36 protein-coding genes and 1 pseudogene (1 of these 37 running past the window's edge) are annotated in these 41,377 nt (G+C 66.4%); 29 read left to right on the top strand and 8 right to left on the bottom strand.

The genetic code is table 11. From position 1 onward, the window contains the following. From AWC14_RS28265 to AWC14_RS16010, 11 genes and pseudogenes are all read left to right on the top strand, one after another. A pseudogene (locus AWC14_RS28265) lies at positions 1-110 on the top strand (IS982 family transposase); the annotation flags it as partial. Positions 111-281: 171 nt separating this feature from the next. After that, entirely contained in the window at positions 282-1,358 is a 1,077-nt protein-coding gene (locus AWC14_RS16055; protein ID WP_045385166.1) for an ABC transporter ATP-binding protein, read from the top strand. A gap of 403 nt (positions 1,359-1,761) precedes the next feature. Beyond that, positions 1,762-5,250: a DNA-directed RNA polymerase subunit beta gene (gene rpoB / locus AWC14_RS16050; RefSeq protein ID WP_045385170.1), complete on the top strand. Its 3,489-nt coding sequence runs from the start codon at positions 1,762-1,764 to the stop codon at positions 5,248-5,250. A 35-nt stretch (positions 5,251-5,285) separates the two neighbouring features. Continuing rightward, a complete protein-coding gene (locus tag AWC14_RS16045) occupies positions 5,286-9,236 on the top strand; it encodes a DNA-directed RNA polymerase subunit beta' (protein ID WP_057003256.1) in 3,951 nt (1,316 codons plus the stop codon). A gap of 121 nt (positions 9,237-9,357) precedes the next feature. Then, positions 9,358-10,245: a hypothetical protein gene (locus tag AWC14_RS16040; protein ID WP_052425650.1), complete on the top strand. Its 888-nt coding sequence runs from the start codon at positions 9,358-9,360 to the stop codon at positions 10,243-10,245. Between the two features lie 86 nt (positions 10,246-10,331). Then, positions 10,332-11,084, top strand: coding sequence for a deoxyribonuclease IV (locus AWC14_RS16035; RefSeq protein WP_045382628.1), 753 nt, complete (start codon positions 10,332-10,334; stop codon positions 11,082-11,084). 2 nt (positions 11,085-11,086) lie between these two features. Continuing rightward, on the top strand, positions 11,087-11,926 hold the full coding sequence (locus AWC14_RS16030) for a CE1 family esterase (protein WP_045382625.1): 840 nt from the start codon (positions 11,087-11,089) through the stop codon (positions 11,924-11,926). Between the two features lie 47 nt (positions 11,927-11,973). Then, on the top strand, positions 11,974-13,602 hold the full coding sequence (locus AWC14_RS16025; protein WP_045382622.1) for an acyl-CoA dehydrogenase family protein: 1,629 nt from the start codon (positions 11,974-11,976) through the stop codon (positions 13,600-13,602). Continuing rightward, a complete protein-coding gene (locus AWC14_RS16020) occupies positions 13,599-14,537 on the top strand; it encodes a crotonase/enoyl-CoA hydratase family protein (protein WP_045382618.1) in 939 nt (312 codons plus the stop codon). Before AWC14_RS16025 ends, AWC14_RS16020 begins: the two co-directional genes overlap by 4 nt. A 14-nt stretch (positions 14,538-14,551) precedes the next feature. Next, the gene (locus tag AWC14_RS16015; RefSeq protein ID WP_142281723.1) at positions 14,552-15,274 is read left to right on the top strand and encodes a PaaX family transcriptional regulator C-terminal domain-containing protein; all 723 of its coding nucleotides are present in this window, start codon (positions 14,552-14,554) and stop codon (positions 15,272-15,274) included. Beyond that, a complete protein-coding gene (locus tag AWC14_RS16010) occupies positions 15,271-16,035 on the top strand; it encodes a crotonase/enoyl-CoA hydratase family protein (RefSeq protein ID WP_045382612.1) in 765 nt (254 codons plus the stop codon). Before AWC14_RS16015 ends, AWC14_RS16010 begins: the two co-directional genes overlap by 4 nt. Here the strand turns inward: AWC14_RS16010 and AWC14_RS16005 are convergent. Both AWC14_RS16005 and AWC14_RS16000 read right to left on the bottom strand, forming a co-directional pair. After that, entirely contained in the window at positions 16,032-16,436 is a 405-nt protein-coding gene (locus tag AWC14_RS16005) for a DUF3060 domain-containing protein (protein WP_045382609.1), read from the bottom strand. The two genes, AWC14_RS16010 and AWC14_RS16005, sit on opposite strands and share 4 nt — an antisense overlap. Positions 16,437-16,473: 37 nt before the next feature. Beyond that, positions 16,474-16,848 carry a DUF3060 domain-containing protein gene (locus AWC14_RS16000; protein WP_045382607.1) on the bottom strand — a complete coding sequence of 125 codons (375 nt, stop codon included), beginning with the start codon at positions 16,846-16,848 and terminating at the stop codon, positions 16,474-16,476. Positions 16,849-17,005: 157 nt separating this feature from the next. On the opposite strand from AWC14_RS16000, the gene AWC14_RS15995 reads away from it, so the two are divergent. The 7 genes from AWC14_RS15995 (at position 17,006) to AWC14_RS15965 (ending at position 23,989) form a co-directional block, all read left to right on the top strand. Then, complete coding sequence (locus AWC14_RS15995; RefSeq protein ID WP_045382603.1) at positions 17,006-17,647, top strand: TetR/AcrR family transcriptional regulator; 642 nt, start codon at positions 17,006-17,008, stop codon at positions 17,645-17,647. Positions 17,648-17,862: 215 nt separating this feature from the next. Continuing rightward, complete coding sequence (gene rpsL / locus AWC14_RS15990) at positions 17,863-18,237, top strand: 30S ribosomal protein S12 (RefSeq protein WP_003879423.1); 375 nt, start codon at positions 17,863-17,865, stop codon at positions 18,235-18,237. Continuing rightward, entirely contained in the window at positions 18,237-18,707 is a 471-nt protein-coding gene (rpsG, locus tag AWC14_RS15985) for a 30S ribosomal protein S7 (RefSeq protein ID WP_045382601.1), read from the top strand. Before rpsL ends, rpsG begins: the two co-directional genes overlap by 1 nt. Positions 18,708-18,790: 83 nt before the next feature. Beyond that, positions 18,791-20,896, top strand: coding sequence for an elongation factor G (gene fusA / locus AWC14_RS15980; RefSeq protein ID WP_081968248.1), 2,106 nt, complete (start codon positions 18,791-18,793; stop codon positions 20,894-20,896). Positions 20,897-20,995: 99 nt separating this feature from the next. After that, on the top strand, positions 20,996-22,186 hold the full coding sequence (gene tuf / locus AWC14_RS15975; protein WP_045382598.1) for an elongation factor Tu: 1,191 nt from the start codon (positions 20,996-20,998) through the stop codon (positions 22,184-22,186). A gap of 85 nt (positions 22,187-22,271) precedes the next feature. Further along, positions 22,272-23,099, top strand: coding sequence for an SHOCT domain-containing protein (locus tag AWC14_RS15970; RefSeq protein ID WP_085241350.1), 828 nt, complete (start codon positions 22,272-22,274; stop codon positions 23,097-23,099). 71 nt (positions 23,100-23,170) lie between these two features. After that, entirely contained in the window at positions 23,171-23,989 is an 819-nt protein-coding gene (locus AWC14_RS15965) for a mycofactocin-coupled SDR family oxidoreductase (protein WP_081968316.1), read from the top strand. A gap of 11 nt (positions 23,990-24,000) precedes the next feature. Here the strand turns inward: AWC14_RS15965 and AWC14_RS15960 are convergent, their stop codons facing one another. Next, positions 24,001-25,221 carry a cytochrome P450 gene (locus AWC14_RS15960; protein ID WP_045384090.1) on the bottom strand — a complete coding sequence of 407 codons (1,221 nt, stop codon included), beginning with the start codon at positions 25,219-25,221 and terminating at the stop codon, positions 24,001-24,003. Between the two features lie 187 nt (positions 25,222-25,408). Between AWC14_RS15960 and AWC14_RS15955 the strand changes: the two genes are divergently transcribed. Further along, on the top strand, positions 25,409-25,954 hold the full coding sequence (locus tag AWC14_RS15955) for a TetR/AcrR family transcriptional regulator (RefSeq protein ID WP_045384061.1): 546 nt from the start codon (positions 25,409-25,411) through the stop codon (positions 25,952-25,954). 38 nt (positions 25,955-25,992) lie between these two features. Then, positions 25,993-27,198, top strand: a complete 1,206-nt coding sequence (locus AWC14_RS15950) for an NAD(P)/FAD-dependent oxidoreductase (protein ID WP_142281722.1) — start codon at positions 25,993-25,995, stop codon at positions 27,196-27,198. Positions 27,199-27,227: 29 nt separating this feature from the next. Here AWC14_RS15950 and speD read toward each other — a convergent pair whose 3' ends face one another. The 3 genes from speD to mftR form a co-directional block, all read right to left on the bottom strand. Next, on the bottom strand, positions 27,228-28,427 hold the full coding sequence (speD, locus tag AWC14_RS15945; RefSeq protein WP_045384068.1) for an adenosylmethionine decarboxylase: 1,200 nt from the start codon (positions 28,425-28,427) through the stop codon (positions 27,228-27,230). A gap of 139 nt (positions 28,428-28,566) precedes the next feature. Beyond that, positions 28,567-29,610 (bottom strand): DUF2332 domain-containing protein, encoded by a 1,044-nt coding sequence (locus tag AWC14_RS15940; RefSeq protein ID WP_045384069.1) that lies wholly within the window; start codon positions 29,608-29,610, stop codon positions 28,567-28,569. After that, positions 29,607-30,203 carry a mycofactocin system transcriptional regulator gene (mftR, locus tag AWC14_RS15935; protein ID WP_162267190.1) on the bottom strand — a complete coding sequence of 199 codons (597 nt, stop codon included), beginning with the start codon at positions 30,201-30,203 and terminating at the stop codon, positions 29,607-29,609. The genes AWC14_RS15940 and mftR overlap by 4 nt, the downstream gene beginning before the upstream one ends. A gap of 78 nt (positions 30,204-30,281) precedes the next feature. Between mftR and mftA the strand changes: the two genes are divergently transcribed. The 7 genes from mftA (at position 30,282) to mftG (ending at position 36,761) form a co-directional block, all read left to right on the top strand. Next, positions 30,282-30,377 carry a mycofactocin precursor MftA gene (gene mftA / locus AWC14_RS29655; protein WP_139818473.1) on the top strand — a complete coding sequence of 32 codons (96 nt, stop codon included), beginning with the start codon at positions 30,282-30,284 and terminating at the stop codon, positions 30,375-30,377. Then, the gene (gene mftB / locus AWC14_RS15930; protein WP_045384077.1) at positions 30,362-30,670 is read left to right on the top strand and encodes a mycofactocin biosynthesis chaperone MftB; all 309 of its coding nucleotides are present in this window, start codon (positions 30,362-30,364) and stop codon (positions 30,668-30,670) included. Before mftA ends, mftB begins: the two co-directional genes overlap by 16 nt. Continuing rightward, positions 30,667-31,836, top strand: coding sequence for a mycofactocin radical SAM maturase (gene mftC, locus AWC14_RS15925; RefSeq protein WP_045384080.1), 1,170 nt, complete (start codon positions 30,667-30,669; stop codon positions 31,834-31,836). Before mftB ends, mftC begins: the two co-directional genes overlap by 4 nt. A gap of 3 nt (positions 31,837-31,839) precedes the next feature. Further along, on the top strand, positions 31,840-33,033 hold the full coding sequence (gene mftD, locus AWC14_RS15920; RefSeq protein WP_045384082.1) for a pre-mycofactocin synthase MftD: 1,194 nt from the start codon (positions 31,840-31,842) through the stop codon (positions 33,031-33,033). Between the two features lie 131 nt (positions 33,034-33,164). After that, the gene (gene mftE / locus AWC14_RS15915) at positions 33,165-33,911 is read left to right on the top strand and encodes a mycofactocin biosynthesis peptidyl-dipeptidase MftE (protein WP_045384085.1); all 747 of its coding nucleotides are present in this window, start codon (positions 33,165-33,167) and stop codon (positions 33,909-33,911) included. Then, the gene (mftF, locus tag AWC14_RS15910) at positions 33,908-35,320 is read left to right on the top strand and encodes a mycofactocin biosynthesis glycosyltransferase MftF (protein WP_057003259.1); all 1,413 of its coding nucleotides are present in this window, start codon (positions 33,908-33,910) and stop codon (positions 35,318-35,320) included. Before mftE ends, mftF begins: the two co-directional genes overlap by 4 nt. A gap of 7 nt (positions 35,321-35,327) precedes the next feature. Continuing rightward, positions 35,328-36,761 carry a mycofactocin dehydrogenase MftG gene (mftG, locus tag AWC14_RS15905; RefSeq protein ID WP_045373341.1) on the top strand — a complete coding sequence of 478 codons (1,434 nt, stop codon included), beginning with the start codon at positions 35,328-35,330 and terminating at the stop codon, positions 36,759-36,761. On the opposite strand, the gene AWC14_RS15900 is transcribed toward mftG, so the two are convergent. Then, positions 36,724-38,322, bottom strand: a complete 1,599-nt coding sequence (locus AWC14_RS15900) for an MFS transporter (RefSeq protein ID WP_045373342.1) — start codon at positions 38,320-38,322, stop codon at positions 36,724-36,726. The two genes, mftG and AWC14_RS15900, sit on opposite strands and share 38 nt — an antisense overlap. Positions 38,323-38,462: 140 nt before the next feature. Here AWC14_RS15900 and AWC14_RS15895 point away from each other — a divergent pair, with 140 nt between their 5' ends. Beyond that, a complete protein-coding gene (locus tag AWC14_RS15895; protein ID WP_268811685.1) occupies positions 38,463-39,074 on the top strand; it encodes a TetR/AcrR family transcriptional regulator in 612 nt (203 codons plus the stop codon). On the opposite strand, the gene AWC14_RS15890 is transcribed toward AWC14_RS15895, so the two are convergent. Further along, a complete protein-coding gene (locus tag AWC14_RS15890; RefSeq protein WP_045373345.1) occupies positions 39,040-40,290 on the bottom strand; it encodes a cytochrome P450 in 1,251 nt (416 codons plus the stop codon). The genes AWC14_RS15895 and AWC14_RS15890 overlap by 35 nt on opposite strands. A 95-nt stretch (positions 40,291-40,385) precedes the next feature. Here AWC14_RS15890 and AWC14_RS15885 point away from each other — a divergent pair, with 95 nt between their 5' ends. After that, positions 40,386-41,377, top strand: partial view of a carboxylesterase/lipase family protein gene (locus AWC14_RS15885; protein ID WP_235215790.1) — the 5' portion only. 637 nt of this gene lie beyond the right edge of the window; the window shows 992 of its 1,629 coding nt (coding positions 1-992); its start codon is at positions 40,386-40,388; its stop codon lies off the right edge, out of view.

Raw genomic sequence — 41,377 nt, 5'->3', positions numbered from 1 at the left:
GGTGTCTTCGCCCGCATCGCTCAACGCTTACTCGCACTGGCCGCCGTGATCTGGCACAACTGGAAAATCAACACCCCACCAAACGATCACTGATCGCCTACGACCACTGACCGGGATAGGAATCACTCATCTAGACGGCGATCGCAGGCGCGGCGAAGCGGGGCGCAGTCTTGACACACCTACCGGCGGGTAGGCGATCGATAGGCGTGTTGCCCGCCGCCCGGGTAGGCTAAAGTGACTGAAACCACAGGCCAGACAGCCTCGTCATCGGGAGGATTCGCATGGGCAAGGCAATCCGGGTTGAGGGACTTACCAAGTCCTTCGGATCCCAGCGAATCTGGGAAGACGTCACGATGGATATCCCGCCGGGCGAGGTCAGCGTGCTGCTGGGCCCGTCGGGTACCGGTAAGTCGGTGTTCTTGAAGTCGCTGATCGGGCTGCTGCGCCCAGAGCGCGGCTCGATCATCATCGACGACGTCGACATCACCGAGTGCTCGGCCAAGGAGCTCTACGAGATCCGCACTTTGTTCGGGGTGATGTTCCAGGACGGCGCGCTGTTCGGGTCGATGAACATCTACGACAACACCGCGTTCCCGTTGCGTGAGCACACAAAGAAGAAGGAAAGCGAAATCCGTGACATCGTCATGGAGAAGCTGGCGATCGTGGGTTTGGCCGGCGACGAGAAGAAGTTCCCCGGTGAGATCTCCGGCGGTATGAAAAAGCGTGCCGGCTTGGCGCGCTCGCTGGTGCTCGACCCGCAGATCATCCTCTGTGACGAGCCGGACTCGGGTCTTGACCCCGTGCGTACCGCCTACCTGAGCCAGCTGCTGATCGACATCAACGCCCAGATCGACGCCACGATTCTGATCGTCACGCACAACATCAACATCGCCCGCACGGTGCCGGACAACATGGGCATGCTGTTCCGTCGCAAGTTGGTCATGTTCGGGCCGCGCGAGGTGCTGCTGACCAGCGACGAGCCCGTCGTCAAGCAGTTCCTCAACGGCCGCCGGATCGGCCCGATCGGTATGTCGGAGGAAAAGGACGAGGCCACCATGGCCGAGGAGCAGGCCCACCTGGAGGCCGGCCACCACGGCGGCGGCGTCGAGGAGATCGAGGGCGTGCCGCCGCAGATCACCGCCACCCCGGGCATGCCGGAGCGCAAGGCCGTCGCCCGCCGTCAGGCCCGAGTCCGGGAAAACCTGCACCTGCTGCCCAAGAACGCCCAGCAAGCAATCCTCGAGTCCCTCGAGGGCTCCGCGCAGGACTACCCGGCGCACGAGCGGGACTTCGGCGGCGAGGACCGTGGCCGCCACCGCGACTACGACGCGCCCACCGAGACCATCCGCACTCAATAGTCGAGTCACACCGCGGCCGTGCCGGGAAGGAGTTCTCGCTGACAAGTTGGCGCGTCAACCCTTGACGGACGAGCCGGAAGGGGTCAGTCTGTTGGGCAGCATGTGTGCAGGGGAATCCCGAAGCGGCGGCCAGCGCACGGATCGCCGAGGTTCCCGAGCACGGTAGTTGAGGAATGCGCAGTCCTGCGCTATCGTTGGACGTTGCGCTGGCTGCCTCCTGCCCATCTCACCCGCCACTTGACACCGTGGTCCTAGCCTGAGCCCGTTTCCGGCTCAGCGATCTAGCCGTGTGCGTGAGATTTGGACAGATCGTCCGCCAGCCGAACCGACACAGTTATCGCGGCGAAAGGTCCGGTGGCCGCCGGCTCCCCGTTAGTCGCACGAGGTGCTGGAAGGATGCATCTTGGCAGTCTCCCGCCAGAGCAAGACAAACCGTCAAACTTCCTCCAATAGCTCCGTTCCCGGGGCACCTAACCGAATTTCTTTTGCGAAGCTGCGTGAACCGCTCGAGGTCCCCGGGCTGCTGGACGTGCAGACCGACTCCTTCGAGTGGCTGATCGGCACGCCGGAGTGGCGTGAGAAAGCGACCGCGCGCGGCGACGTCGCGCCCAAGGGCGGCCTCGAAGAGGTGCTCGACGAGCTCTCCCCGATCGAGGACTTCTCCGGCTCGATGTCGCTGTCCTTCTCCGACCCGCGCTTCGACGAGGTCAAGGCCCCCGTCGACGAGTGCAAAGACAAGGACATGACGTACGCGGCGCCGCTGTTCGTCACCGCGGAGTTCATCAACAACAACACCGGCGAGATCAAGAGCCAGACGGTGTTCATGGGCGACTTCCCGATGATGACCGAGAAGGGCACGTTCATCATCAACGGGACCGAGCGCGTCGTCGTCAGCCAGCTGGTCCGCTCGCCCGGCGTGTATTTCGACGAGACCATCGACAAGTCCACCGAGAAGACCCTGCACTCGGTCAAGGTGATCCCCAGCCGCGGCGCGTGGCTGGAGTTCGACGTCGACAAGCGTGACACCGTGGGTGTGCGCATCGACCGCAAGCGCCGTCAGCCGGTCACCGTGCTGCTCAAGGCGCTGGGCTGGACCAACGAGCAGATCACCGAGCGGTTCGGCTTCTCCGAGATCATGATGTCGACGCTGGAGAAGGACAACACCGTTGGCACCGACGAGGCGCTGCTCGACATCTACCGCAAGCTGCGCCCGGGCGAGCCGCCCACCAAGGAGTCCGCGCAGACCCTGCTGGAGAACCTGTTCTTCAAGGAGAAGCGCTACGACCTGGCCCGGGTGGGCCGCTACAAGGTCAACAAGAAGCTCGGCCTGAACACCGAGAGCCCAATCACCACCACGACGCTCACCGAAGAGGACGTCGTCGCCACCATCGAGTACCTGGTGCGGCTGCATGAGGGCCACGCCACGATGACCGTACCCGGCGGTGTCGAGGTACCGGTGGAGACCGACGACATCGACCACTTCGGCAACCGGCGCATTCGTACCGTCGGCGAGCTGATCCAGAACCAGATCCGGGTCGGTATGTCGAGGATGGAGCGGGTGGTCCGCGAGCGGATGACCACCCAGGACGTCGAGGCGATCACGCCGCAGACCCTGATCAACATCCGTCCGGTCGTGGCGGCCATCAAGGAGTTCTTCGGCACCAGCCAGCTCTCGCAGTTCATGGACCAGAACAACCCATTGTCCGGGCTGACCCACAAGCGTCGCCTGAACGCGCTCGGCCCGGGTGGTCTGTCCCGGGAGCGGGCCGGCCTGGAGGTCCGCGACGTGCACCCGAGCCACTACGGCCGGATGTGCCCGATCGAGACCCCGGAAGGACCGAACATCGGTCTGATCGGCTCGCTGGCCGTGTATGCCCGGGTCAACCCGTTCGGCTTCATCGAGACCCCCTACCGCAAGGTGGTCGACGGCCGGGTGACCGACGAGGTGGTGTACCTGACCGCCGACGAGGAGGACCGCCACGTCGTCGCGCAGGCCAACTCGCCGATCGACGACGAGGGCCGCTTCACCGAGGATCGCGTCCTGGTCCGCCGGAAGGGCGGCGAGGTCGAGTACGTGTCCTCGTCCGAGGTCGAGTACATGGACGTCTCGCCGCGCCAGATGGTGTCGGTGGCCACCGCGATGATCCCGTTCCTCGAGCACGACGACGCCAACCGCGCCCTGATGGGTGCGAACATGCAGCGCCAGGCGGTTCCGCTGGTACGCAGCGAGCGGCCGCTGGTCGGTACCGGCATGGAGCTGCGCGCCGCGATCGACGCCGGTGACGTCGTCGTCGCCGACAAGAGCGGCGTCGTCGAGGAGGTGTCGGCCGACTACATCACGGTGATGGCCGACGACGGCACCCGGCAGAGCTACCGGTTGCGCAAGTTCGCCCGGTCCAACCACGGCACCTGCGCCAACCAGCGTCCGATCGTGGACGCCGGCCAGCGCGTCGAGGCCGGCCAGGTGATCGCCGACGGCCCGTGTACCGACAACGGCGAGATGGCGCTCGGCAAGAACCTGCTCGTGGCGATCATGCCGTGGGAGGGCCACAACTACGAGGACGCGATCATCCTGTCCAACCGCCTGGTGGAAGAGGATGTGCTGACCTCGATTCACATCGAGGAGCACGAGATCGACGCCCGCGACACCAAGCTGGGCGCCGAGGAGATCACCCGGGACATCCCCAACGTCTCCGACGAGGTGCTGGCCGACCTGGACGAGCGCGGCATCGTGCGCATCGGTGCCGAGGTCCGCGACGGCGACATCCTGGTCGGCAAGGTCACCCCGAAGGGGGAGACCGAGCTGACTCCGGAGGAGCGGCTGCTGCGGGCGATCTTCGGCGAGAAGGCCCGCGAGGTCCGCGACACGTCGCTGAAGGTGCCGCACGGCGAGTCCGGCAAGGTCATCGGCATCCGGGTGTTCTCCCGCGAGGACGACGACGAGCTGCCCGCCGGCGTCAACGAGCTGGTCCGCGTGTACGTGGCCCAGAAGCGCAAGATCTCCGACGGCGACAAGCTGGCCGGCCGGCACGGCAACAAGGGTGTGATCGGCAAGATCCTGCCCGTCGAGGACATGCCGTTCCTGCCGGACGGCACACCGGTGGACATCATCCTCAACACCCACGGGGTGCCGCGACGGATGAACATCGGCCAGATCCTGGAAACCCACCTGGGCTGGTGCGCGCACAGCGGCTGGAAGGTCGAGGGCAAGCCCGACTGGGCCGCCAAGCTGCCGGAGGAGCTGCTGGAGGCCGAGCCGAACAAGATCGTCTCGACGCCGGTGTTCGACGGTGCCCGCGAGGAGGAGCTGCAGGGGCTGCTGTCCTCGACGCTGCCCAACCGCGACGGCGACGTGCTGGTCGACGGCGACGGCAAGGCGATCCTGTACGACGGGCGCTCCGGTGAGCCGTTCCCGTACCCGGTGACGACCGGCTACATGTACATCATGAAGCTGCACCACCTGGTGGACGACAAGATCCACGCCCGCTCCACCGGGCCGTACTCGATGATCACCCAGCAGCCGCTGGGCGGTAAGGCGCAGTTCGGTGGCCAGCGGTTCGGTGAGATGGAGTGCTGGGCCATGCAGGCCTACGGCGCGGCGTACACGCTGCAGGAGCTGTTGACCATCAAGTCCGACGACACCGTCGGCCGGGTCAAGGTGTACGAGGCGATCGTCAAGGGCGAGAACATCCCCGAGCCGGGCATCCCCGAGTCGTTCAAGGTGCTCCTCAAGGAGTTGCAGTCGCTCTGCCTGAACGTGGAGGTGCTGTCGTCTGACGGCGCCGCGATCGAGATGCGCGACGGCGACGACGAGGACCTCGAGCGTGCTGCAGCGAACCTGGGAATCAACTTGTCCCGCAACGAATCTGCGTCCGTAGAAGATTTAGCCTGATTGTTTTCTAGTCCCGCAAGGGGAAAGGGAGTTACGTGTTAGACGTCAACTTCTTCGATGAACTCCGCATCGGCCTGGCCACCGCGGAAGACATCCGTCAGTGGTCGTACGGCGAGGTCAAGAAGCCGGAGACCATCAACTACCGCACGTTGAAGCCGGAGAAGGACGGCCTGTTCTGCGAGAAGATCTTCGGACCGACTCGCGACTGGGAGTGCTACTGCGGCAAGTACAAGCGGGTGCGCTTCAAGGGCATCATCTGTGAGCGCTGCGGCGTCGAGGTGACTCGCGCCAAGGTGCGTCGTGAGCGGATGGGCCACATCGAGCTGGCCGCCCCGGTGACGCACATCTGGTACTTCAAGGGTGTGCCGTCGCGGCTGGGCTACCTGCTGGACCTGGCGCCCAAGGATCTCGAGAAGATCATCTACTTCGCGGCGTACGTGATCACCAGCGTCGACGAGGAGATGCGGCACAACGAGCTGTCCACGCTCGAAGCCGAGATGGCCGTCGAGAAGAAGGCGGTGGAAGACCAGCGCGACGCCGACCTGGAGGCGCGGGCTCAGAAGCTCGAGGCCGACCTGGCCGAGCTGGAGGCCGAAGGCGCGAAAGCCGATGCGCGGCGCAAGGTTCGCGACGGCGGCGAGCGCGAGATGCGCCAGATCCGCGACCGGGCCCAGCGTGAGCTGGACCGGCTCGAGGACATCTGGAACACCTTCACCAAGCTGGCCCCCAAGCAGCTGATCGTCGACGAGAACCTCTACCGCGAGCTCGTCGACCGCTACGGCGAGTACTTCACCGGCGCGATGGGCGCGGAGTCGATTCAGAAGCTCATCGAGAACTTCGACATCGACGCCGAGGCCGAGGCGCTGCGCGAGGTCATCCGAAACGGCAAGGGACAGAAGAAGCTTCGCGCTTTGAAGCGTTTGAAGGTGGTGGCGGCCTTCCAGCAGTCCGGCAACTCGCCGATGGGCATGGTGCTCGACGCGGTGCCGGTGATCCCGCCGGAGCTGCGCCCGATGGTGCAGCTCGACGGTGGTCGGTTCGCCACGTCCGACCTGAACGACCTGTACCGCCGGGTGATCAACCGCAACAACCGGCTCAAGAGGCTGATCGACCTCGGCGCGCCCGAGATCATCGTCAACAACGAGAAGCGGATGCTGCAGGAGTCCGTCGACGCGCTGTTCGACAACGGCCGTCGCGGCCGCCCGGTCACCGGGCCGGGCAACCGTCCGCTGAAGTCTTTGAGCGATCTGCTCAAGGGCAAGCAGGGCCGGTTCCGCCAGAACCTGCTCGGTAAGCGCGTCGACTACTCGGGTCGTTCGGTCATCGTCGTCGGTCCGCAGCTCAAGCTGCACCAGTGCGGTCTGCCCAAACTGATGGCGCTCGAGCTGTTCAAGCCGTTCGTGATGAAGCGGCTCGTCGACCTCAACCACGCGCAGAACATCAAGAGCGCCAAGCGGATGGTCGAGCGTCAGCGTCCGCAGGTGTGGGACGTGCTCGAAGAGGTCATCGCCGAGCACCCGGTGCTGCTGAACCGCGCACCGACCCTGCACCGGTTGGGCATCCAGGCCTTCGAGCCGATGCTGGTGGAGGGCAAGGCGATTCAGCTGCACCCGTTGGTGTGTGAGGCGTTCAACGCCGACTTCGACGGCGACCAGATGGCGGTGCACCTGCCGTTGAGTGCGGAGGCACAGGCCGAGGCCCGCATCCTGATGCTGTCGAGTAACAACATCCTGTCGCCGGCGTCGGGCCGTCCGTTGGCCATGCCGCGGCTGGACATGGTGACCGGGTTGTACTACCTGACCACCGAAGTTCCCGGCGACAAAGGCGAATACGTGCCGGCCGCCAAGGACCGTCCGGAGTCGGGGGTGTATGCGTCGCCGGCCGAGGCCATCATGGCGATGGACCGCGGCGTGCTGAGCGTGCGATCCAAGATCAAGGTGCGGCTCTCCCAGCTGCGTCCGCCCGCCGAGATCGAAGCCGAACTGTTCGGCGTGAATGGTTGGCAGCCAGGGGATTCCTGGATGGCCGAGACCACGCTGGGCCGGGTGATGTTCAACGAGCTGCTGCCGGTCGGGTATCCGTTCGTGAACAAGCAGATGCACAAGAAGGTGCAGGCCTCGATCATCAACGATCTGGCCGAGCGCTACCCGATGATCGTCGTCGCGCAGACCGTCGACAAGCTCAAGGACGCCGGCTTCTACTGGGCCACCCGCTCCGGTGTCACGGTGTCGATGGCCGACGTGCTGGTTCCGCCGCGCAAGAAAGAGATCCTCGACGCCTACGAAGAGCGGGCCGACAAGGTCGAAAAGCAGTTCCAGCGCGGTGCTTTGAACCACGACGAGCGCAACGAGGCGCTGGTGGAGATCTGGAAGGAAGCCACCGACGAGGTCGGTCAGGCGCTGCGGGAGCACTACCCCGACGACAACCCGATCATCACGATCGTCGACTCCGGGGCCACGGGTAACTTCACCCAGACCCGGACGCTGGCCGGCATGAAGGGTCTGGTGACCAACCCGAAGGGTGAGTTCATCCCGCGGCCGATCAAGTCGAGCTTCCGTGAGGGCCTGACGGTGCTGGAGTACTTCATCAACACCCACGGCGCACGGAAGGGGTTGGCGGACACCGCGTTGCGTACCGCAGACTCGGGTTATCTGACCCGTCGTCTGGTGGACGTGAGCCAGGATGTCATCGTCCGCGAGGCCGACTGCGGCACCGAGCGCGGCATCACCGTCGAGCTTGCCGAGCGTGCGCCCGACGGCACCCTGATCCGCGACCCGTTCATCGAAACCTCTGCGTACGCCCGCACTTTGGGTACCGACGCGGTGGACGAGAAGGGCAACGTCGTCGTCGCCCGCGGGCACGACCTCGGTGACCCCGAGATCGACGCCTTGCTGGCGGCGGGCATCACGTCGGTGAAGGTGCGCTCGGTGCTGACCTGTGCGACCGGCACCGGCGTGTGCGCCACCTGCTACGGCCGGTCGATGGCCACCGGCAAGCTGGTCGACATCGGCGAGGCCGTCGGCATCGTGGCCGCCCAGTCCATCGGCGAGCCCGGCACGCAGCTGACCATGCGCACCTTCCACCAGGGTGGTGTCGGTGAGGACATCACCGGTGGTCTGCCTCGCGTGCAGGAACTGTTCGAGGCCCGGGTGCCGCGCGGTAAGGCGCCGATCGCCGACGTCACCGGCCGGGTGCGTCTGGAGGAGGGCGAGCGGTTCTACAAGATCACGATCGTCCCCGACGACGGCGGCGAGGAAGTGGTCTACGACAAGCTTTCCAAGCGGCAACGCCTGCGGGTGTTCAAGCATGAGGACGGCACCGAGCGGCTGCTCGCCGACGGCGACCACGTCGAGGTGGGTCAGCAGCTGATGGAAGGCTCGGCCGACCCGCACGAGGTGCTGCGCGTGCAGGGCCCGCGCGAGGTGCAGATCCACCTCGTCAAGGAGGTCCAGGAGGTCTACCGGGCCCAGGGTGTGTCGATCCACGACAAGCACATCGAGGTGATCGTCCGGCAGATGCTGCGCCGGGTGACGATCATCGACTCGGGTTCGACGGAGTTCCTGCCCGGCTCGCTGATCGACCGCGCGGAGTTCGAGGCCGAGAACCGTCGGGTGGTGGCCGAGGGCGGCGAGCCCGCCGCCGGTCGCCCGGTGCTGATGGGTATCACCAAGGCGTCGCTGGCCACCGACTCGTGGCTGAGTGCGGCGTCGTTCCAGGAGACCACGCGAGTGCTGACCGATGCGGCGATCAACTGCCGCAGCGACAAGCTCAACGGTCTGAAGGAGAACGTGATCATCGGGAAGCTGATCCCGGCCGGTACCGGGATCAACCGCTACCGCAACATCCAGGTGCAGCCGACCGAGGAGGCCCGGGCCGCGGCGTACACGATCCCGTCGTACGAGGATCAGTACTACAGCCCGGACTTCGGCCAGGCCACCGGCGCCGCGGTCCCGCTGGACGACTACGGCTACTCCGACTACCGCTAAGTAGCGCGAGCAGACGCAGAATCGCACGCCAGGTGCCCTGGCGATGCGATTCTGCGTCTGCTCACTGCGCCATCCCCAAGGCTGACTCGCCGATTCCCTGAAACCCTCGCATGCTTCCGGCGTGCGCGTCGATGCTATAGCCGTCCTAGCGGCGGGCGGCGGCTTCGCGACGACATCGCAGTTGCTTTCGGTGATGACTCGCCAGGAACTCGACGTCCAGGTGAAGAACGGCGGTCTTATCAGGGTGTGGTACGGCATTTACGCCGCTGCTGAACCCGACCTGTTGGGCCGCTTAGCGGCACTCGATCTCTTCATGGGGCGTCATGCGGTCGCCTGTATGGGTACAGCTGCAGCTTTATACGGCTTTGATACCGAGAGCACGTCGCGCGTTCACGTGCTTGATCCCGGTGTACGGATGCGCCCGTCGCGAAACCTGATGGTGCACCAGCGAATCGGTGCTCCGCTGCGACGAGTCGAGGGCCGACTGGCAACCGCCCCGGCATGGACGGCGATCGAATTCGCACGGACCTTGCGACGCCCACGAGCCTTGGCGACGTTCGACGCGGCCTTGCATGTCGGCGCTTGCACTAAAGGCGAATTGCACGGCGCCATCCGCGAACAGAAAGGCCGTCGCGGCATCGTCAAGGTTCGCGAACTGATCGACTACGCCGACGGCCGCTCCGAGTCGCCGATGGAGAGTGAGGCGCGGCTGGTGTTCATCGACGGTGGACTACCAATGCCAGAGCTTCAGTACAGCATTGCCGATCACTACGGCAGAATCTGGCGCGTCGATTTCGCATGGCCCGAAGCGATGCTCGTCGCAGAATACGACAGCATCGAGTGGCATGTGGGCCGTGACGCCCTGCTGCACGACCGGCTGAAAACCGCCCGGCTGCAGGAATGCGGCTGGACAACTATTCCGATCACCGTCGACGACATCCGCGGCGATCCGTTCGGCCTGGTAGCACGGATCAACGGCCACCTAGCGACACCGCGCTTGGCCGGCTGAGCAGACGCAGAATCGCACGATTGGGCACAAAAACGTGCGATTCTGCGTCTGCTCGCGGAGGAGCGCGACCCACTAGACTCTGCTCAATGCTGATCGGTTCGCATGTAAGCCCGAAGGATCCGCTGGCCGCCGCGGCGGCCGAGGGTGCCGATTTGGTGCAGATCTTCCTCGGCAATCCGCAGAGCTGGAAGAAACCGAAACCGCGCGACGACGCGGCAACCCTGCGCGAGTCGTCCGTGCCGCTCTACGTCCACGCGCCGTACCTGATCAACGTCGCATCGGCGAACAACCGGGTGCGCATCCCGTCACGCAAGATTCTCCAGGACACCTGCGATGCGGCAGCCGAGATCGCGGCCACCGCCGTGATCGTGCACGGCGGGCATGTCGACGACGACGACATCGCCGCCGGCTGCGAACGCTGGCGAAAGGCGATGGAGCGCCTGGAAACCGACGTGCCGGTGTACTTGGAGAACACCGCAGGCGGCGACCACGCGATGGCCCGCCACTTCGAGACCATCGCGCGGCTCTGGGACCACATCGGCGACACGGGTATCGGGTTCTGCCTGGACACCTGCCACGCGTGGGCGGCAGGCGAGGCGCTTATCGACGCCGTAGATCGCATCAAGGCGATCACCGGCCGCATCGATCTGGTGCACTGCAACGACTCCCGGGACGCGGCGGGCTCTGGCGCGGATCGCCACGCCAACATCGGCTCCGGCCAAATCGATCCCGAGCTGCTGGTCGCAGTGGTGAAAGCGGCCAACGCGCCCGTCGTCTGCGAAACCGCCGACGAGGGCCGCAAAGACGACATCGCCTTCCTGCGCGACCGCGTCGGGTAGCCATGTTCGCCCGCCTCGCTGCGTTGCTCGGTGTGCTCGCGACGGTGGCGGCGTGCTCGGCGTCCCCGCCCGCGACGGCCGCATTGCCGGACGGGACCAGCGTGCACACGATCAGCGTCGGCGGCCTGGATCGGACCTATCGGGTGTACAAGCCGGCCGGGCTGCCGGAGTCGGCGCCGCTGGTGGTGATGCTGCACGGCGGGTTCGGCAGCGCGCGGCAAGCCGAAAAGGCTTACGGCTGGAACCAATTGGCCGACTCGATGAAATTTCTGGTCGCCTATCCCGACGGCGTCGGGCGGGCCTGGAACACCGGCGGGGGATGCTGTGGCCAACCCGACCGCGACGGCGTCGACGACGTCGGCTTCATCACGGCGACGGTCACCGAGATCAGCCACGCGATCGGGGTCGACGCGTCGCGGATCTACGCCACCGGTATCAGCAACGGCGGCATCATGGCCTACACGCTGGCGTGCCATACCGGCATGTTCGCGGCGATCGGTCCCGATGCGGCCACCCAACTCGACCCCTGCTCCTCGCCGCATCGCACATCGGTGATGCACATCCACGGCACCGGCGACCAGAACATCCGCTACAACGGCGGACGCGGCGCCGGCGTCGCCCACATCGACGGCCCACCGGTGCCGCAGGTAAATGCCTTCTGGCGCAACGTCGACCACTGCGCACCGCCTACCACCAGCACCGAGCGCCGGGTCACCACCTCGACCGCCGAGTGTCCCGACAACCGCAGCGTCGTCCTGATGACCGTCGACGGCGGGGGCCACGAGTGGCCCCAATTCGCGACGCCCACGCTATGGCGGTTTTTCGCCGGCCACGCCGACTGAGCATTACGTCTCTTGTGCGGTTGTCGAAAAAATGTAACACTAGAGGCATGCCAGACACGCACGCCGTCACCAACCAGGTTCCGCCGCTGGAAGACCACAATCCCGCCACGTCGCCGGTTCTCGTCGAGGCGCTGATCCGCGAGGGCGGGCAGTGGGGCCTCGACGAGGTCACCGAGCTCGGCGCGATCTCCGGTTCGGCGCAGACCCAACGCTGGGGCGAGCGGGCCGACCGCAACCGGCCGATCCTGCACACCCACGACCGCTACGGCCACCGCATCGACGAAGTCGAGTACGACCCGGCGTATCACGAGCTGATGCGCACGGCCATCGCGCACGGCCTGCATGCCGCCCCGTGGGCGGACACCACGCCGGGCGCGCACGTGGTGCGGGCCGCCAAGACCAGCGTGTGGACCGCCGAACCCGGCCACATGTGCCCGATCTCGATGACCTACGCCGTCGTTCCCGCGTTGCGGCACAACCCAGAGCTGGCAACGGTTTACGAGCCGTTGCTGACCAGCCGGGTCTACGACCCCGAACTCAGGGTGCCGACGGCCAAGGCCGGAATCACCGCGGGCATGTCGATGACCGAAAAGCAGGGCGGCTCCGACGTTCGCGCCGGCACCACCCAGGCCACCCGCAACGCCGACGGCAGCTACCGCCTCACCGGGCACAAGTGGTTCACGTCGGCACCGATGTGCGACATCTTCCTGGTGCTGGCCCAGGCGCCGGGCGGGTTGTCGTGCTTCCTGCTGCCGCGGGTGCTGCCCGACGGCAGCCGCAACCGAATGTTGTTGCAGCGGCTCAAGGACAAGCTGGGCAACCACGCGAACGCCTCCAGCGAAGTCGAGTACGACGGCGCGATCGCCTGGCTGGTCGGCGAGGAGGGCCGCGGTGTGCCGACCATCATCGAGATGGTCAACCTGACCCGGCTGGACTGCGCGCTGGGCAGCGCCACCAGCATGCGCACCGGCCTGACCCGCGCCGTCCACCACGCCCAGCACCGCAAGGCGTTCGGCGCGTATCTGATCGACCAACCGCTGATGCGTAACGTGCTGGCGGACTTGGCAGTTGAGGCCGAGGCGGCCACCATGGTCGCGATGCGGATGGCCGGTGCCACCGACAACGCGGTCCGCGGCGACGAGACCGAGGCGCTGCTGCGCCGAATCGGATTGGCCGCCACCAAGTATTGGGTGTGCAAACGAGCCACCCCGCACGCCGCCGAGGCCATGGAATGTCTGGGCGGAAACGGCTACATCGAGGACTTCGGCATGGCGCGGCTGTACCGGGAGGCGCCGCTGATGGGCATCTGGGAGGGCTCCGGCAACGTCAGTGCGCTGGATACGTTGCGCGCCATGGCAACTCGGCCCGAATGCGTCGAGGTGCTGTTCGCCGAGCTGGCCAAGAGCGCGGGGCAGGATCCGCGGCTGGACGCACACGCCGAGAGCCTCCGGCCGCAACTCGGCGACTTCGACACGATCCAGTACCGGGCCCGCAAGGTCGCCGAGGACATCTGCCTGGCACTGCAGGGTTCGCTGCTGGTGCGTCATGGCCATCCCGCGGTTGCCGAAGCGTTCCTGGCCACCCGGCTCGGTGGCCAGTGGGGCGGTGCCTACGGCACGATGCCCGCGGGACTGGATCTGGCGCCGATCCTCGAGCGTGCGATGGTCAAGGGATGACTCACGCGATCCGACCCGTCGACTTCGACAATTTGAAAACGATGACCTACGAGGTCACCGACCGGGTTGCGCGAATCACGTTCAACCGCCCGGAAAAGGGCAACGCGATCATCGCCGACACGCCGCTGGAACTCTCCGCGCTCGTCGAGCGCGCCGACTTGGACCCCAATGTGCACGTCATCTTGGTCTCCGGCCGCGGTGAAGGGTTTTGCGCCGGTTTCGATTTGAGCGCCTACGCCGAGGGCTCGTCGTCGGCCGGTGGCGGCGACGCCTACAAGGGCACCGTGCTCGACGGTAAGACCCAGGCCGTCAACCACCTGCCCAACCAACCGTGGGACCCGATGATCGACTACCAGATGATGAGCCGGTTCGTGCGCGGGTTCTCCAGCCTGATGCACGCCGACAAGCCGACGGTAGTCAAGATCCACGGCTACTGCGTGGCCGGCGGCACCGACATCGCGCTGCACGCCGACCAGGTGATCGCCGCCGCGGACGCCAAGATCGGCTACCCGCCGACCCGGGTGTGGGGAGTGCCGGCCGCGGGGCTGTGGGCCCACCGGCTGGGCGACCAGCGCGCCAAACGGCTTCTGCTGACAGGCGATTGCATCACCGGCGCGCAAGCCGCCGAGTGGGGCCTGGCGGTCGAGGCGCCCGACCCCAAGGAGCTCGACGAGCGCACCGAGCGACTCGTCGAGCGGATTGCGGCGGTGCCGGTCAACCAGTTGATCATGGTCAAGCTGGCGCTGAATTCCGCGTTGCTGCAGCAGGGGGTGGCGACCAGCAGGATGGTCAGCACCGTGTTCGACGGCATCGCGCGGCACACGCCGGAAGGCCATGCGTTTGTCGCCGACGCGGTCGAGCACGGCTTCCGGGACGCGGTCAAGCACCGCGACGAGCCGTTCGGCGACTATGGCCGCCGAGCATCCGGAGTGTAGCCATGCCGAGAACGCTGGCCCGCATGACCGCACGCTCGGTCGTGCTGTCGGTGCTGCTGGGTGCTCACCCAGCATGGGCCAGCGCCGCCGAATTGGTCAGGCTTACCAGCGATTTCGGTATCAAGGAACCCACACTCAGGGTTGCGCTGACCCGGATGGTGAGCAACGGCGACCTGGTCCGCTCCGCCGACGGCTACCGGCTTTCCGACCGGCTGCTGGCCCGCCAGCGCCGTCAGGACGAGGCGATCAGCCTGCGGGTAAAGCCATGGCGCGGCTATTGGACCACGCTGATCGTCACCAGCATCGGCACCGACGCACGCACCCGTGCCGTCCTGCGAACCACCTTGCACGACAAGCGGTTCGGCGAATTACGCGAAGGCGTGTGGATGCGGCCGGACAACCTGCCGCTCGATTTGGACGCGGAGATCCGGGGCCGGCTGCGCATCCTCAAGGCCCGCGACGACGAGCCCGCCGAGCTGGCCGGACGGCTGTGGGATCTGCCCGGGTGGTCGCAGACCGGCCACGGCTTGCTCGACGAGATGGCCGCCGCCTCCGACATTCCCGGCCGGTTTGTGGTGGCCGCCGCGATGGTTCGCCACCTGCTCAGCGACCCGATGCTGCCGAGCGAACTGCTGCCCGCCGACTGGCCCGGCGCCCAGTTGCGCGCCGCCTACCACGACTTCGCCGCCGAACTGACCAAGCGGCGCAACCAAACTCAACTAGTGGAGGCAAGATGAGCGAGCCGGTACGGGTCGAGCGCAATGGGCCGGTCACCACCGTGATCCTGAACCGGCCGGAGGCCCGCAACGCCGTCAACGGCCCGACGGCGGCCGCCTTGTTCGCCGCGTTCGAGGAGTTCGACCGCGACGACGCCGCATCGGTGGCGGTGCTGTGGGGCGACGGTGGAACGTTTTGCGCCGGAGCCGATTTGAAGGCGTTCGGCACGCCGGACGCCAACCCGGTGCACCGGACCGGTCCCGGCCCGATGGGGCCGACGCGAATGGTGTTGTCCAAGCCCGTGATCGCCGCGGTAAGCGGGTATGCGGTGGCCGGCGGCCTGGAATTGGCGTTGTGGTGCGATCTGCGGGTCGCGGAGGAGGACGCCGTGTTCGGGGTGTTCTGCCGGCGCTGGGGGGTTCCGCTGATCGACGGCGGCACCATCCGGCTGCCGCGACTGATCGGGCACAGCCGGGCGATGGACATGATCCTCACCGGCCGCGGCGTCGACGCCGCCGAAGCCCACGCGATCGGCCTGGCCAACCGCGTCGTGCCCAAGGGTCAAGCTCGCCAGGCCGCCGAGGAACTGGCGGCCCAGCTGGCTGCGCTGCCACAGCAGTGCATGCGATCGGATCGGCTTTCGGCGCTGCACCAATGGTGCACAACAGAATCAGAGGCGCTGGACTACGAATTCGCCAGCATCTCCCGCGTCAGCGCCGAGGCGATGGAAGGCGCGGGACGCTTCGCGGCCGGGGCCGGCCGCCACGGCGCTGACGCCTAGCCCTTGTTGATCGTGTTGCCCGAACCGAGGTTGTCGACCTTGGGGTCGCCGTTTTTATAGGTGACCGTGTTGTTGAGCCCGACGACGCTGAGTTGCTTGTCGATCTTGTCGAAAGTGATCTTGTTGTCGGCGCCGCCGATGCTCACCGTCCCGCACGTGCCCTTGACGGTCAGCGTGTTGTTGGAGCCGCCGACGTTGAGCGACTTCCCGTCGGCGCAGTCAAGATCGGTTGTGGTTCCGAATGATCCGTAGTTGATCGTGTTGCCGACCTCGAACTGTGCGCCGGTGCTTCCGCTGGTGGTGCTGGTCGACGGCGTCGCGTGTTTCTCATGCGACCCGCAGCCGGTCAGCCCGAAAACCACCACTGTCGCCGACAGCGCCAGAATCGTGTACGCGCGCATTCTTCCTCGATTCTCCGGTTGTGGCTGGTGCAAAAACTCACGCTGCACGGTTGATGCGGTTGACCATGCCCAGTTCGCGACCGCGATCCCAGATGACCGGGTCGCCGTTGCGGAAGTAGACCGTCTCGTCGGAGCCGTAGACGGTGATGTCGTTGACGACGGTGTCGGCGACGACGGTGTTGCCCGAACCCATGACCGTCACCGCCCAGCAGGTTCCCAGCGCGTTGACGGAGTTGTAGGTGCCGTTGACGATCAGCGTGGCGTTGTTGCAGTCCACCGTCTGCTCGACGCCTTCGCCGGTGATGTGGGTGTCACCGTTCTTGGCGGATGCGGTTGCGGCCCCGGCGAACAACGTGCAACCAATGGCGATCGCACAGGCCGCAGAGGTGCGCCCAAGAGTCGTCCATTTCACCGCGCGTTCCTCTCGCCGTGGCGGGTGATCTGCTCGAGGAGAGCCTACGTGCATCGCCTTGTCCAATGGCCGCCTTCCCGGATTTGTCAACTAGAGTTCTTCGCTGACCCTGGTCCGATGGGGAAAGCGGGTCGAGGCAAACCGAAGGGCGAGCAGCATGGCAGCAGAGCCGGAGACACCGGGTGGTCGCTCGCGCGCCGCGGCCAAGTCGGCGGCCCGCCCGGCAAAGCTGAGCCGCGACATCATCATCAACGCCGCGCTCACCTTCCTGGACCGCGAGGGCTGGGACGCGCTGACCATCAACGCGCTGGCGACGCAGCTGGGAACCAAGGGCCCGTCGCTCTACAACCACGTGCACAGCCTGGAAGACCTGCGCCGCACGGTGCGCATGCGGGTGATCGACGACATCATCACGATGCTGAACCGGGTCGGTGAGGGCCGGGCCCGCGACGACGCCGTGCTGGTCATGGCCGGCGCCTACCGCAGCTACGCCCACCACCACCCGGGTCGGTATTCGGCGTTCACCCGGATGCCGCTCGGCGGCGACGACCCGGAATACACCGCCGCCACCCGGGCCGCGGCCGCACCGGTCATCTCGGTGCTGACCTCCTACGGCCTGGACGGCGAGGAAGCCTTCTATGCGGCGCTGGAGTTCTGGTCGGCGCTGCACGGGTTTGTGCTGCTCGAGATGACCGGGGTGATGGACGAGATCGACACCGACGCGGTGTTCTCCGACATGGTGCTGCGCCTGGCGGCCGGCCTGGAACGTCGCAGCGCACCCCCGTCGGCGTCGCTTTGACCTGCCCGACCAGCGGCGGGTATTGTGGATGCTCGCGCCTGGCAGCGTATGGCGCCTTCGGTGACGTAAGGCGCACGCCGGGCCAATTCGCATGTCCATGACGCAACGGATGAGCCCGGGGCAGGCGCGTGCGACACACCCGGCCGCGGGGTACGGAGACTATTCCGGGGCAGGGCAAAACTGCAGTACGACAGACCAACACAGGAAGCCGGTAGATGCCAACCATTCAGCAGCTGGTCCGCAAGGGGCGCCGCGACAAGATCGGCAAGGTCAAGACCGCGGCCCTCAAGGGCAGCCCGCAGCGCCGTGGCGTGTGCACGCGCGTGTACACCACGACTCCGAAGAAGCCGAACTCGGCGCTTCGGAAGGTGGCGCGCGTCAAGCTGACCAGCCAGGTTGAAGTCACCGCATACATCCCCGGCGAGGGCCACAATCTGCAGGAGCACTCGATGGTGCTGGTGCGTGGCGGCCGGGTGAAGGACCTGCCCGGCGTGCGCTACAAGATCATCCGCGGATCGCTGGACACTCAGGGCGTCAAGAACCGCAAGCAGGCCCGCAGCCGCTACGGCGCCAAGAAGGAGAAGAGCTGATGCCGCGCAAGGGCCCCGCGCCGAAGCGTCCGCTGGTCAACGACCCGGTCTACGGGTCGCAGCTGGTCACCCAGCTGGTGAACAAGGTTCTCCTGAAAGGGAAGAAATCCCTCGCCGAACGCATTGTTTACGGTGCGCTCGAACAGGCCCGCGAAAAGACCGGCACCGATCCGGTCATCACCCTCAAGCGGGCTCTGGACAACGTCAAGCCGGCCCTGGAGGTCCGCAGTCGGCGCGTCGGTGGTGCCACCTATCAGGTGCCCGTCGAGGTGCGTCCGGACCGGTCCACCACGCTGGCGCTGCGCTGGCTGGTCAGCTTCTCCCGGCAACGTCGGGAAAAGACCATGGTCGAGCGCCTGGCAAACGAGATCCTGGATGCCAGCAACGGCCTCGGGGCTTCCGTCAAGCGGCGTGAGGACACCCACAAGATGGCCGAGGCAAACCGCGCCTTCGCGCACTATCGCTGGTAGGCGCCGCTCCGGCGCCAATTGGCAGCGCGGCCGGAGGCGAAGAGAACAGCTAACCAAGCAACGATGAGAGTGGGAAGACTTCTGTGGCACAGAAGGACGTGCTAACCGACCTGAGCAAGGTCCGCAACTTCGGCATCATGGCGCACATCGATGCCGGAAAGACGACGACGACGGAACGCATCCTCTACTACACCGGCATCAACTACAAGATCGGTGAGGTCCACGACGGCGCCGCCACGATGGACTGGATGGAGCAGGAGCAAGAGCGGGGGATCACCATCACCTCCGCGGCTACCACCACGTTCTGGAAAGACAACCAGCTCAACATCATCGACACGCCCGGTCACGTCGACTTCACCGTCGAGGTGGAGCGCAACCTCCGGGTGCTCGACGGCGCCGTGGCCGTGTTCGACGGCAAGGAAGGTGTGGAGCCGCAGTCCGAGCAGGTATGGCGGCAGGCCGACAAGTACAACGTGCCGCGGATCTGCTTCGTCAACAAGATGGACAAGATCGGCGCCGACTTCTACTTTTCGGTCAAGACCATGGAGGAGCGGCTCGGCGCCAATGCCGTGCCGATCCAGCTGCCGATCGGCTCGGAGAGCGAGTTCGAGGGCGTCGTCGACCTGGTCGAGATGAACGCCAAGGTCTGGCGCGGCGAAACCAAGCTCGGCGAGACCTACGACACCATCGACATCCCGGCCGAGCTGGCCGAGACCGCCGAGGAATACCGCACCAAATTGCTGGAAACCGTGGCGGAGTCCGACGAGCACCTGCTCGAGAAGTACGTCGGCGGTGAGGAGATCACCGTCGACGAGATCAAGGCGGCGATCCGCAAGCTGACGATCGGCAGCGAGATCTACCCGGTGCTGTGCGGCAGCGCGTTCAAGAACAAGGGCGTGCAGCCGATGCTGGACGCCGTCGTCGACTACCTGCCGTCGCCGCTGGACGTGCCGCCGGCCACCGGGCACGCGCCCGGCAACGAGGACGAAGAGATCGTCCGGCACGCCAGCACCGACGAGCCGTTCTCTGCGCTGGCCTTCAAGATCGCCTCGCACCCGTTCTTCGGCAAGCTGACCTACATCCGCGTCTACTCCGGCACGGTGGATTCCGGCAGCCAGGTCATCAACGCCACCAAGGGCAAAAAGGAGCGGCTGGGCAAGCTGTTCCAGATGCACTCCAACAAGGAAAACCCTGTCGAAAAGGCGAGTGCCGGCCACATCTACGCGGTGATCGGCCTGAAGGACACCACCACGGGCGACACGCTCTCCGACCCCAACCAGCAGGTCGTGCTGGAGTCGATGACCTTCCCCGACCCGGTGATCGAGGTGGCCATCGAGCCCAAGACCAAGAGTGACCAGGAGAAGCTCTCCGCGTCGATCCAGAAGCTGGCCGAGGAGGACCCGACCTTCAAGGTGCACCTGGACCAGGAGACCGGCCAGACCGTCATCGGCGGGATGGGCGAGCTGCACCTGGACATCCTGGTCGACCGCATGCGCCGCGAGTTCAAGGTCGAGGCCAACGTCGGTAAGCCGCAGGTGGCGTACAAGGAGACGATCCGCCGCAAGGTGGAGCACGTCGAGTACACCCACAAGAAGCAGACCGGCGGCTCGGGCCAGTTCGCCAAGGTCATCATCACCGTCGAGCCGTTCACCGGCGAAGACGGCGCCACCTACGAATTCGAGAACAAGGTCACCGGTGGCCGCGTGCCCCGCGAGTACATCCCGTCGGTGGACGCCGGCGCCCAGGACGCCATGCAGTACGGCGTGCTGGCCGGCTACCCGCTGGTCAACCTGAAGGTGACGCTGGAAGACGGCGCGTTCCACGAGGTGGACTCGTCGGAAATGGCGTTCAAGATCGCTGGTTCGCAGGCGCTGAAGAAGGCGGCCGGGCAGGCGCAGCCGGTGATCCTGGAACCGATCATGGCCGTCGAGGTCACCACGCCCGAGGACTACATGGGCGACGTGATCGGCGACCTGAACTCCCGCCGTGGTCAAATTCAGGCCATGGAGGAGCGGGGCGGCGCACGTGTCGTCAAGGCGCACGTGCCGCTGTCGGAGATGTTCGGCTACGTCGGCGACCTGCGGTCGAAGACTCAAGGCCGGGCGAACTACTCCATGGTGTTCGACTCCTACGCCGAAGTGCCGGCGAACGTGTCGAAGGAGATCATCGCGAAGGCGACCGGCGAGTGATCTCACCGGGGGAGTAACCTTGCCCGGTCACTACCGGGGCACAACTGAAACCATCAACACTGCTTTAACGAGCACCAACAAGTCCAGGAGGACACAGAAGTGGCGAAGGCGAAGTTCGAGCGGACGAAGCCGCACGTCAACATCGGGACCATCGGTCACGTTGACCACGGCAAGACCACGCTGACCGCGGCTATTACCAAGGTCCTGCACGACAAGTACCCGGAGTTGAACGAGTCGCGGGCATTCGACCAGATCGACAATGCGCCCGAGGAGCGTCAGCGCGGTATCACCATCAACATCTCCCACGTGGAGTACCAGACCGAAAAGCGTCACTACGCGCACGTCGACGCCCCCGGCCACGCCGACTACATCAAGAACATGATCACCGGCGCCGCCCAGATGGACGGCGCGATCCTGGTGGTCGCCGCCACGGACGGTCCGATGCCGCAGACGCGTGAGCACGTGCTGCTGGCCCGTCAGGTCGGGGTGCCCTACATCCTGGTCGCGCTGAACAAGGCCGACATGGTCGACGACGAGGAGCTGCTCGAGCTCGTCGAGATGGAGGTCCGTGAGCTGCTGGCCGCCCAGGAGTTCGACGAGGACGCCCCGGTGGTCAAGGTATCGGCGCTCAAGGCGCTCGAGGGCGACCCGAAGTGGGTCGAATCCGTCGAGGAGCTGATGAACGCGGTCGACGAGTCGATCCCGGACCCGGTCCGCGACACCGACAAGCCGTTCCTGATGCCGGTCGAGGACGTCTTCACGATCACCGGTCGCGGCACCGTCGTGACCGGCCGTGTCGAGCGCGGCGTGATCAACGTCAACGAGGAAGTCGAGATCGTCGGCATCCGCCCGGAGACCACCAAGACCACGGTCACCGGCGTGGAGATGTTCCGCAAGCTGCTCGACCAGGGCCAGGCCGGCGACAACGTCGGTCTGCTGCTGCGCGGTGTCAAGCGTGAGGACGTCGAGCGTGGTCAGGTTGTGACCAAGCCCGGCACCACCACGCCGCACACCGAGTTCGAGGGCCAGGTCTACATCCTGTCCAAGGACGAGGGCGGCCGGCACACGCCGTTCTTCAACAACTACCGTCCGCAGTTCTACTTCCGCACCACCGACGTGACCGGTGTGGTGACACTGCCGGAGGGCACCGAAATGGTGATGCCCGGTGACAACACCGACATCTCGGTGAAGCTGATCCAGCCCGTCGCCATGGACGAGGGTCTGCGGTTCGCCATCCGCGAGGGTGGCCGTACCGTCGGCGCCGGCCGAGTCACCAAGATCATCAAGTAGTCCTGCACCACACGTAAAGCCCCCGGCGCGCGCGTCGGGGGCTTTACGTGTGCGCGGTAACTCGTGGCGCGATACTCTCACACGCGTGTTGTGGCGCTATGTGAAGTCGCAGTTGTTCGTGTTGTTGTGCGGCGGCTTGGTGGGGCCGATCTTTCTGGCCGTGTATTTCGCCACCGGCCAGGAAGACTTGTTGAAGTGGATGTTTTACGTCGGCTTGCTGGTGACCGCAGCCGACGTGCTTATTGCCCTCGCCCTGGCCAATTACGGTGCCAAGTCGGCCGCCAAAACCGCTGCGCTGGAACAAAACGGCGTTCTGGCGCTCGCTCAGATCATGGGAATCACCGAAACCGGTACCCGGATCAACGACCAGCCGTTGGTGAAATTGCAGCTGCATATCGCCGGGCCCGGCTTCACGCCGTTCGACAGCGAAGACCGGGTCATCGCCAGCGTCACCCGACTGGGTAACATCACCGCGCGCAAAGTGGTGGTGCTCGTCGATCCTGCGACGCAGGAATACCAAATCGACTGGGAGCGAAGCGCATTGGTCAACGGTTTGGTGCCGGCCCAGTTCACCGTGTCGGAGGACAACACGACATACGATCTGAGCGGCCAAGCCGGTCCGTTGATGGAGATCCTGCAGGTCCTCAAGGCCAACGGCGTTCCGGTGAACCGGATGGTCGACGTGCGGTCCAACCCGGTGCTTCGTCAACAGATTCAGGCGGTGGTGCGCCGCGCGGCAAGCCAGGCCACGCAACCGGCGGCCGCCGCCGCACCGGCCGGAGGGCCAGTGGACACCGTTCGGGAGCAGTCGATCGGCGAACGCCTGCAGGAGTTGGAGCGCCTGCACCAGTCGGGCGCGGTGACCGACGAGGAGTACGCCAGCAAACGCGCCCAGATCATCGCCGAAATCTGAGCTGGACGCCCGACTAGAACACGTTTCAGTTCGACTGCTAGCCTGATCGGCAGTCAGTGGAAGGGGCGTCGTTGTCAGCTACGTTGCACGGCCGGGTGGCGTTAGTCACCGGCGCTGCCCGCGGTCAGGGGCGCTCGCATGCCATCCGGCTGGCGCGCGAGGGCGCCGACGTCATCGCCGTGGACATCTGCGCGCCGGTGTCCGACAGCATCACCTACCCGGCGGCCACCGCGGAGGATCTTGCCGAGACCGTCCGCGCGGTGGAAGCCGAAGGGCGCAAGGTGCTGGCGCGCCAGGTCGACATTCGCGACGACGCCGCGCTGCGGCAGGTGGTGGCCGACGGCGTCGAGCAGTTCGGCCGGCTCGACATCCTGGTGGCCAACGCCGGTGTGCTGAGCTGGGGCCGGGTTTGGGAACTCACCGACGACCAGTGGGACGCCGTCATCGGCGTCAACCTGACGGGCACCTGGCGCACCATCCGCGCGGTTGTGCCCGCGATGATCGAGGCCGGCAACGGCGGCTCGATCGTGGTGGTCAGCTCGTCTGCGGGGCTGAAGGCCACACCCGGCAATGGCCACTACGCGGCGTCCAAGCACGGGCTCGTCGGGCTGGCCAACACGCTGGCGCTGGAGCTCGGCGAATTCGGTATCCGGGTCAACTCGATTCACCCGTATTCGGTGGACACTCCGATGATCGAGCCGGATGCGATGACGCAGATTTTCGCCAAGCATCCGCACTACATTCACAGCTTTGCACCAATGCCGTTGCAGCCCAACGGATTTATGACGGCCGACGAGGTGTCCGATGTCGTGGTGTGGCTGGCCGGCGACGGTTCGGGCACGCTGTCGGGTGCGCAGATTCCCGTCGACAAGGGCGTGCTGAAGTACTGACACCAAGGCCGCTATTGGTAAGCCAGTTGCAGACGTTCGAGGCGTCGCACCAGTAGGCTCGGCAGCCATCGGCCGGTTTCAGCCGCTTCGATTTTCGAGGTGTGATCAAGGAGCTGACGAAGCACGATACGGGCTTCCAACCTGGCGAGCGCGGCTCCCACGCAGAAGTGCGCGCCCTTGCCGAACGTGATATGCCCCTTCCCGCCGGGACGGTCGAGGCGAAATTCGTTGGGGTTATCGAAATGCGATGGATCGCGGTTGGCCGCGCCCCACAACAGGATTAGGCGCGAACCCGCGGGGAGGTCGACACCGCACAAGGTGGTGTCGCGGACGACGTGGCGGTAATGGCCCCGGAACGGCGGTTCGTAGCGCAACACTTCCTCGAGAAATACGCCGAGTAGGTCCGGTTGGTCGCGCAGCTGCTGTTGGATATCGGCTCGGGTCGCCAAAATCCAAGCCGCGGAACCGATTAACGACGCCGTGGATTCACCCCCGGCACTGAACAGCGTAATCATCATCGCCAACGCGGTCATCTCAGCCAGTTCACCCGAACCGCACGCTGTGGCAAGCTCGCCGAGCAGATTGTCGCGGGGGTCGGCTGCGGCTTGGCGGAATTGTTCGGTGATGTAGCCGCCGAGTTCCACCACCGCGATGCCTGCGGCAGTGAGCTGTTCGGAGTTGACGAGCCCTTCGACGACCTGGGTTGCGGCGTATCCCCATCGGACCAGCCGGTCGACGTCCTCGTCGGGGACGCCGATGATTCGCCCGACAATCATCATCGGCAGCCGATTCGCCACAGCGCTCATCCATTCGATGGATCCGTCGCGTCTGTTGGCGTTCCACAACTGATCGGCGGTTGCCACGATGAAGGGCTCGACGGTGCGAATGCGTTTCGCCGCCAATTGCGGTGTCAGCAGCTTTCGATGCACGGCATGCGCGGGGTCGTCGGCCGTGGCCAGCGCCTGGGTCGGTCCGCCGAGTTCTCCGACGGGGAACGCGGCCACTGTGCCGTCGGGCTGATAGATCATCGTCGCGGTCAGGTTTGAGGAGAAGTCCTCCGGACGCGCGATGGCATCGTTGATCGCATCCCAACTGCACACGGCGTAGAAACTGGAATCGCCGATCTGGTGCACCGGCCCCTCCGCGAGCATGCGCGCGTACAGCGGGTAGGGGTCCTGAACGAATCGGTCCTGGAATAGCTCGATACCGAGGCGACCATCCAACGACGTCATTTTTTCAACCTGATCGGCGCCGGCCTGCAGGGTCAAGCGGTGCGGTCGAAGCTGAAATCGCTGGTGGAGGCCCACGACGGCTGTCGTCTCAATGGACCTTGTCTATAAGGGCGAAGACCGAAACGTAGCGCCGTTCTTGTCTCACATTTGAGAAACTGAATCCTCCAGTCGTAAGGGGCTTGTACCGATGGGTCGAAAAGATTGGGTCGTGGGTGGCGATCGCCGCAGTGTGGCTGCAGACCGCATCTATGCCGCCGCCACGGAACTTATCGTCGCCAAGGGGCTAGACGCTTTGGACATCGACGCTTTGGCCGCTCGAGTCCACTGTTCGCGCGCCACTGTCTATCGCTATGCAGGCGGGAAAGCTCAAATACGCGATGCCGTGGTGATGCGCATGGCGGCCCGCATTGTCGACACAGTTCGGCGGGCGGTTGATGGTTTGACCGGGGCTGAACGTGTGATAACCGCGATCACCGTGGCGCTGGAACAAATCAGGTCGGACCCGTTGCGTCGCATAATGCTCGATTCGATTACCGCCGCTGATATGGGGAACCTGCACTCCTCGCCGGTCCTTGCGCATCTCGCTGCCGATCTCACCGGCATCACCGACGACGACTCCCAGGCCGCCCAATGGATCGTGCGGGTGGTCATGTCGCTGGCGTACTGGCCAATCGGCGACAGCATTCGTGAAGAAGAAATGCTGAGGCGTTTCGTTACACCCGCGTTCAACTAGTCCGGTCATTTTTGCGTGGGGTGCGGGGTGGCGCACCGCTGGCCGCCGCGATCGTGTATGAACTCCACGTGACCAGTAGCGCAAAAGGCATCGTGATCGTCGGCGGGGGGCTCGCTGCCGCGCGGACCGCTGAACAACTGCGAAGGGCGGACTACACCGGCCCGCTGACCATCGTCAGCGACGAAGTGCATCTGCCCTACGACCGGCCGCCGCTCTCGAAAGAGGTGCTGCGCAGCGAGGTCGACGACGTCACCCTCAAACCGCGGGAGTTCTACGACGAGAACGACATCACGCTGCGACTGGGTTCGGCCGCCACCAGCCTCGACACCGCGGCGCAAACCGTGACGCTCGACGACGGGACAGTGCTGGGCTACGACGAGCTCGCCATCGCGACCGGCCTGGTGCCGCGGCGCATTCCGGCCTTCCCCGACCTCGAGGGCATCCGGGTTTTGCGTTCCTTCGACGAGAGCCTGGCGCTGCGCCGGCACGCGTCGGCCGCGCGACGCGCCGTCGTCGTCGGTGCCGGTTTCATCGGGTGCGAGGTGGCGGCCAGCCTGCGCGGCCTGGGCGTGGAGGTGGTGCTGGTAGAGCCGCAGCCCGCGCCGCTGGCGGCCGTGCTCGGCGCGCAGATCGGCGGGCTGGTGGCACGGCTGCACCGGGCCGAGGGGGTCGACGTGCGCACCGAGATCGGTGTGGCCGAGGTCCGGGGCCGGGGACACGTCGACACGGTCGTACTGACCGACGGCGCCGAAGTGAGCGCCGATTTGGTGGTGGTCGGGATTGGGTCGCGGCCGGCGACCGACTGGCTGGACGGCAGCGGGATCAAGGTGGACAACGGCGTGCTGTGCGACGCGGCCGGACGCACCAGCGTGCCCAACGTGTGGGCGCTCGGCGACGTCGCCTCATGGCGCAACCCTGCGGGACATCAAGTGCGCGTTGAACATTGGAGCAACGTCGCGGAACAGGCCCGGGTGGTGGTGCCCGCTATGCTGGGCCGGGAAACGCCGTCGAACGTTGTGGTCCCGTACTTTTGGAGCGACCAGTACGACGTCAAAATTCAGTGTCTGGGCGAGCCGCACGCCACCGACATCGTGCACCTCGTCGAGGACGACGGCCGGCGGTTCCTGGCGTACTACGAGCGCGACGGCGTGGTGGTCGGCGTCGTCGGCGGCGGGATGCCCGCCAAGGTGATGAAGACGCGCGCTAAAATCGCTGCCGGAGCACCGATCTCCGACGTGCTGTAACCGTCCGGCGTTTCAACCGTAAGCCGCGGTTATCGCATAGGGCTGCGCAACGCGTGCGGTGGCAGGGTCGAGGCTGCGAGCATTTCCGCGTCGATCGTGCGTGGCCGATACGGCAGCTGCGCCAGTCGGGTTCTCATGGTAGCGACGGGATCGTCCAGCGGCTCGGCGACGCCGGACAAGAATGCCCATTCGTGCTCGTCGCTGCCGAAATAGACCACGGCGTCGAACGTTTCGTGGAAGTGCCGCCACGATCGGGTCAAACTCTCGTTGCGCCACAGCGTAGGGCAGCCCGCCTGGCTAACGACAACGCCACCGACGGTTTTGCACTGCCGCAGGAAATCGGCGCAGAACAGTCGGTTGTGCTGAGCCGGTTCCTCGGTCTGCTCGGGAAGGTCGACCACGACGACGTCGTAACGCTCGGTGGTTTCTTCGACGAAACTCCAGCCGTCGCGGTAATGCACTGTGACTGGGCCAAGCCCGCTTTCGGCCCGCCGCAGCTCACCCGCGGAATATCCGTACGGCAGATGCTCCGCGCACAATCGGACGGCCTCGCGGTCGATATCGACGTGATCGACGTGGGTTGCGCCGGCCGCGACCGCGAGTTGGCTCACGACTCCCTCCCCGGAGCCGATGACCAGTACGCGTTCGATCCGGGGTGCCAGCAGTAGCGCCGGCAACAGCAGCGCTTCGTGATAGACCAGTTGGCTGATCTCCGTGCTTTGGCATGCGCCGTCCATGAACAGCCCGACACCCTGGCCGGTTCTGCCGATCACGACGTGCTGGAACTCCGTGTGCACGTCGCAGATTACTTCCGAGAGTTGCCAATGCTGGGCCAGCCCCGGCGAGATCGGGTCGGCAATCTCCGTACCTGCGCCACGAAATACCGTGCGGATCTCCGCTGTTGGTGCACCGATTCCTTTGCGCAGCAACTCCACCGCGTATTCGGAGTCGGCAGCATGACCGCACGTGAAGACGTCGACGAATACCGCACCGAGTTCCGGGTAAGTGTGCAGCGACGCGTGTGATTCGGCGAGCAAGGCGAGCACAGTCACGCCCTGCGGCTCGAATTGCTTGTCCATCACTGTGCACACAGTCGCCCCGGCACGGGTGAGTGCGTCGTCCAGGATGCGGCGAAGTCGGCTGACGTCGTTGGCGAGCGCCGGGTTGACCCCGGTGAACTCGGCGAGCACATGACAACCCGCGAAGCGACTATCGGGCCGGGACTGCATCGGTCACTTTCGGGCGCCGGTGCGCCCTGGCGGGATCGACTCGAAGACACGGTGTCTGAGGCATCGCCGCAGATTACTGGCGCCTGCTGTCAGGATCCTCCCGCTCACGTGAGAAGTCGCTGAGACAGCAGCCGGCACGCTATTCCCATGTCACCGGCGGCCCGTGCGGCGAGCACGCGGCCAGAACCTCGTCGGTACCGCCCGGCCAGCTGCGGGCACGGACCAGGAACTCGACCGGGGAATCAGGTGTTCGCCGGTGCGGCTCCAAACTGAGGTGCACAAACGGCGATTCGGCGGTCGCCCGCTCCGCCAGCGCGTCGATGCCGGCCTGGACCGCGGCCTGTTCGTCGCGGGAAAGGTACTGCCACATGATGGAATGCCACAGCACGGTGATCGTGCCGGGCGCAACGCTGAGCTCGGCGACGGCGTCGGCGGCCCCGCGCCGCAGCAGTCGCGCGGGTACCCGCCGGGCGACGCTGATCGCCCCCCGCAGCCGGTCCAGCCTGGCAGACATGTCCGGCCAGACGTAGCTCAGCAGTGTCAATTCCCCGTCGCGGCTGGTGGCGTTGACGGGCGCGATGTCGTAGCCGCGCCGTTCGACGATCTGCACGACGGCAGCCGGCGGCACACTGCCGCGCCAGGCGTCGTCGATGCTCACCGGTGAGTCGGCGGCACCCCACTGCCCGCCGGTATACCGGTAGCGGTAATGGTCTGCCCGCAGGTTCAGCCCGGCGCTGCACCCGATCTCGAAAAGCCTTATCGGCAAACCGAATCGGCGGGCCAGGATCAGCAGCGCACCGATCAGTGCGGCGGACCGGCCCACCTCGTTGGTCTGCGGCGGCTGATCGAGGGCAGCACGCAGCAGCCCGGCATGCCGCGCCGCGGTCAGGGTGATCTGCGGCCAGGCCGCACCGGCGTCCCAGCGACCACCGGTGCTCGGATACCACTGGCGCAACGTCGGCGCGCGCCCGTCGAGCACCAGCCGGTGCAATCCCCCCAGCAGTCGCAGCGGCAGCGCGTGGCGCACCGGATCGTGTTCGTGGCCGGCCAGAATCCCCGCGAACACGCCGCCGGCGCCGACATCGGCGGCCACCCGATCGAGCAGCTCGCCGTACATCGCGGAGCCCAGCTCCGCGCATGCCTGCGACTGCAGGTGCAGGCTCCGCAGCAACCGGGTGCTCACCGGCGCAGTCGGTCCAGCCCGGCGCCGACGACGTCGAACGCATTCCCGAGAGCCTGCGGCAACGACACGGATTCGTCGTCGAGCCAATGCTCGTAGGCGCTCAACGCCACCCCGAGCATGGTCCATGCGACGGTCTGCGGAAGCAGATCGGCAGGCTCGGCACCCGTTCGGTGCGCGACGAACTCGGCGATGACCGCGCGCCAGCCCGCATACATCGTCATCGAATATGCTTGCAGCTCAGCGGTTTGCAGGATCACCCGCATGCGCTGCCGGTGCCGGGCGGTCTCCGATTCGTCGAAGGTGTTGAACGCCAACAACGCTGACCGCAATGCCTGACCGAGCGGCACGTCCGGGTCGACCTGGTCGAGCAGCTCCCGCAGGTGCTGCAGATGAGCGTCGAAGTCGCCCCAGGGGATCGCGTTCTTGGACGCGTAGTAGCGGAACAGGGTTCGGCGGGCGATGCCGGCGGCCTGCGCCACGTCGTCGACGCTGACCTCGGCGAAACCGCGGGCAGCGAACAAGCCGAGGGCGACATCGGTGATGTGGTGCGGCGTCGTCGAGCGGCGCCGGCCCACCCGCGACTGCGTCAGCATGACCCGCCCTTCCATTTCGGCACTCGATGCCATATTCTGTCCGAGATTGTCGAACCCCCGACGACGAAAGGCAAGTTTATGGAGCCCAACCAGCAGATCGACAGCGACACCGAACTGGTCACCGAGACCCTGGTGGAAGAGGTGTCCATCGACGGGATGTGCGGGGTCTACTGACCGTGCCCGGCCCGCCGGGCGGGTTCGATCCCGACGCCGGCTGGCGGTTGCACCCGCAGGTGGCAGTGCGCCCGGAGCCGTTCGGCGCACTGCTCTATCACTTCGGCACCCGCAAGCTGTCGTTTTTGAAGAACCGCACCATCCTGGCCGTGGTGCAGTCGCTTGCCGATCACACCGACGTCCGGGCCGCCTGCCGCGCCGCGGGCGTCGCCGACGGCGAACAGCGGCCCTATCTGCATGCCCTGGGTGTGCTTGCCGACTCGAACATGCTGGTGCCCAAGGAGATTCAATGACAACAGTCGTCCCGCGGCTGATCGAGCAGTTCGAGCACGGCCTCGACGCACCCATCTGCCTGACCTGGGAGCTGACCTACGCCTGCAATCTGTCATGCGTGCACTGCCTGTCGTCGTCGGGCAAACGCGACCCGCGCGAGCTTTCCACCCGGCAATGCAAGGACATCATCGACGAGCTGGAACGCATGCAGGTGTTCTACGTCAACATCGGCGGCGGGGAACCCACTGTGCGGCCGGACTTTTGGGAGCTGGTTGACTACGCCACCGCACACCACGTCGGTGTCAAGTTCTCCACCAACGGGGTGCGGATCACACCCGAAGTGGCCGCGCGGCTGGCCGCCAGCGACTACGTCGACGTCCAGATCTCGCTCGACGGCGCCACCGCGGAGGTCAACGACGCCGTGCGTGGCCCCGGGTCGTACGCGATGGCCATCCGCGCGCTGGAGAACCTGGCCGCAGCCGGCTTCACCGACGCCAAGATCTCGGTGGTGGTCACCCGCCACAACGTCGACCAGCTCGACGAATTCGCTGCTCTGGCAAGCCGTTACGGCGCCACGCTGCGCATCACCCGGCTGCGTCCCTCGGGCCGCGGCGCCGACGTGTGGGACGAGCTGCACCCGACCGCCGACCAGCAGGTGCAGCTGTACGACTGGCTGGTCGCCAAGGGTGAGCGCGTGCTGACCGGCGACTCGTTCTTCCACCTGTCGGGGCTCGGCGAACCCGGCGCACTGGCCGGTCTGAACATGTGCGGGGCCGGGCGGGTGGTCTGCCTGATCGACCCGGTGGGCGACGTGTACGCCTGCCCCTTCGCCATCCACGATCGCTTCCTCGCCGGAAACGTGTTGTCCGACGGCGGATTTGACAATGTCTGGAAGAACGCGCCGCTGTTTCGCGAGCTGCGCGAACCACAGTCCGCCGGCGCCTGCGGCAGCTGCGGGCATTACGACAGCTGCCGTGGCGGCTGCATGGCGGCGAAGTTCTTCACCGGTCTGCCGCTGGACGGGCCGGATCCCGAGTGCGTGCAGGGCCACGGCGCGCCGGCGCTGGCCCAAGAACGCGACAAACCCCGTCCCGCCGGCGACCACTCCCGGAGTCGTAGCGGACCGGTACCGCTGACCCTGTCCACGCGTCCGCCGCGACGCATCTGCAACGAAAGCCCGGTGTAGTCGATGGCACGCGACATCTGGTTCGAGACGGTCGCCGTCGCGCAGCAGCGCGCCAAACGCCGGCTGCCGAAGTCGGTATACGCCGCGCTGATCGCGGCCAGCGAAAAGGGCATCACCGTCGCCGACAACGTCGAGGCGTTCAGCGAGCTGGGTTTCGCGCCGCACGTGGTCGGTGCCGTGGAGAAGCGTGAGCTGGCGACTACCGTTATGGGACAAGACATCTCGCTGCCGGTGATCATCTCGCCCACCGGCGTGCAGGCCGTTCACCCGGACGGGGAAGTGGCCGTCGCCAGGGCCGCGGCCGCGCGCGGCACCGCGATGGGATTGTCGTCGTTTGCCAGCAAGCCGATCGAGGACGTCGTCGCCGCCAACCCCAAGCTGTTCTTCCAGCTGTATTGGCTCGGCGGGCGCGAGGCGATCGCAGAGCGCGTCGAGCGGGCCCGCGCGGCCGGCGCCGTCGGCCTGATCGTCACCACCGACTGGACGTTCTCGCACGGGCGGGACTGGGGCAGCCCCAAGATCCCCGAGCAGATGAATCTGGCAACCATCCTGCGGCTGTCCCCGCAGGCCGTCACCCGCCCGGGCTGGCTGTGGCAGTGGGGCAAGACGCTGCGCCCGCCGAACCTGCGCGTGCCCAACCAGGCGCGCAAGGGCGAGCCCGGTCCACCGTTCTTCGCCGCCTACGGCGAATGGATGGGCACCCCACCGCCGACGTGGGAGGACATCGCCTGGCTGCGTGAACTGTGGGGCGGTCCGTTCATGCTCAAAGGCGTGATGCGGGTCGACGACGCGAAAAGGGCTGTGGATGCCGGTGTTTCGGCGATCTCGGTGTCCAACCACGGCGGCAACAACCTGGACGGAACACCTGCGGCTATTCGTGCGCTGCCGGCGGTCGCCGACGCGGTCGGTGATCAGATCGAGGTGTTGCTGGACGGTGGCATCCGGCGCGGCAGCGACGTCGTCAAGGCGCTGGCGCTGGGCGCGCGTGCGGTGATGATCGGCCGCGCGTACCTGTGGGGCCTGGCGGCCGCCGGACAACCCGGGGTCGAGAACGTGCTCGACATCCTGCGCGCCGGCATCGACTGCGCGCTGATGGGGCTCGGTCATGGCTCCGTACACGACCTCAGCGCGGACGACATCGTGGTGCCACCGGAGTTTGCCCGAGCGCTCGGGGTGCCCGCGTCGGGCGGAGCCTGACGGCGCCGCGACGACCCGTCGAGAGGTCTGGTACTCGCGTGGCAGGCGTGGCTGTGGTGACCGGTCGTGACAAATCGAGCGAGAACCGTCGAAAAAATTCGTCAAGTCGCCCAACAACCGGTGCACGCCAGGTGAATTCGTCCTACCATCGGCGAGTGGCCGTCCTCGGCGAACTTGGCAGCTCGACGTCGAACCAGCTACAAGGCATGTCGGCGGCGGTGATGATCCCAGTCGGATCCACCGAACAGCACGGGCCGCACCTGCCGCTGGACACCGACACCCGGATCGCCCGCGCGGTCGCCCGAGCGCTCGCCGCGCGGCTCCGCGATTCATCCGGTCGGCTGCAGTGGCTGGTGGCACCGGCCATCGGCTACGGCGACAGCGGCGAGCACCAGAGCTTCCCCGGAACGATCTCCGTCGGCACCGAGGCGCTGGCGACGCTGCTCGTCGAGTTCGGCAGGTCGGCGACCTGCTGGGCGCAACGGCTGCTCTTCGTCAACGGCCACGGCGGCAATGTCGCCGCAATGGACCGCGCGGTGCGCCTGCTGCGATCGGAAGGGCGAGATGCCGCGTGGTGCGCATGCACTGCCAGCGGCGCCGATGCGCACGCCGGGCACACCGAAACATCGGTATTGCTGCATATTTCGCCTGACGACGTGCTCACCGACCGGTGGTGTGCGGGAAACGGCGCGCCGCTGGCCGACCTGCTACCGTCGATGCGAAGTGGGGGAGTCGCGGCGGTCAGCGAGGTGGGTGTGTTGGGGGATCCGACGACGGCGACCGCCGCCGAGGGGGAACGGATCTTCACCGAAATGGTCGACGGCTGTGTGCGCCGGGTCGCCCGCTGGACGCCGGGCGCCGACGGGATGCTGACATGACCCAGACCCGGTTGCCGGACGGGTTTGCTGTACAGGTCGACAGACGTGTGCGCGTGCTCGGCCATGGGTCGGCTCTGCTGGGCGGGTCGCCCACCCGGCTGCTGCGATTGGCGCCGGCCGCGCAGGACATGCTCGCCGACGGCCGGCTGAAGGTCCACGACGCGGTCAGCGCCGAGCTGGCGCGCACCCTGCTGGACGCGACCGTCGCGCATCCCCGGCCAGCCGGCGGCCCGTCGCACCGCGATGTAACGGTGGTAATTCCGGTGCGGGACAACGTATCTGGATTGCGGCGCTTGCTAGCGTCCCTTCGCGGCCTGCGTGTCATCGTGGTCGACGACGGCTCCGCCGAGCCGATCAACCGGGACGACTTTACCGACGCCCACTGTGACATCGAGGTGCTCCGCCACCCCGTGAGCAAAGGGCCCGCGGCGGCGCGCAACACCGGGCTGGCCGCCTGCACCACCGACTTCGTCGCATTCCTGGACTCCGACGTGGTCCCGCGCCGCGGCTGGCTGGAGGCCCTGCTCGGCCACTTCTGCGACCCCACGGTGGCACTGGTTGCCCCACGCATCATCGGCCTGGCCCAGAGCGACCATCTGGTGGCCCGCTACGAGGCGGTGCGTTCATCGTTGGATCTGGGCCAGCACGAGGCGCCCGTCGTGCCCTACACGAATGTCGCGTACGTTCCCAGCGCGGCCATCATCTGTCGGCGGTCCACACTGCGCGAAGTCGGCGGGTTCGACGAAAGTCTGCACTCCGGTGAGGATGTCGACCTCTGCTGGCGGCTCGTGGAAGCCGGTGCACGGCTACGGTACGAGCCAATTGCGTTGGTAGCACACGATCATCGCACCGATTTGCGGGATTGGATTGCGCGCAAAGCGTTTTACGGAGGGTCCGCCGCGCCGCTGTCGGCGCGCCACCCGGACAAGACGGCGCCGTTGGTGATTTCCGGCTGGGCCCTGGCGGCCTGGATCCTGATGACGGTCGGCTCGGGGCTGGGGTACCTGGCGTCGCTGTTGATGGCCGCGGTGACCGGTCGCAAGATCGCCAAGACCCTGGAGGGCCCCGACACGCAGGTCTGGGATGTGCTGGCGGTGGCGACCCGGGGGCTCTGGTCGGCGGCGCTGCAACTGGCGTCGGCGATCTGCCGCCACTACTGGCCCGTCGCGCTGGCCGCCGCCATCGTGTCCCGGCATTGCCGCCGTGTCGTGGTGATCGCCGCCATTGTCGACGGCGTGGTGGACTGGCTACGCCGCAAAGGGGCCACCGACGACGACGCCAAACCAATCGGGCTGCTGACCTACCTACTGCTCAAACGCGTCGACGACCTGGCGTACGGGATCGGATTGTGGTGCGGGGTCGTGCGGGAACGCAATCTCGGACCGCTCAAGCCGCAGATCCGGGTCTGACTCCCAGTTGACGACAGCCGCCGTGCACAGCGATGTGCTGATCGTCGGTGCGGGCAGCGCTGGATCGGTTGTCGCCGAGCGGCTTTCCGCTGACCCCAACCGCGTGGTGACGGTGGTCGAAGCAGGTGTGGGCGCCGCTGATCCCGCCACGCAGGACCAGATCGCCAACGGTCTGCAGTTGCCGATCGGCGCGGCCAGTCCCCTGGCGCACCGCTATGTGACGACGCTGACCGAGCAGTGGGTGCGACGGGTGCACATCGTGCGAGGGGCCGTGGTGGGCGGGTCCGGCGCGGTCAACGGCGGCTACTTCTGCCGCGGATTGCCACGCGATTTCGACACTATCGGTCTGCCAGGCTGGTCCTGGTCCGACGTGCTCAGTCATTTTCGGGCAATCGAAACCGACCTGGACTTTCGTGACCCACTGCACGGCGACCGCGGTCCGATCCATGTTCGTCGCTCTCATCAAATGAGCGACACCACAGCACGATTCGTCGAGGACGCGTTGCGTGCGGGGTTTCTGTGGATCGCCGATCTCAACGGGGCAAACAGTGTGTCCGGAATCGGTGCCGTGCCGCTCAACATCGTCGACGGAGTGCGAACCGGGCCGGGAGCCGCGTTTCTGCAACCTGCTTTGCAGCGACCGAATCTCACGTTGTTCGCGGCCACGCGGGTGCTGCGGGTGCGATTGCGCAAGGGGCGGGCGGTCGGCGTCGATGCGATCGCTGCTGGCGGTCCGGTCTCCCTGGATGCCGATCGTATCGTGTTGTGCGCCGGTGCGATTGAGACGGCGCACCTGCTCATGCTGTCCGGTGTGGGCGCCGCGTCGGATCTGCGCCGCGCGGGTATCCCGGTGCAGGTTGCGCTACCGGTGGGCAAGCGATTCGTCGATCACCCCGAATGGGTGTTGCGCACCGACTGGACGGTGGCCCCGAACCGACCCGTACTCGAGGTGGTGTTGAGCACCGTCGATGATCTCGAGATCCGCCCCTACACCGGCGGATTCGTCGCGATGGTCGGCGACGGCACTCCCGGCCATCCCGACTGGCCGCACATCGGGGTGGCGCTGATGCAGCCACGGGCCCGGGGCCGCATCACGGTGGTCTCAGCCGATTACCGGGTTCCGCCACTCATCGAGCATCGCTACGATTGCGACCCGCACGACATCGCTTTGCTGCAGCAAGGCAGCGACTTGGTCCGCGAATTGGTGGGCCAGAGAACCAAAGTCGGCGCACCGGCCTGGTCGACGTCACAGCATCTGTGTGGGACGGCGCCGATGGGCGACGACGCCGACGACTCCGCCGTTGTGGACTCGCGCTGTCGCGTGCGCGGTGTCGAGGGTCTGTGGGTGATCGACGGGTCGGTATTACCGAATATCACCAGTCGCGGACCGCACGCCAGCATCGTCATGCTCGGCCATCGCGCCGCCGAATTCGTCGAGTGAGCAGGCGCACCGGGCGCAATTGCTGTCCGTCGCGACCCGGCGCCCACGCGCCGATCAGCGCGGCCGCTACGGCCAGGACGATTGCCAGCACCAGAAACGACGAGTCCATGGCGTGTAAGAAGGCGTCGCGGCTGACAGCGGCCAGTTCCTCGCCTTGCGGGCCAAGGGTTTTGGAGAGCTCCAGCGCCTGAGCCAGTGAATGGGACGCCGGAGCGCGCAGCGGTTCGGGAAAGCTCAGCAGATGCGGCGTGACGAGGTGGCTGTAGCGGGCGGCGAGTATCGACCCGGCCAGGGCGATCCCCAGTGCCGCGCCGACCTCGCGGGTCGCGTCGTTGACCGCCGACGCCACACCCTGCTTCTCGTCGGGCACCGCCGCCATGATGGCCGACGTGGTCGGTGCCGTACACAAACCGATTCCGCTGCTGATCACGAACAACGGCCCCACCAGGTCCACATAGGGCGAATTGATCTCGAGCACGCGGACCCAAAGAAATCCGGCTGCTATCGACAGCAAGCCGATGAACACCACCAGCCGCAGACCGAGCCGGGGCACGTACCACTGGGACAGCACGGAAAACGTCAGCATCGGAAGCATCAACGGGCTGAACGCCAATGCGGTCTGAATGGGTGTGTAGCCCTTCACCAGCTGGACGAACTGCATCATGACGAAGAAGAAGCCGAACATCGCCAGGAAGAAGACGGTGATTGTCGCCGCGCCAGTGGCGAAGTCCGGCCGGGCGAACAGCCGAACATCCAACAGCGGATGACGTTGTCGCACCTCGACAAACCCGAAGAGCACCGCCAAGACCACGCCGGCGGTCATCAAACCGCACACCAACGGATCGCTCCAGCCGCGTTCGGGTGCCTGAATGACCGCGAAGACGAAAACCGCGACGGCGCAGCCGATTAACGCCGCACCCGGCCAGTCCAGCGGCGTCGCATTCTCGTCGCGGGAGGTCGACACCGTGCAGGCCAGCACGAAGATCAGCGTCGCACCGCCGGCGAACGCCCAGAAAATGGACTGCCACGGCCAGAAATACAGCAGCGCACCGGATCCGAGCATTCCGAGGACTCCGCCGCAGCCCGCGACACCGGCCCAGATGCCCACCGCCTTCATGCGTTCGTCGTTGCGGTAGGCAGCGGTCAACAGCGACAGCGTGGCGGGCATGATGAATGCCGCGCCGGCGCCGGCCACGCCGCGCGCCACGATGATCTGCAGGGGAGTGGTGAACAGGGTCGGCGCCACCGATGCGATCGCGAAACTCGCCAAGCCGATCAGCAGCGCCCCGCGCCGGCCGTAGCGGTCGCCGATCGCACCGGCCGGCAACAGCAGGCAGGCCAGCACCACCGTGTAACCGTCGACCACCCAGGTCAGCTGGGACTGGGTCGCCGAGGTCGCCACCGCGAGGTCGCCCAGCGCCGTGTTCAGCGCAACCATCGAGGCGATCACCAGTGACACGCCCATGCAGGCGACCGCCATTGTCCAGATTCGGGCGCGGCGGGAGCCCAGCGGTGTCAGCCCCTCGGTACGCTGATCAGGCCGGACGAAGGTATCGACCACTGCGGAGTGCCTCCTTTCGGTGGCGAGGCAAGTTTTGAGACTAACAGTCTTGTAGGTAGACCGATAGTCTTGTCGGTGAATGGGAGGTGGTAGCCATCAGCGGCAGTACCGATCCCCGGCCGGCGCGGTCTCGGGCCCGCTTGCTCGAAGCCGCCACTGCGCTGCTGCGTTCGGGAGGCCCCAGCGCGGTGACCGTCGACGCGGTCACCCGGGGCGCCAACGTGGCCCGCGCTACCTTGTATCGCCACTTCCCGAGTGGAAACGATTTGCTCGCAGCGGCTTTCAACAGCCTGATACCACCGGCCCCGATGCCCTCCAACGAGGGCACGCTGCGCGATCGGCTGATCGAGTTGGTGGTGGCTCAGGGTCAGTTGATCGCCGAGGCGCCCGGCATGCTGACCGCGATGTCCTGGCTGGCGCTGGGCCGCGACCTGGAGCAGCTACCCGAGGCTCGCCGCACGCCCGCGCCGGACAGCGCCGCGATCAGCACCCTGCGTGAGCGCATCGCGCAGCAGTACGCCGCACCGTTCGACGCGATCTTCGACAGCCCGGACGCGGCCGAGCTGGGCGAGATCGACCGGACCCGTGCGATCGCCCTGTTGATCGGCCCGATGGTGGTGGGCCGGCTGAGCACGTTGCCGGATTTCGACTACGAGGAATGTGCCCGCGCCGCCGTCGACGGCTTCCTGCACGTGCAGCGCACCCAGAGTGCGTCGGTCAGCGAAGCTCGTAGCGAATCGGCAGGTGCTTGAGTCCGCCGACGAATACGGTCGCGATGAGCTCCGGTTCCCCGTTCAGCTCAATGGATTTCAGTCGCGGCAGCAGTTCAGTGAAGAAGCTGTTGACCTCCATGCGGGCCAGCGCCGCCCCCAGGCAGAAGTGCACGCCGTAACCAAATGCCAAGTGCTTGTTGGGATCCCGGCCAACGTCGAAGCGGAATGGGTCGTCGAACACCTCCTCGTCGCGGTTGCCCGAAACGTAGGACAGGTATACCGACTCGCCTTCGGCGATCGGCACCCCGCGCACGGTGGTGTCCGCGGTGGCGGTGCGCATGAATTCCTTGACCGGGGTGACCCAGCGGATCATCTCCTCGGTGGCCAGCGGCATCAAGTCGAGGTTGTCGGTCAATCGCGCGCGCTGGTCCGGGTTTTCGATCAGCGCCTGCAGCCCGCCGGAGATCGTCGCGCTGGTGGTGTCGTGGCCGGCGGTGGCGATGATCACGTAGTAGGAGGCGGTGTCGAGGTCCGAGAGCGGTTCGCCGTTCACGCGGGCGTTGGCGATTGCCGACGCCAGGTCTTCGGTCGGATGCTCACGCCGGGACGCGGTGATCGCGTTGAAGTAGTTGAAGAAGTCGAGCAGAATTTGGAGCTGTTCTTCGGGGGTGTTGCCGCGCTTGAACTCCTCGTCGTCGCCGCCGAAGAGCTCCTGGGTGAGCCGCAGCATGCGGGGAAAGTCCGATTCGGGGATCCCCAGCAGCGACATGATCACGTACAGCGGGTAATTCACGGCGACTTCTTGCACGAAGTCGCATTCGGTGCCGGCGGCCATCATCTTGTCGACGTAGATCTTGGCCAGTTCGTCGACGCGAACCTTCAAGGCGCGCATCGCCTTAGGCCGGAACCAGTCGGCGCCGATCGCGCGGACCACCCGGTGTTGCGGGTCGTCCATATGGATCAGCGTGCGCAGCCCCATCCCGGAGTCCAGTTGCGCGCGGGCAAAGTCGTCTTGCTCGGCGGTGGCCAGCAGCGGCCGCGGCTCGTTGATCCACAGGTTGTTGTCGCGCTCGATGTCCATGATGTCGGCGTGTTTGGTGATCGCCCAGAACGGCCGGTACGGGGGACAGTCGACATACGACACCGGCGCATGGGCTCGCAGGTGTGTCAGCGCCGCATGCAGTCGCGGCTCATCGGTGTAGGAGGTCGGGTCGGCGAACACCTTGGCGGCCTCGTCGATGATCGGTGTGCTCATGAGACTCCTAGACTTGACACCTGTCAACTTTTTCATTCTCGCACGGTCGCGGGTCTCCGGGAAGCGATTCGGGCCGATCCGTAAATTGGAGTTTCGTGCGGATCCGATTGGCTGACCGCCGACGAGCGTGCGCCGCGCTGCTAGTCGCGGCGACGGTGCTGGTCGGCTGCGGCCACGGCGGCGCCGCACGGCAGAAATCCGAACCGGCGTACGCCGGCCCGCTGGACGCCGCGGTGGTGCGTACGCCGGCGGGACCGATGCGCGGTTTGGTCGCCGCGGATTACCGCCTGTTTCAAGGCATTCCGTATGCCGCGCCACCAGTGGGGGCGCTGCGCTGGCAGCCGCCGCGGCCGGCGGCGCCGTGGCCGGGGACGTTGGAGGCCAGCAAGCCGGGCCCGCAATGCGTTCAAGACACCCCGCGTGAGGCCCGCACGGTCAAATCGACCGGCGAGAACTGCCTGACGCTCAATGTGTGGACTCCCACCGCGGGACGGGCCGACAAGCGACCGGTGATGGTGTGGATCCACGGCGGCGGCTTCGTCAACGGCAGCGGCGACATCTACAACGCCCGCTGGCTGGCGGCCAAGGGCCACATCATCGTCGTCACGATCAACTACCGGCTGGGTGCGCTCGGATTCCTGGCCCACCCCGCGCTCGGAACCGGCGACGACGTCGGCAACTACGGGCTGGCCGATCAGCAAGCCGCGCTGCGCTGGGTGCGAGACAACATCGCCGCGTTCGGTGGGGACCCGGCCAAGGTGACCATTGCCGGCGAGTCCGCCGGCGGCATGTCGGTGTGCGACCACCTGGTGGCGCCGGGATCGGCCGGGCTGTTCCGCGCGGCGATCATCCAGAGCGCGCCGTGCCAGGCGCAGGCCGAATTGCCGGCCGCGCAGCACACCAGCGTGAACTATGCGGCCTCTGTGGGCTGCCCGGATTCGGCCATCGCCGCCGAGTGCCTGCGTGCGTTGCCGGCCGATAAGTTCACGCGACCGCCGTGGTACTCCTACATCGGCGACTCCGACGCGCTCACGGGCCCGGTGACCGGCACGGCGGCGCTGCCGATGGGTCCCGTCGCGGCGATGTC

Origin of the sequence: Mycobacterium kyorinense (genome assembly GCF_002101735.1) — a bacterium.
Classification (GTDB): domain Bacteria; phylum Actinomycetota; class Actinomycetes; order Mycobacteriales; family Mycobacteriaceae; genus Mycobacterium; species Mycobacterium kyorinense.
This window is presented reverse-complemented; position numbering and strand designations above follow the sequence as displayed.

Bases quoted from the DNA above. Each gene is read 5' to 3' on its own strand.
- AWC14_RS15995 (WP_045382603.1), top strand. From the start codon at position 17,006: ATGGCAGCAGAGCCGGAGACACCGGGTGGTCGCTCGCGCGCCGCGGCC.
- rpsG (WP_045382601.1), top strand. From the start codon at position 18,237: ATGCCGCGCAAGGGCCCCGCGCCGAAGCGTCCGCTGGTCAACGACCCG.
- AWC14_RS16055 (WP_045385166.1), top strand. From the start codon at position 282: ATGGGCAAGGCAATCCGGGTTGAGGGACTTACCAAGTCCTTCGGATCC.
- AWC14_RS15890 (WP_045373345.1), bottom strand. From the start codon at position 40,290: ATGAGCACACCGATCATCGACGAGGCCGCCAAGGTGTTCGCCGACCCG.
- AWC14_RS16030 (WP_045382625.1), top strand. From the start codon at position 11,087: ATGTTCGCCCGCCTCGCTGCGTTGCTCGGTGTGCTCGCGACGGTGGCG.
- mftF (WP_057003259.1), top strand. From the start codon at position 33,908: ATGACCCAGACCCGGTTGCCGGACGGGTTTGCTGTACAGGTCGACAGA.
- AWC14_RS16005 (WP_045382609.1), bottom strand. From the start codon at position 16,436: ATGCGCGCGTACACGATTCTGGCGCTGTCGGCGACAGTGGTGGTTTTC.
- mftR (WP_162267190.1), bottom strand. From the start codon at position 30,203: ATGCTGACGCAGTCGCGGGTGGGCCGGCGCCGCTCGACGACGCCGCAC.
- speD (WP_045384068.1), bottom strand. From the start codon at position 28,427: ATGCAGTCCCGGCCCGATAGTCGCTTCGCGGGTTGTCATGTGCTCGCC.
- AWC14_RS16025 (WP_045382622.1), top strand. From the start codon at position 11,974: ATGCCAGACACGCACGCCGTCACCAACCAGGTTCCGCCGCTGGAAGAC.
- mftA (WP_139818473.1), top strand. From the start codon at position 30,282: ATGGAGCCCAACCAGCAGATCGACAGCGACACCGAACTGGTCACCGAG.
- mftD (WP_045384082.1), top strand. From the start codon at position 31,840: ATGGCACGCGACATCTGGTTCGAGACGGTCGCCGTCGCGCAGCAGCGC.
- mftC (WP_045384080.1), top strand. From the start codon at position 30,667: ATGACAACAGTCGTCCCGCGGCTGATCGAGCAGTTCGAGCACGGCCTC.
- rpsL (WP_003879423.1), top strand. From the start codon at position 17,863: ATGCCAACCATTCAGCAGCTGGTCCGCAAGGGGCGCCGCGACAAGATC.
- AWC14_RS15955 (WP_045384061.1), top strand. From the start codon at position 25,409: ATGGGTCGAAAAGATTGGGTCGTGGGTGGCGATCGCCGCAGTGTGGCT.
- AWC14_RS16035 (WP_045382628.1), top strand. From the start codon at position 10,332: ATGCTGATCGGTTCGCATGTAAGCCCGAAGGATCCGCTGGCCGCCGCG.
- AWC14_RS16010 (WP_045382612.1), top strand. From the start codon at position 15,271: ATGAGCGAGCCGGTACGGGTCGAGCGCAATGGGCCGGTCACCACCGTG.
- AWC14_RS16020 (WP_045382618.1), top strand. From the start codon at position 13,599: ATGACTCACGCGATCCGACCCGTCGACTTCGACAATTTGAAAACGATG.
- AWC14_RS15960 (WP_045384090.1), bottom strand. From the start codon at position 25,221: ATGACGTCGTTGGATGGTCGCCTCGGTATCGAGCTATTCCAGGACCGA.